This is a genomic window from Nonlabens sp. (assembly GCF_051251825.1).
GTDB lineage: Bacteria > Bacteroidota > Bacteroidia > Flavobacteriales > Flavobacteriaceae > Nonlabens.
In genome coordinates, this window is the sequence record NZ_JBPOGG010000009.1 from 1 (window position 1) to 57,671 (window position 57,671).

Genomic DNA, 57,671 nt, shown 5'->3' on the forward strand with positions numbered 1-57,671 from the left:
ATATTGGCATACTACCATTTTCAGTTTTTAAAATTTCAAATTCTGACTATTTGATAGATAAAATGAGTTATTCCATTTCGCCAAGTGTTTTTGAAATTTACGCGAGCCTTAAATCAACGGTTAATTTTGAATTTGACACAAATTTTTATGACTTTAAAGAAAGACTTTTCGTTTACAAAACAGATTTTAAATCAAGTGATAATTTTCAGTTTTCTGATTTAAAGTATACTAAAACAGAGGTGGAAGCAATAAACTCGTTGTATAAACAAGGTAATTCAGAAGTTTTAGGCAATAAAGATGCTACAGTTGCAAATGTGTTAAAGAGTATACCTGACGCTGACCTCATATATTTTGCAACTCATGGTAAATCGAGTATCAAAAATCCTTTAGACGATAGCTTTATAGTATTAACAAATGATTCAGGTCTTAAGAATGATTTTCTGACTGCTAGAGATATTCAAAACTTGAGATTTCGATCACAATCCATTGATGCTAAACTAGCTGTACTTAGTGCTTGTGATACAGGATTAGGGAAGCCAGAAGATGGAGGAATCATTGGCATATCCAGAGCCTTGCAAATAGCAGGTGCAAATCACGTTTTAATGAGTCTTTGGAATATTAGTGATTTTGAAACATCTGAATTCATGAAAATGTTTTTTAATGAATTGAGTAAAAGTGATAACACCTCGTTAGAACCAGACACCTCACTAAGAAAAGCATTGCTCAAGTTTAGAAAAGAAGTTAGTAATGATCCAAAGCATTGGGCTGCTTTTTCTCTTTTTGGTGTTCCTAACCCTTCAAAACATACTTACGGAAAGTCTACAGAGGAGCTGAATAGTATTTTTAGTCTATATAAAGACATAAGTATTGAGGATACAAGTTTGAAAAAGAACAATGAAATCATTTTCGATTTCAAATTAGTACCTGTATCAGATTCGGCAGTTTCTAATAAAAGATTTAATCCTAGTGAATTAACTAAAGATATTTATAAGGTTGTAGTAAGAGATTCGCTAATTGTAGAAGTACATAATAACAGTAAGATACCAATTTATCTTAGTATACTGGATATTTCTGAATATCAAGAGTATTATAATTTTTTACCAAATTCGCGATGTTCTTTTGATAAGAATAATAGAAAAGTGGAGCCAGGACAAACAATAAGATTTACAGATTGTGTGTTTACTTTTTCTTTTGATTATGGAAAGTATATTTTAAAAGCTATCGCAACTTCTGCACCGGTAAATCTTAGAGATGATGTCGAGTTCAAATCGTTAAAAGAACAAACGAATCAAATAATCTTCAATGATGGCAGCACCTTTTTTTATTCTAATGATTCAGAGATACAATTCAATAGTTTAGACCTATTGTATGAAATTGTTGAGGAACCATAAGTAAATTTGAAGTAGACTGTTACCTTTTTAAAGGCCTTGGCAATAAGCATATGCTAACTAAAAACAAAAACTCGATATTAGAGAAATTAATGAGTTGAGTAAGATTAAGGTGTGGTAGGATTCTTTGAGTATTCTATAAATTAAAATAGTAAGAACCTACGTCAGCGCATTCTAGATTATACTAGTATAGAGTTCAAAAGAAATCAAGCCTATCGATGCATAATCAGCCCATTTTCAAAATTTTATTATTAGATTTATTAATGATGGTGATATACACGCTTTCGCGAAAAGCGATATAATTAATATGCTAAGTACTTTAAATTAATTCTATTAGTATTTAAGATATACATGTTTTGCTAATTGAAAATAATCAAATTATAACAAAAAAAACACTTCCTAATCACGATTAAGAAGTGTTTTAAATTGTAATAGAATCTAGATTAATCTTCAGTTTCAGAAACATTAAACTCTACAGATTCAAGTTTAAATTCTACATCTGTTCCCGTTTGTAAAAAATTTGTTTGAATTTGAATGGTTGGAAATTTTATATCATTGTAAGGTTGATAATCTTTATAAATGATCTTACTTTCTGCAATTTTATCACCGCTTTGTGTAAGTTGAATTTCTTGTACTTTTAAACCAGTTGATTGGTTATAAATGAATTTATGGCTTGTAGATGCTCCAGGTAATGAAACAGAATAACATTTTTCATCATTAACTTCAACCTCTTCAACTTCAGTTTCCTCTAAGTTTTTCAAATTAACCTCATTAAATAAACCAATAAATGGTTTAAAATCATTACACATGGTATCTGGTAATAATTTTTTTTCTCCATTGGTTACTTGGTAACAATTATCCTGAGTTGCAACTATATGAAACAACACATTTCCAGCAAGATTCCATATTTCAACTATCTTATCCTTGCTAACAGTTTTTTCGATAGTAATTTCTCCCATCACGGACTCACCTTTATAAACGGTCATAATATTTTTAGTGCTATCTAAATTTCCTGCATCTATTGCCGTTAAATAATCGGTAAATACTTTAGAGCCATTTAAATCATTGACTGAATCTTGTGAATAAGCTGTGAAACACAAAAAGAATACTAATAGTTGAATGCTAATTTTCATAAATAAAGTTATATTTAATATAAATATAGTGATTATATGTGCAAAGTCAAATTTTCATTGAAGCTACTCTTGTTAATATGTTTGACTCCAAATATCTTTTTTGGTCAAGACATTCCTTATACGCATGCAGTCACCGATGATAAAGAATTAGTAATGTTATTAAACATAGCTAATTCTTTAGAAAATTTTTCTGAAAATTATGATGGAGCAATAGCAATCTATGAGAAAGTTTTAAAGAAAATAAAAGACAAGAAAGGTTCCGACAATCCTGAATATGCTAAAACACTAGTTTTATACTCTAAGTGTTTTGCAGAGAAAAGCGATTATGAAGCTGCTTTAGAACACGCTACGGCATCCTATAATTATTTTAAAAATGACTTGAATAAAGATGATCAATTTCATTTACTTCTTTTAAGTAATTTATCCATTATACATCATCTAAGAGGAGACTACGATAAAGCCCTAACTTTTTATTTGAAAACCATAGACTTATTTGAAAATGCTAAAGACGTAGATAACACGGAGTATGCAATTTTAGTTAACAATGTTGCAAATCTTTATGATGACATAGGACAAACTAAAAAATCGGTGGAATATCTAGAAAAAGCCTTGGAGATATCTAACTCTACCTCAAATGAATCAACATCAACAGGAATGATTCTGAATAATTTGGCTTTTATGTATAACAAAATTGAGAATTACGATAAATCTTTTGAATTGAGTCGTAAATCTATATTACATTCTAAAAAACATTTTGGATTTAACAGTAGTGTTTATGCTAGGTCCTTAAATATTTTAGCCCTGAATTTTCAAGATACTAAGCAATATAACAAGGCATTAGAGAACTTTGAGAAATCTCTTGAAATACAAGCCGAAATTTTAGGTGAAAACCACATAGATTATGCCAGAGCTTTGGTTAATATAGCTAGATTGAAAATTGAAAGTGATGAATTAAAATCGGCTGTTACTTATTTAAAACAAGCTTTAAGTATTATTGAAAGTAATATCGGTAAACAAAATTTACTTTATCGGTCTACACAATTAGAATTAGCTTTAGTATATCAATCAGAAGGAAAATTTAAAGATGCTTTCCCTTTACTGAAAGAGTCTAATAATACGACGATCAATCAAATAGAAGAAAATTTTGCTTACCAAACTGCTATAGAAAAGCAAGGCTTTATTACAGAAATAATAGGTAATCAAGGATTAAATTACTTTGCTAATTTCAATTATGTTACTGATAATAGTTATCCCGAAGCACTGTCTTTTGCTTTGAACAATGTTTTAACTTCTAAAGGCTTAGTATTAAGCGCTACAAAAGACTTGCTGTCTGACTTAAAAAGCCTCAATGATAAGTCATTGAATGACAGTATTAATAAATTTATTGAGAACCGTAAATATATCACCACACAATTACAATTGCCTTTAAAAGAAAGAGATGCTACTCTTAAGGAAGCAGTAGAAGCTAATAGTAGCCTCGAAAGAATTTTAGTAAACACAAATAAAAAACATTTTAAGAGTCAAAATGACTACATAAAAGACTTTAAAGAAACTAAACTAAATAAAAAGGATTTAGCTATAGAATTCACACATTTTATACTGCATGATAAGACATGGACAGATAATGTGATGTATGTTGCTTACTTGTACAAAAAAGGTTGGGATACTCCTAAGGTAATCAATCTATTTGAGGAGCGAGAATTAAAGGAATACTTTGAAAAATATAGTTCACGAGGAGCAATAGCTTCATCAAATAAAAAAAATGAAAAGATTGCTATTTCAGAATTGTTATATGAAATGATATGGCAACCGTTAGAACCACATCTTGAGGATGTAGAGACTATTTACTACTCGCCAGATGGTTTATTACATAAAGTTCCTTTAAATGCATTACCTACTAGTCAAGGACGTTTTCTTGGTGAGATTTACAATATGAATCGAGTGAGCAACACGGCATCTGTAAATTTAGAAAACGAATTTCCAGATTTAGACGATGTCTTACTCATAGGTGATATAACCTATGACTATGATCAAGTTGATAAAACTGTGAAAAATGAGGGCGCAGAAAATAGTGTCTTAAAATCTAAGGAATTACTGGGTAACGAGAAAAATAAAAAAAGAAACGCCTCTCGAGGTAGTTGGGCATACTTGCCAGGAACAAAAGCAGAAATAGAATTTATTCAAGATCAACTTCCTAAGAGTAAAACTTTACAAAAAACAGATGCCTCAGAAAGTAGTCTAAAAGAGTTAAGTGGCGATAGTCCATCAGTTCTTCACATTTCAACACATGGGTTCTTTTTTCCAGATATTGACGAAGATGAACTTAAAGAAGAACAAACCTATAAATTAGTAAAGGATCCGTTGCTTAGGTCTGGACTTATATTAGCAAACGCCAATTATGCTTGGCAAAATGGAAGTAATCCATACGAAGAAGAAGATGGAATTTTGACAGCTTTAGAAATTTCAAATCTAGACCTTCGTAATACGAGTATAGTAATTTTATCTGCTTGTGATACTGGGCTAGGTGATATCCCAAGTTCCGAAGGTGTTTATGGATTACAACGTGCTTTTAAAATGGCTGGTGTAAATACCATTATAATGACTCTGTGGGAAGTTCCTGATAAAGAAACTGCAGAATTCATGGGTAAATTTTATACTAAATGGAAGACTAATAACGACGCTAAAGAAGCCTTCAAATATGCTCAAAGTTTTATGATGAAAAAGTATCGATATCAACCTGATAAATGGGCTGCCTTTGTTTACTTTGAATAAAATAAATATACTTCAATCAAAAAAGCCATCTACGATCATAGATGGCTTTTTTGATAAGCTTTATTTCCTTAGCTACGTTTCCTAGCCTTCTTCAATAGTTTTGCCATTTTTTTACGGTTAGCTCGTTTAGCGATTTTTTCAGGTAATCGTTTGTCTTTATTTTTCTTATCAGCCTTCAAACCTTCTTTTAATAGGTAATTGACTAATTCTTCAGATCCATATTTTGCAGCATAATGGAGTAAGGTGTTGTTTCTAGAATCGGCCACATATTTATTGGCTCCATTGTTAATAAGAGATTTAACCATTTCAAGGTTATTACCTAATACATTTACCTGTAATATGGTTCGGTTATCATTGTTTAAACCTTCTAGATCTACATTACCCGACTCGATATAGTAATCAATTAAACTATAGGCATCATTTGCCACCGCAATTTGCAATAAGTTATTTCCATCGCCGTCGGTCACCTTAGGATTAGCTCCGTATTCAAAAAGTAATTGAACAAGGTTTAGGTTATTATCAATAGTAAATTGTTCAAGTAAGGTACGGCCATAGCGATCTGTAGCATCTATATCTAAATTCTCTAGCGCATTTTCTTTTAAAGTAGATGACCCATTAGATAAAGCGTATTCCAAAATAGTACGACCATAGGAGGAATCATAACGCTCAGAATTTACAGTGATGAGCTCATTAAGCGCATAATTATTGTTATAATCCATTGCCACACTTTCAAAAGCACCTCGTTCCATAGTATAAGAATCATGTAAAATCCATTCATAAACAGCCCATCGGTCATACTCATCATTATCAGACCTGCGTATAGCGCGTTCAAGATTATCATAAATAATACGTTTGATTAAATAATAAGGGATAGAATTGATTTTGTGAATTTGACAGCCTGCAGTCAAGCCAGCTTGGGCAAAAGTTACCGTTCGTATACAATCACAGTTCTGGTCATATTTATAATCTCCAGTGTATGAACCATTTGCATATTCAACAGCTCCACGTACTAGAATACCTTCTATATATCCATTAGGATCAAAAACAGGTCCTCCAGAATTTCCAGGAAAGGCATCTATATCAGTCTTGAACCAGTAATCGTTCCCTTTCTCGAGAACCTCACTATCTAATGATATTTTAAGTGGTAAACCTGTAGGTGAACCTATAGTGTACACGTTTGTAGAAACACTAGGCGTACCACTTGTTCTTATGCGATAAGGTTTCCTGTCTGTCACCACACGATCTAGTTTAAGTACTGCATAATCTTCTAACTCATCATCTTCTTCTCCTTCTAGCTTAGAACCTAAAATCTCAGATGTCTCATATAAATTGTTTCTATCAAACGTCACATAATTACCTTCTAAATTCCAACTCATGTTGTTAGTATAGTCAAATAGCCAGTACCATTGGTCTGCATCTTCCATAGAGTTAATGCAATGACCGGCTGTGACTATAATTTGCGGTGCCACTAGAAATCCAGTACAATTTGCAGCGGTAGGCTGGTCTAGAAACTTTACGTTCTCATCAAATCGATCTACTCCAAATTGCTTAGTTAATGATTGTCTCAAAGAGTATCCGTAAAGTTTATTTCCATCTACATAATTTTTAGGAATCATTACCGCAGTAGCATTAGTATAATGAGTGATACCAGATACATCATTTACTTCTTCACGTCCATCTTCACCAAAAACACCTCTGGATTCGCTACCTGGAGCACCAAATGGAAACTCGCTTGGTAATTTGACATCTTTATCTTGCCCATAGGATACCGTGATACACAGTACCGCAGTAAGTAATATTAAATTTTTAAATAGCTTCATAATTCAATAATTAATAAATATTACTTTTTGATGATTTCATAAACAAATTCTGTGGTATAACCCTTCAACTGCCTATCGTTAGACCTAGAACCACCACCACCACGAGTTTGGGTATAAGTATCCTTAACAAATGATTCCAGCGGATTCATAACAGCTCTTGTCGTTTTCTTAGTAAGAATAGGAGTGAGGTTGATGGGAGAAGTAGATGCAAACGCTTTTAAAACAATACGTTCATAAGGCGGCGCAAATTCATAAGCACAACCTGTAATCACTTGAGTAGATTTGCGAGGAATCAATCGCTCACCATCTGTAAAATCACAATTTGCATTAGGCATAAATGGCAAGATTTTACCATCATTATAAATCTCAACTATAGAGAAGTATAAGTCTTTATTACTATGATTAGTCACTTCTAGAACTGCTCTTGTACCATCATCGCTTATTTGAAAAGCTCCAGAATCATCAGTGAATTTACTGAATTCTAGCACTTCACCTACTTCTTCAAAACTCTCGTCATACTCCACCGGTACTAGTCTGAAGCTGAACTCATACGTAGGATTTTTCATTTCTAGATTTCTCAAATAAGAACCTTGCGCATAATTGAATAAATTCTCGTTGAGTTCCTCTATCGATTCTGCTCCAGGATTTTTATCATCTACGTTTAAAGGATCACCACCGGCAACACCTTGTAAAATATAATAGCCATTTTGAGTATTTACGATCACTTGAGCATCGGTAGCAGTAGTGGTGAGTTGACCTATATTTTTATCTTTTAAAAAAGTCTCAACTCCAGATTTTACTTGATTTTCAACAGTCTCATCTATAAAGACATTTAAAGAAATATCTCCATAGGATAACTGATCTACAAATACGATGTAATTTTGGGCAATGCGATCTGGCAACTCTTTATCTAGTAAAACTCGTGATTCATTAAATAAAGTTCTGCTTACCTCGCCATGAGCCAGGCTCAATTTCTCGTCAAACTTACTCGTTCCAGCCGGTAAAATATGAACTGTAGTTCCTGGATTGAAGAGTTGAATCGTTCCAGCATTTATACTAATCGATTTTGCGTTCACCACTTTTTTAACCGTGTAAAATGGTTGCTGTTGCACATATTCTCCTTTAAAGAGTTTGTAATCTATATCTCCTTCTATAACAGGTTGTTGCTTAGGAGCTATAGTGGCCATGACCGCAGTGATTTTATTAAATAACTGTCTGTATGTAAAGTCTGTTCCTAGTGTGTTCATCGCTTTCGCGAAAGCGTAACTCAAACTACCATAACCTTCATATTCAAAGTTTTGCTCCTTTGCACGAGCACCTGAGATAATTACAAATGGAGCCGCAGCATCACTAAGACTCACATTTTCCATCATGTCGCTACCTGAATTTTTCACCTCTTTATTTTCGCTCCAGTTAGGCGGCACTAGAGCACCTTTTCCACCACGAGAGATCGATCCACGCGTAGAACTACCACTATGACAGCTATCCAATATCATAAATAGCTGACCGGTAGTGCCCAGCTGATTGCGCAGTCCTTTAATGATGTTTCCTAAATCGTCATCACGCAAGTGATTTTCACCTTGGTAAGAATCTGAATATGCAGCAAATGCGTTGTGTGGAACTAGTGATTCATCTAAGCTGTCAAGTTCATCACCGTTATCATCAAATACCTGCTGACCGTGCATAGAGAAATGTACGACTAGAATATCTCCAGCCGCCAGCTTGCTCTTAATAGAATTAAGCGCATTAATAATCCCATCACGAGTTCCTTGCTCGTTAATAATGGTCATGATGTTTTGCTTTGAGAAGCCTTGATGGAGCAATGCACCTTCTATAAGTTCCACATCGTTTACAGAACTTATGTCTGCCCAACCAGATGCTTCTGGATAATCACCTACGGCAACTATGACGGCATATTTTTCGGCATGAACGGTAAAGCTCAATAGAGCAAATAGGATAATATAGATTGTGTTTTTCATTTTCAGTATTATATTTACTAGTATTTTAAATTACTATTTTATTTATATTTTATCGAGAACTAAGTTGATAATTTCATCTTTATTTTTTCCTGTAACTTTAAATTTTGTCTCTTTGTCCTTACATTTAATTTTAAAATTAAGCGTAATGATATCATTTATTATATTGTAGCTTCCAGAAATTTTGCAACCGTTAGCATAGTTCTTTGCGTCAACCCAAATAATATCTTTTCCACGACTATTAATGCTGTTTAAACTACTGTCCAATAAATCAGATAAGTTTAAATTGTCTTCTAGCTCTTCTAAGTTGATAAGTGTGCTCCTCACAAAAACATCCTTAGGTTCTTTAATTTCTATTTTTTGTTGATCATCAAGATTTAGAATCCCAATATCAAAGGAGCCAGACTTCGGAAACAAAACTTGAGGCTCTTGTATACCACCAATATCTTCAGCTAAAACAGGAACTTGATCTTTTGCATAATTAAACAGTGTGCCAATATCAATACTTCTGTTTCCTTTTAAAGCTACTCCTGACATAGCTTTTAATAAGGAATATGTTAATAATCCTTGACCATATTTACTAGCTTCGTAACTTACTTCATCAGCAGCAGAGCCAGAAATTATAAACATTCCTGTTCTGTCCTTCATACGGTCAATAGCCTTAATTTGATCACTTTCAACATCTCTAGAGGCTATTAAATTATCCACCGCTTGACCAGATCCACAAGCGTCGATTACCATTACTGTTTTACTGGCCGCAATATTTTTAATGTAATCAACTAATTCATTAGTAGAAATAGCAGTTTGTTCTCTTGTGTCTTTATCATTGTAAGCCTCTTTATTTGCAAAGCGAGCATCTTCAGTTAAATAATAAAAATCCGACTCACCTTTGTTATTTGTCCAAGTAAGACCATGACCACTTAAATATATAAAAAGAACGTCTTCTGGATTAGCTTTTGCAGCTATTGCAGTCAATCGTTCTATTATTTTATTTTTGCGTGGTCTGTTATCATTGTTTCCTGTGGTTAGTTTATATAAGTGCGTTTTATCTTTACCGAACAGATTTTGTGCTCCTAACTCTAAAGCATTATACATTGCATCAGTATCTGGGACAGGAAAAGAAAGATCAATGTCACCAACGTAGTCATTTACACCTATAAATAGGCCATAAAAATTAGGTGGTTTTGATTCTTTCTTTACAATGTTTTTTGCGACGGCTCCTCTACTTTGGACGTCACCAATTCTGTTTTTAACTTTGACAGTAAATTCGTTTTCTCCATCTTGGGTCAATGAGTTAAAGTTTGAAATGTCTATATTAATTGTTTGATGTTTCAAACTTTCATCAAAGCCATTTGGTCGTGCATCTTTAATTATTTCTTTCCCATTTAAAAAAACACTCAATTCTCCATAGCCTCCTTCACGTTTAGTTAAATGTATAGGAAGAATATTATTTTCAATTTCTCCTATTGACACAACTGGTTGTAACTTTATTCCATCTTTTTTGATATCAACATTACCCAAATATTCATCCTTCAACACCTTCTCCCATAGACCAGGCATATAGTATTTTTCTTTTAATTGAGAAAATTCAATGACTTCCAATCCTTTAGTCCAGTACATTAATTCCATTGCTTCTGGTGAAGCATCAAATAGACCACTAGGATGTAAATGCACCCATTTATTGGGGTCTGAATCGAAAATTATTTGGCTAATAAGTATTTCTTTTTGAGTAAGGTCATATAATTTTGTTAAGCCGTTATCATAATTAATATTAAGATATTTATTGTTTGGACTGATATTAGTTGAATTTACTAAAGTAGATAGTCCATCAATTTTAGATATTAATTTTCCAGAGTCTAATTCCCATATTAATACATCAAATTTATCTACAGTAACCATAAATTTTTCATCAGAAGTGATGTTCGTTTCAATTTGTGAATCAACCTTAAAATTACCTTTAAATGTTTGTAAGTTTTTACCTTTGGACCAAATTTTTGTATAGCCATCTAAAGAGGTTGTGATGTATTTCTCACCATTAGAAATAAAGTGAATTTTGTAAATTTCATCAGTATGTCCCTGAAGGGTGTAAATTAATTCGCCTGACTCAATATTCCATAATTTTGCTACATCGTCGTCTGATGAAGCGATTAAAAACTTTTTATCAGGACTAAATTTTACCGTATTCATAGGTTTGTTTGAACCTGTATGAATAACTTTAATTAATTCCTTAGTATCAATGTTCCATAGTAATATGTCCCAGCTATCAATTGTTTTCTCATAATTAAATTTCATTGTTATGGCAAATTTATTGCTACTACTCAGCTCTGCGATATCTTGGCGTATATCAATTTTTTGAATTTGTTTGCCCGTTGTAGTATTAAAGAAAGTTACGGATTCGTTAAAATCTCCAACTATTAGAATTTCCCCATCCTGACTAAATCTTGTGAAAAGCCTGATGGAATTGCCATTATCAGTTTTAGGTTCATAGGTTAGTAAAATTTTACCAGTATCAACATCCCACAATTTTATTTTTTTTTCTTCAATAATTGATACGAGTTTTCTTCCATTTGGACTATATTCAAAATCACTTATGTTATAAGACCATTTTTGATATTTATCAGATATAGCACTCCATAATTTTTGGATTTTTTTTCCTGATTTTAAATCAATAATTGTCAAAGCATCATCCCATGTTTTAAATACTATTGAATTTCCGTCGGGACTAAATTTTCCACTAATCAAGCCCGTATTTCCTGATAAAGTTTTTATAATTTTCCCATTGGACGCATCAGATATTTTACATGTTTGGTCTGCAGATGAAGTTATTACAAAGTCGTTAGAAGGACTGAAATCTGCAGAGTAAACATCATCTATATGATTTTTTAAAATAAGTTTTGACTTACCTGTACTTACATTCCATATTGTTGCACCATTATTTACAGGAATTATGATGTATTTAGAATCTGAACTAAATTTTACCGGATTTTTAAGGCCAGTGAATCCTTCAAATTTATGAATTACTTTGCCTGTATCAGTCGACCAAAGCACAGCGGTTTGGTCAGTTGAAACGGTAACTATAAACTTGCCATTAGGACTCATTTCACTATCAATAATTCTTTCTGAATGCGCTTTAGATTCACTCTTTAATTTTCCTGATTCTGCATCCCAAATTCGTAAAATGTTCGAGTAAGTTGTAATAATTAATTTGCCATCAAGACTAAATTGTGCTAAACAGCCGATTATCTTTTGGTCATCTGGTTTTTCAAGTATTAATTTTACCCTATTAGTTTGCAAATCCCAAATTTTTACAGTTTTATCACATGATGCAGTTACTAATAACTTACTATTGGGGCTAAATCTCGCTGAACTTGCAAAACTATCAGAATTTTCAAATTCAATAATTTGGTGTAAAAGTCCTGTTTTTGAATTCCAAACGCGAGCTGTGTGATCAAATGATGATGTAGTTACAATGAATTGATTATCTGGACTAAACTCAGCAAAATTTATAAGCTCATTATGACCGTCAAGAATATGAATAAGTTTTCCAGTTTTTACATCCCACACTCGTACTTTTTTATCATATGAAGCCGAAACAATTTTTTTGTTATCTGGACTAAATTGCGCACAAGTAACTTGATCGGAATGACCCTTAAAATCATGTATCAATTTCCCGGACTTTGCTTCCCATAATTTTAAAGTATAATCCTCTGAGTAGGTTAAGATATAATCTCCATTTGAGCTATACTGTGAGGAATTTACATCACTGGTGTGTCCTATTGGTAATCCTAATTTTAATTCTTGCCCTAGTGAAATAAAGGCGATAAAAAATAGAATTGTTGCACTTAAAGTTTTTAAGGATTTTTTCATCAAATAAAGTTTATATGTGATTCTAGAGGTGCCCAATCTAGGTAATATGAGATTTAATGATTATTTGAAAAAATTGCTAATGTCAGAGGAGTTTTCAAAAGGGAATTCTTTCAATTTTAATTTACACAAATTTCTCTTTAACCTTTTTTAGATAGTAAATAATAATTAATTCAAATCAAACAATGAAAACGAAATCCCCATATAGAAACCTACATCATATACGTTTTTAGTAAATCCATCGATGTCATTTCCTAGTGCGGCATCACCTTCTTGCAAGCCATTAGTTAATTCTTGAACAGGACCAAATGCGACTCCACCAGAAAAGGAGAATCTGTTTTTATTACCAAAGAATACCGATGGACCTATCAAGAAATTCACGCCTCTTAAGTCGTCGGCAATAGGAATGGAAAGACCAAAACTTCCACCTATGTTGAAATTCTCGCCCATGATCGGGTAGAAGTTGATCATTGTACTTAGGTTAGGAACAAATTTATCATTTGCGGTGGCACCTATTAATCCGTTTTGATCGATGTAATAATCTTTAGAAGAATCTTTAAAATTATTAAGAGTAAGTGCAACTCCAGTATTGATTTTAAAACCACCACGAGCTTTTATAGGAATGCTACGTATTTTAACGGCGGTATTATTTCCGGCATTTGTTTTCTCAGAAATAGGAATAAATTTAATCTCCACAACAGCACGGTCTGCTGTTACTCGGTAATCATAGACTTGATTGAATGACGCAGCCTCAACGCTGGCATATAAATCTGTAACTTCATCAACAGCATCTACATTATATTCTGTATAACTGCGCAGCGCTCTTTTTGCTGTTGCACCACGTGAGCTGCCATTATCAGTTGAATTAATAGTCGCGTTTAATTTTTCACCGTCGCTACGTATTAAACTTTCTAGTGTTTCTAAGAAAAAATAAAGGTTATCCTCAGGATCTGGTAATCGATCGTCATCATTTAAAGATGCTAAGTATTTGAGATTTTTAAGAATTTGCTCTTTACTCAAGTTAGGATTGCGCATATCACTAAGAAGTGATGTTTTAAGAGCTCTCAAATTTGTAGTTAATTTTTCTAGCTCTTCCACCGTATTTGCACTACCTCTTGCACCATTCATGTCAAAATTTTCAAAATCACCTGCAGGTAATTCAGGCATATTAGGAGCTAGTGATCCACCACTTATATTTTGAATATTACCTAATAATCCAGCAAAATTAAAACCGCCGCTGGTTTCATGTAAACTTTCTTCCTCAACCGTGGTTTCAATAGACAGCGCAAACGGATTCACATTATCAACCTCAATCATTATAATACTGCCACGTTTTAAGGTAGCACCATTCAAGGTGTCAATTATTTTATTGGCATTATCCAGTTCAAAGTAGAGGAGTTGATCACTTTGATAATCATAGGTAGCTTTATATTTTTTCTGAGCGACTACTAGTGATGCCGTCATTCCACATAAAATTAGAGCAATTATTTTAACATGATTCATAGGTAAATATTTTGTTAAGGCTTAAATATAAGAACTTACATGCAGTTCCATAATTTTGGTTTGAACTTTCATCTTTTATGCCAAAATTTAATGGAAGCATCTTCATTGGGTAGTTTTAAGGTGATATTTTTTTGGTGTCACGCTTTCGCGAAAGCGTACTAAAACTGACTTCCTCGCATAATCCTACCGTCATAATTTTCAAAGCTAATTAAGTTATATGATAGAAAAAATACCCTTTTTGGGGGATATTTAGATGAGGAAAAATCGATTAAATTTGGCGTAAGAAATAGAATCATGAAAAAAGTTTGGGGAATTATAGGCATCATTTTAATAATCACAGGAATAGTTGCTGGCCGATTATACTTGAAAAATGAAAGAAGTAAGGCACGTCAAGAGCAACAAATCTCACAAGAAGATGCACGTGAATTAATCCAAAGCCAACGTGAAGCCGAAATAAAAACCCAGCTCGCCGAACAAGCTAGAGTGCGCGACTCAGCCTATGCGGTGGAACAAGCAGCTCGAGATCAACAATTAAATGACCTCAAAGCCTTAAGAGAACAGCTAGAAAAAGAGGCTGAAAGCGAAAAGCAGTAAGTTGTTTTGCGATGGAAAAAGAGTTTTGTTTTCCCATTGTTCCAGGAATCTAATAAGGTTTGAATTTATATAAAGAAGATAGAATTTTAACCTTTAAAAAAGTGAATGTTACTTGCGACACGGTATTCTTTAAAAGTGATAACAGCGTGCGTTTCTGGTACGGGAAGAATAAGAAAAAAGAAATAGAGTATTTCACGGATCTAGGTTTGCATCCTGAAACAGGTAAAACATTGAAACCTATAACTGGTTATATGATTGAGAAGTATATTTGTGTGGACTAATCTTTTAATGGTTCAAAATCATTATAGATACCATCCATGATTTTTTGAGGAATTTCTAAGTCACTTGCTATTTCATTCCATCTTGAAACCAAGCTTTTTATTTCATTAATAATCCCTTTTGGGTTCTTTATTGCAAACTCTTCGGCGATAGTTAATACATCTTTAAGTGTTATCTCAGTACGTTTTTTATTTATGGATAACGCTCTTGAAGTTGTTTTAAAAGTGATTAAAGGATTCAACGCATAGGTAAGATCATAAGCAGGACTTATATTCCAGCTGTCGGTTTCCTTGTTATAAACGAAACTGTGATTTTTTAAGTGATCATCTACATTTCTAAAAATGATATTGAACACCATGCGCTTGAACAATTGCTGCACATCTTTATGTGGCACTTTAAGAGCTATTGCTACTTTGAATACATTTTCATAGCTGGAATTTTCTGGTTGGCTTTTAAAGTCCCAACCTGTTAATCCAGTAACGGTAAGCACGTGTTGTTTTTCTCCGTGCTGTCTATCGTAACGTAATGTTGCAAAATGTTTGTTTTCTATGAGTTGAGATGGCATCATTTCTATGCCAGCTTCTTGGGCTAGTAAGTAGTATGCATATTCTACTTTTTCTTTATTATACCCATCATTATCATCCAGATGAAGCTTTACTAAGTAATGGTTATAATCACTACTAATTTCTTTATCACCGGCTATAATAGCTCCAGTTTCTTTATGTTCTGAAATTAGAATTTTAGGTCTAGCACCACCAGCCGAAGTTCCTATTTTGAAAATGTTTAAAAGGGATGACTCACTCAGGTTATTACCTGTAGTGTCTCCTTTTAGTTTCAAGACTTTTTCTAGAATAGTGATTACCTCGTCGATTTTAATTGTAGAAGTATTAGGTAACGGTTTGATAGGTTTGTATTCTAGAGCTCCCATACCACGATCTGCAACATAGGCTAATTGTTCAACTGGTGTCACTTTTTGAATTCCTCTAGTGGTTAACCATTTTTGAAATATGATATTACCAAAGGTGTCTGGTAAAGAATCTGCAATCATAGGTGGTAAGCCCTGAAAAGTGTCTTGATGAAATTCTGTAAATACTTGAGCAGGCTTAATGCGTTTGAAAATAAAAGGGAATAAGTTCTTGTACTTTCCAGATTCTAAAAAATCTGGATTGTATTGAAAAAAGGCTTTGCTTTGATCTATATCATAGCCCAGTTTTCCAACTTCTTGACCAAACACTATCACATCTATGATTTTTTCTCTAGCCATATTTTAGTATAAAGAGATGTCGTTTTGACTCGTATTTGCCTTATCAATTTCATTGAATATGGATGATAATAACCCAAAGTGATTAGCTACTTTTAAGACATTATCTAATGTGGCGTTTTTACCGTATTCAATATTTTGAATGGTAGCACGAGATATATCTAATGCCTCGGCAAGTTCTTCACGGGATAGATTATTAGATTTACGTAGCTGTTTACAAGCTTCGCCTATCTTTACTTTTACATCTTTTATGGTTACTACATTAAGCATAAATAACTATTATATTAGTCAAATATATCTAATATAGAGCTTAATTACTAATATATTGGTTTTTTTAACTACTTCCCAATACAAAACTGACTAAAAATATTACCTAACAACTCGTCGTTAGTAATCTCACCAGTGATGATTCCTAAAGACTCTGCTGTGGCGCGTATGTCGATGGCGAGGAATTCACTAGAGATATCATTTTCTATGCCTTGTTGGACTTCAAGTAGCGAACTATAAGCACTTTGCAATGCATCATAATGTCTGGCGTTGCTTACAATGGTGTCATCTTGAGATAATGCACCGCTTTTAAAACTACCTACAAGAGCTGTTTTTAATTCTTCAACACCAGTACGAGATTTTGCACTGAGTGATATCAAAATAGTATCAGGAGATTTTGTAGAGATTTGTTTGGTAATCTCGGCATGTTCTAGACCGGTGATTTGATCCAGTTTGTTTAAGATAACAACCAGTGGTTTATCAGGGAATTTTTCACGCATGATTTGTATGCGCATTAAACAATGGATGATTCTAGGTCCTGTATTTAATTGGGTTGCGTCTAGAAGGTAAAGCACAAGTTTGGATTGCTCAGCCTTAGCATAAGAACGCTGGATTCCCATTCCTTCAATAGTATCTGTCGTTTCACGCAATCCTGCGGTATCAATAAGACGGAAACGCACGCCTTCAATATTAATCTCATCTTCAATAGAATCTCGAGTCGTACCAGCAATATCGCTTACGATCGCTTTTTCTTCATTCAGTAACGCATTAAGCAAGGTAGATTTCCCTACGTTAGGTTCGCCTACGATGGCTACTGGAATTCCAGTTTTTATTACATTCCCTAGTGCAAATGAATCAATCAGTTTTCTCAAAGTCAGCTGACTCTCAGAAAGTAGTTTTTTCAAATCGTCTCTGTTTGCAAATGCGACATCTTCCTCGCTAAAGTCTAGTTCCAGCTCAATCAAACTCGCAAAGTTGAGCAACTGACCACGCAGGTCTTTGATCTCTGTAGAAAAACCACCACGCATTTGTTGTAATGCGATCTGGTGAGCGGTTTCACTTTCACTAGCAATAAGATCAGCGACAGCTTCGGCCTGATTCAAGTCCATTTTTGCGTTGAGAAATGCTTGTAAAGTAAATTCACCAGCATTTGCCATGCGAGCACCTTTTTTAAGACACAAAGCAATGATTTCTTGTTGTATATAAATGGAACCATGGCAAGATATTTCTACCACATGTTCACCGGTGTAGGAGCGAGGTGCATTGAATTTAGTGAGCAACACTTCGTCTACCATACGGTCGCCATCGTATAGATGACCTAAGGTGACTGTGTTTGCACCTAGTTTATTATAGAGTTCAGGTGATTTTTTAGTGTCCGCTTTTGCGAAAGCAGGAACAAAAATCTCACTCGCTATTTCATGAGCCTCAGAACCCGATAATCTTACAACCGCAATCGCACCAGAACCAGCTGGAGTAGCAAGTGCTACAATGGTATCATTTTTATACATAGTACAAAGGTAAAAAGAAGCGAGCAGTAACTGGCGTGAATGAAGTGAGAATTCTTTAACGGTTTGAAAACAACTCAGCGGCCCAATAACTTAATGGCCTAAATAATAGAAACCTACCCTTTAGGGCTAGGGAAAGGTTTCGATTTAAAACAACCCAATAACCTGTTCTCGACCTGCCTCTGCCGGCAGGCTGCGCTCGAACTGACATAACGTTTGTCATTATAAATGAAAGACTGAAAACAATCAAGCTACCCAATAATCTAATGACCTAAAAAACAGAAACCTACCCTTTAGGGTTAGGGAAAGGTTTCGATTTAAAACAACCCCACAACCCAATAACCCAAAAACCTATATTTCCCCTAACTTCGCCCCATGTACTCAAGAGAAGAAGCAAAAGAAATAAGACAGCAATTCTGGACCATGTTTGGGAAACGATATGATCGCAAGTGGTTGTTGTATAATACCAAAATCAAGGACATCGTTCTTAAGTTCTCTTTTGAAGATAGACGTGCACTCGTTTCCATCGATATAGAACACGATGAGGAATTTTACAGAGATTACTACTTTGAAAAACTAGTGAGTTTACAGGCAATTTTAAAAGATGAAGTCTCTCAAGAAATCATTCTCGATGCCGACTATGTTCTGGAGTCAGGAAAGCACATTTCTAGAGCTTATATAATGCTGGAAGGCGTTAAAATCCAGAAGAAAACCCAGTGGCCACAGGTGTATGAATTCTTTCATGAACACATGGACCGATTGGAAACTTTCTTCTGGGAATATAAAGACTTTATAGAGAGTTAATTACTCCGTAATAAATTGAGTGACAGATTCTACACTTTTACGTTCAGGTAATTCAAGAGTTTCTTTTTCATAAGTTCCCATATAGAAAAAACCTAGAAAGCGCTCGTTTTCTTCTACTTGAATTCCATCAAACTTGCTCATGTCTGCAAATGGTTTAGGAGAACTCCAGTAACAACCATAGCCTAGATCGTGAGTCGTTAACCACATGTTTTGCACACTCATGGAAACCGCTGCGATTTCTTCCCATTCTGGAACCGTTTCCTTCTCATCTCTGTGTAAGAATATTAAGATTACCGCACTGGATTTGATAGGATTTTCTTGAAACTTTTTAAGTTTAAATTTCTTGTGGCCATCCACTTTGGAATAAGCTGTGGACATAAAATCAGCCAATCGTGATAGTGCGGCACCTGTGACAACTTTATAGCGCCATGGCTCTGTTTTGCGATGGTTAGGAGCCCATCGTGCGCTGTCTAGAATTTGTAAAAAGTCCTTCTCTGGTATGGCCTCACCGGTATACTGTGCTGGGAAAACGCTGCGTCGTGTTTGTATGATTTCTTGTAGCATTCTTTTTTGGAATAAAGATAATGCGGTTCCCGCTTTCGCGAAAGCGTATTTCAAATTCATATGTCACAATTGAGAAAAATAACGTAGTTTTAAGTCAAATTATGAAATTTTAACCAATCAAAAAACGAGTATTATGGCAGAAAACACAATTCCATTAGAACAAGCACAAACATGGCGCAGCAACTGGAAAACATCTAGAAAAGACTGGATGGCAGCAAACGACTTACAAGGATTTTGGGTTCCTGGAGACGATTTAACTCAAACCGTTGGAGAAAACGGTGTGAATTGTAGAATTTATATGGGCCTTACAGAAGAAGGAACTAGCGGCGAAGCTAAAATGATGATGGTAGCAGTAGATGCAGATGGGAAAGATATGATCGACCCAGATAATGGACTTTATATTTATGACTTTTCACAACCTATTCCTCCTATGGATGATCCAAGTAGTCCTTTAAACTAGTTTTAAATTGACTTATTTTAAGACAGTACAATATTTTTACTTTTTACTTTTAATGCTGAATGTTTTAGGATATTCAGCATTATTAATTAAAGGAATTAAAAAGATATGGCCTTTGTTTTTTTATCTTTTTACTTTGGCTTTTACCGAAGTAATTACATTATTAATAAGATATAATAATTTATTAATAATGGGTGAGGAATCTAATGCGCCATTTTATCACTTCTCGCTCTTTTCTGATTTAATATTATTTTTTTATTTTTTCTACTCAGCAATGGAAAAAGACTCATATAAACGAATATCTAGTTTTGTTTTTTATGTTTCGTTAGCACTTACAACTTGTTGCTACATATTTTTTGAGATTAATATTTTTGAGCATAATGCTTGGATTCCATTTATTTCAAAAACTGGGATAATTATTTTATGCGTTATATATTTCACATCCTTGCTCAACGCAAATAAAGGCTTTCCATTTATTGCTATCGGAGTTTTTATAGTTTCAAATGCTGCAATCATTAATATGGCATCATTTCCTTTTTATTTAGGTGTTGACCCTTCGGTAAGGGTTTTAAGGAATACTATTTATTTATTTCCCTTAATTATTATGCAATTATTATTTATGTTTGAAGCTTATTTATTTTTTAAAGGAAAGAAAAAAGAACTACATCAGGCTTGACATCAAAAGTGCTTTTCAATACAACTATTAACTTTAAAACAACCTTAAGTTGGAGTACTTTGAGATTTTAAATTTTATCTACATAGCTTTATTGGTTGTGAATCTCTTTGTGTTTGCTACTCTTGTTTTTAAAAGAGCACACAACATGTGGCCTTTGTTAATGGTGCTTGTCTTTTGGGGAATAAAAGAAGCAATCACACTTCTCATAAAGTATGATGGGTTTTTAATAAATGGTGAAGCTACAAATGCACCTTTGTACCACATGGTTTTATGGTCTGATTTGATTTTCTTCTTTTTCTTTTTTAATATTCATCAAGAAAATAAGAAGTTAAAGAAAACGACAACATTTGTCTTTCTTTTTTCACTTATCTTGACCGTCATACTATACATATTCTTAGATATTGATTTGATGTTTTTTAATGGTTGGAGTCCGTTGTTTGCAAAACCTGCTATAATAGCCATGTGTACTATATACTTTTTTCATTTGCTCAGTGTCAAAAAAGGATATCCGTATATGGTGATAGGAATTTTCATGTATGCCAGTTGTTCTTTAATTGATATGTCTGTACATCCTTTTTATGAAGGTGTAGATCCGTCTATTTATGGTTTAAGAGACGCTATTAATTTAATTCCATTGATCATCATGAACATACTCTTTACTTATGAGGCTTATTTAATTTATCGTAAATTGAATCATAGATCATGGAGTCAATCTAACCAAATCGAGTAGTAATGGATCAGTTATTTAGCATGTTACGTCTCGTATATGATGGTCTTTTGATTACTAATTTGATATTCTTTAGTATCGCTTTAATTAAAGGGAAAAAGGATTTTAAATTCATATTTCTTTACATACTTGCTTCGATATTAACTGAAGGTTGTTCCTACTTAGTAGAAAAGAATTATGTTTTGATATTAGGTGAACAGAGTAATGCACCGTTGTTTCTGGCCTTTGTGTTTATACAATTTATATTTCTCTCCTTGTTTTATAGACAGCATATAGTGAGTAAGGAGTTTAAAAAATGGTTTCCTTATTTGTTATTTACTGGACTTGTCGTTGCAGCTGCACCTTATGTGTGGCAACCGTCTGAAGTTATGAAACACACCATGTGGGCATCTCTCATAACGATTCCTGTACTATTAATAATGAGTGTATTTTATTTTCTACAACTCTTAAATGATAAAAAAGGCTATCCTTATATTAACATAGGTATTTTTCTAGCTATAGGCTCTAATGTTATATATTTAACAAGCATTAAATTTCAAGAAGACGTAGATCACTGGGCTGGTAGAATTACCATGATTATTAATTTATTTACAACTATAGCGCTACACATATTACTACTATATCAATGTTACAAATACTTCAAATCTCAAACACGTCCATCAATTACATAGCCATAGGGTTGATGATATTTATCATTTTATTCTCTATAGGAATGGTGGTTTTTTTCTTGCTTTCGCGACAGCGTATCACTCAAGCAGATCTTGAGGTAAGAGATACACAAATCCAGGCACAAAAAGATATACTGTCTGCATCGCTGGTGACTCAAGAAAAGGAACGCAGGCGTATCGCTCGTGACTTACACGACGAGATCAGTGCAAAGCTTAATGTGATTGCAATGAATACTAGTATGTTAAAGGATGAAACTTTAAGTAATAATGATCGCATGTTATTACTAGAACGTATAGAAAACGCCACGGGAAACACCTTGTCAAATGCTCGTAAAATAGCCCATAACCTATTGCCACCAGTACTTGAGAAATTTGGTCTGTGCGCAGCAATTACTGAGCTGGTTAAAAGTATAGATGGAAAAGAGTTGCAAATAGATTTCTCTTGCGACTGGGATGAAGAAAAACTCACGCCAGAATCTCAATTACATATCTATCGTATTATTCAAGAGCTTTTTAATAATACCGTTAAATATGCACAAGCTACTAAGGTGACAATCACCTTAAATGAAGATTCTCAAGTACAGCGTTTAAAGTTCATAGATGACGGAATAGGAATGTCTGATGATGCTGGAATAGGTCTAGGAACAAGCAATATTAACAGCCGTGTAGATTTATTAAAAGGAACCTACGAGTTAAAAACAAGCACAGATCAAGGCGTTTTTTATACCTTTGAGTTCCCAACAACATAATTACTTATGATTCAAATAGCCCTAGCAGATGATGAAGGTCTCTTCCTGGATACCTTAAGTTTTATGTTACAAAGAGTTAAAGATTTCAATGTAGCTTTTACAGCTACAAATGGTCAGGAACTCATAGACCAGCTTGCCGCTCAAGAAACTTTACCAGATGTGGTCGTAACAGATCTTAAAATGCCTCATTTAAATGGAGTAGAAGCGACTAAAATTATAAAAGAACTTTACCCAGAACTAAGTGTGATTGCCCTAAGCAGTTATAATACCGATGTTTTTATATCAAACATGCTAGGAGTAGGAGCATCTTCATACTTAGTTAAAAACACCACACCAGCACAGGTTGAACTCACTATAAGAGAAGTGGCAGCAAAAGGTTTTTACTACGATAAAAACGTATTGCGTATTTTACAAGATAATTCCAGAGACGGAAATTACAGACGCAGTAATCTTGACGACAGTAAAATATCACCTCGTGAGATGGAAGTTCTTCAATTAATTTGCGAGCAGTTCACAACAATTGAAATAGCAGATAAATTATGTGTTTCAAAACGAACTGTAGATGCGCAACGCAATAGTCTTTTACTTAAAACTCAAAGCCGTAATGTAGCAGGACTTGTTGCATATGCGATCCAAAATGCGGTGGTTTTAATAGAAATCTAGATGTTTACTTGAAATTTAGGTATTTATACCTATTGTGGGTAACTCATAACCTCTGTAAATTTGAATAAGTAATTAAGAGAAGAATTTGACTCTATCTGATTTTGTAGGGGAAACCAAATAGAAAATGATTCTTCAAATTATTAAGTACCGTTTCTGACGCATCAGAAACACATTTTAAGGGGAATGAAAATGAGGCTTCGGCCTCATTTTTTATTTTAGTAACTCACTGGTTTTAAAATTATTTATTTAGAAATAAAATGATATCATAAACTACTTCATTTTTACCGTTGTGATTTTGTTCAATCTTGTGAATCTTTTTAAAACATGTAGTTTATCCGATTTTTTTGTAGGAAAAATTTAAATTTAGGTATTTATACCTATTTCACAATAGCTAGTAATCCATTAATTTTATAATGTGATTAAGCCTTAGTTAAACGTACTTCATTTTTGTAGGGGAAAAGGAGAACGCGTAAGGCTAAGAATTGCAAACCACTCTATGTTTACATAGAGTAATTCAAGGGGAATAGAAATGAGGCTTCGGCCTCATTTCTTATTTTATAAAGTTCTCACTCATAAAAATTTAGGTATAAATACTGATGTGTAGCATCTCTCTAAAAAGTACTTTTGAAGAGTAGATAAGTGTATGGTGAATTTGATCGTCAAATTTTTTGGGGGAAAAATGTAATGATTCATCAGTTATTAAAGTATTACATACTACTTTTAATAACACACATTTTGCTAGAATGGGACTTAGGTCCCATTCTTTTATCTTTAATTCCATTTAATATACTTCTATTTAATTCCTACATTTAAGCCGTAAACTTATAATATGCTCACAAAAGTCTATGGAAGTGCCGTTTTTGGCGTTGAGGCAACCACAATTACTGTAGAGGTAAACATTGTGAAAGGAATAGGTTACCATCTCGTAGGGTTACCTGATAAAGCCATAAGTGAAAGTTCTTATCGTATAGCAGCTGCATTATCAAATGTAGGCTATAAGTTACCAGGTAAAAAGATTACTATTAACATGGCGCCAGCAGATTTGCGCAAAGAAGGAAGTGCTTATGACCTTACTCTAGCCATAGGAATACTTATTTCATCTGGACAAATTAAAGCAGACGAAGTTGATCAATATTTAATCATGGGTGAACTATCCCTAGACGGTAGTTTGCAACCCATAAGAGGAGCATTACCTATTGCTATTAAAGCAAGAGAAGAAAAATATAAAGGTTTTATCTTGCCTTCTCAAAATGCTCGCGAAGCTGCCATCGTGGATGGACTAGAAGTCTATGGAGTCGATAATATCTCGCAAGTCATCGACTTTTTTAATGATGGAACACCACTTGAGCCTACCGTAGTAGATACCAGAGATGAATTCTTCCAAGCACTGGAACACCCAGAATTTGATTTTGCAGACGTTAAAGGTCAGGAATCCATAAAACGTTGTATGGAAATCGCCGCAGCTGGTGGACACAATATTATATTGATAGGACCGCCAGGAGCAGGAAAAACCATGCTAGCAAAACGATTGCCGTCCATATTACCGCCCATGACCTTGCATGAAGCGCTAGAAACTACTAAAATTCACAGCGTAGCAGGTCGCACTCAAGAAAAAGTAGGATTGATGGCGCAACGGCCATTCCGCAGTCCGCATCATACTATAAGTGATGTTGCCCTAGTTGGTGGTGGAGCTTATCCACAGCCTGGCGAGATTTCTCTATCGCACAATGGCGTTTTGTTTCTAGACGAGTTGCCAGAATTCAAGCGCACCGTGCTAGAAGTGATGCGACAGCCGCTGGAAGATCGTGAGGTGACCATTTCAAGAGCAAAATTTACCGTTACTTATCCGTCTAGTTTTATGCTTGTGGCAAGTATGAATCCTAGTCCAGGTGGTTATTTCAACGATCCAGATGCACCAGTACAGAGCAGTCCTGCAGAGATGCAACGTTACTTAAGTAAAGTATCAGGTCCTTTGTTAGATCGCATCGATATTCATATAGAAGTGACACCAGTACCTTTTGAAAAATTAACGGAGGAACGCCTAGCAGAAAAGTCAACCGTGATTAGAGAACGAGTTACTGCCGCAAGAGATGTTCAAACGGTCCGCTTTCGCGAAAGCGAGAAAACACATTATAATGCTCAAATGAGCGTTAAGGATATAAGAAAACATTGCGTCCTTGATGAGGCTAGTAAACAATTACTGAAGAGTGCGATGGAACGATTAAACCTAAGTGCGAGAGCGTATGATCGTATTTTAAAAGTATCTAGAACGATAGCAGATCTAGAAGGAGTAGAAGAAATAACTGGAACGCATATTGCAGAAGCGATCCAATACCGCAGCCTCGATAGAGATGGCTGGCTGGGATAAATTAATAGAATTAAATGAGTGAAATATTACAACTAACAACCTTAACAGACAACTTTGGAGCTGATCCAGAAACCTTTGTGCAAATCCTAAATATATTCCTAGAAGAAGTCCCAGTAGATTATACTTTGTTGCAAAAACAAATTAATGCAGGAGACTTTAAAAACGCTGGTGAAACGGCTCACAAAGTGAAATCCAGTTACCGTTTACTAGATATGGAAATAGAAACCTTATTACTACAGGAAATAGAAACTAGATCTAAAGAAGAGAAAGAAACACAAGGTATTGCTCAACTTTTTGCTCAATTTGATATGAATTATGGGCAAGGGATACTGCTAGTAGAACAAACTCGCAATCATTACATGAGTAACGATAAATAGCTCAACTTAAGCTAATTGATTATCAGTTAATTAATAATTAGCAAGAGGAATTAATAAATTGTATTTTTGCAAAATATTTAAAAGAAGTTATTTGAAAAATTTTGAAGTCTTAGGACTCTCACAGCCGTTATTAGACGGCCTCGCTGACATGGGTTTTGAAAACCCAACAGAGATTCAGCAACAGTCTATTCCCCTTTTATTAAAGCACGATGGAGATTTTATTGGTCTTGCTCAAACTGGTACGGGAAAAACTGCTGCTTTCGGTTTACCCTTATTGGATCTTATAGATGTTAATTCACGTGAAGTACAAGCCCTTATTCTGGCGCCTACTCGGGAACTTGCTCAACAAATTTGTGGGCAAATGGATAAAATGTCTAAACACCTAGGTAAAGTGAATGTTGTTCCAGTTTTTGGAGGAGCAAATATTATGAATCAAATTAGAGACATACGTCGTGGTGCACAAATTATTGTCGCTACGCCTGGTCGATTAATGGATTTAATGAAACGTCGTGAAGTAAAACTCGACTCGTTAAAGTATATGATACTTGATGAGGCAGATGAGATGCTTAACATGGGTTTCAAAGAAGACATCGATTTTATTCTCTCAAAGAGTGATACTGGAAGACAAATCTGGTTATTCTCTGCTACTATGGCTCGTGAAATCAAGCGCATAGTAGATACATATATGGTACAACCTGAAGAGGTGCGTATCAATAGAGAAGATATCGTAAATACAAACATTTCTCACCAATCCATACAGTTAAAAGCATCGGACAAGATCGAGGCATTGCGTCGTTTCTTAGATTATGATCAAGATATGTTTGGTGTAGTTTTTTGTCGTACGAAGCGTGATACACAAAACGTAGCTGACCAGTTGAACAACAACGGTTATGCTACTGAGGCTTTACATGGTGACATGTCACAAGCACAACGTGATGCGGCTATGAAACGTTTCCGTAATAAGAACTTGAAACTTCTTATTGCTACAGATGTTGCTGCTCGTGGTATAGATGTAGATGATATTACTCACGTAATTCACTTTGCACTTCCTGATGATCCTGAATTCTATGCGCACCGTTCAGGTCGTACAGCTCGTGCAGGTAAAAAAGGAGTTTCTATTGCACTAGTTACTCGTGGTGATAGCCGCAAGTTAAAGTACATGGCAAGCAAACTAGGAATTGAGTTTACTCAAGGAGAAGTTCCTGCCCTAGAAGCGATTACTCAAAAACGTATTTCTCGCTGGTCTGAAAATATGATCAAGCAAGAAGTAAATGAAAAAATTGATCCTAGTATCCTAGAGGCAGTTCAAGAGAGCTTTGCTGAGGTTACTAAAGAGGAATTACTAGCTAAGTTGTTGACTAAAGAATACAACTCTATCTATAAACGTAACTCTATATCTGATCTTAATGACCGTTCTAAAGGACGTGATAGAGATGATAGACCACAACGTGAAAGAGGTCGTCGTAACAGCCGTGGAACTGAGGAAGGAATGAAAACCTACTTCATCAATCTTGGTCTTAAAGATGATATTAATAAAGGAGCGTTGCTAGGCTACGTTTGTGATGTTACTGGAATATCTGGTACTCAGGTAGGTCGTATCGTTATGGATAAAGGACATTCTTATATGGATGTTGCTGAAGATGTTGCTTCACAGCTTCTTACTCTAGACGGTAAACAACGTAATGGTCATGACTTGAGAGTTAATGAGCATAAAGGTGAAGTAAAAGAACCAGCTCGTGAACGTGGTGGCCGCAGTGGTGGTAGACGCGATGGTGGCGGCGGTGGTTTTAAAGGTCGTCGTAGTGGTAATGATTCTGGTTCTGGTGGTGGATATAAAGGAAGACGCGATTCTGGTGGTAGCAGCCATAGAGGAAGACGTAGTGATTCTGATAGCAGTAGCGGTAATAGAAGCAGTCGTCGCGGTGGTGGAAACTCTTCTTCAAGTGGAAGTGATAGAAATAGTGGTGGTGGCTTTAAAGGTCGTAAGTGGTAATTCACGTTCACACATTATAAGTATAGAAAAAGCCTGTTTAGATAACTCTAAACAGGCTTTTTTAATTTCGTAGGATTCGTTTGATTATAAAATTTATTCTCTCAAACCTTTTTCACGTTGTTCTTCACGTATAGCTTCTCGACGATACTCTTCTTTATAATCTCTCAACTTAGACCGTATAAGCCATAATCCAAAGCCAAAAGAAACCAGACTGCCTAGTATAATTTTATAATCAATTTCTGAAGCTGTTGTAAATAGAACTATAGGAATTATAAAAAGTATCAAAGCAAATAAGAAGATAGATTGCAACCTACCAGTCATGATACTACACAAAGCTAGACGAGCCTCATTTAAAATGTCTGCTTTTTTCAATGGGATATTCTTTATTCTACAATCAACTTCAAACTCTGTGAAGCGTTATCTGTTTGCACCATTATAATATACATTCCTTGCGGTAAGTTATGATTAATGGTGGTATTGTGATTTAAATCTCTTTGCAGTGTTTTTCTTCCTAGTTGGTCATAAATAGTCATTTGAGCTTGTTGCTCTATACCTGAAATATGAAAACTATTCTTGCTAGGATTAGGAAACAGTTTTACAGCAGCTAATTCTTCACGATCATTGGACAATGTATAATTCATCCCAACCTGATTTCCCCAAATGTATTCCACAAGATCTGGTCGATCTATGAATGGATTACGATTAATTTGCCAAGTATAAATCACATTATTACGATTCATTTCAAAATCGTCTGGTGGATCATTTCTATGCCATTGTAGTAGTGTGGCAAGATCTCCTAATTGACCTACGGTGGAATTACCAGGATTTCCGTTTACCACATCTATATTATTGTAACGTAAGGTCATATAAAACACAGCGCGTGCCACATCACCATGCCAGGAACCTTGAGAACCGCTAGGTCCATTATATTCTGGGTAATCTTTGTTTCCTCTAGAACTATTTGTTCCTCCATCAGCAGCTCTTAAGTGGTGAGCATCGCTTTGTCCATGTCTTAAACTGTCTGCATTAGTCTCTGTCCATACTGCCATTCCATCAATAGTTTCATCATACTCTATTTCAGAAAATCCACCTCTAGAACGTGGATATATATGTTCACGATTCCATTTTCCTACACTGCTACTTCCAGTTTGGTATTCTGCCTTAGAACGTTGTTCTTCTGAGTATAACAACCATACTTGGTTTGAGTTTAACGGCGATTCATCAGACTCTTTCATGATTTGAACTACATCATCATAGGTATGAATACGTACTACAAATTCCTCAGCAATGATAGCAGTGATTGCCGCTTCCAGTTGCGGACTTGCAAGACCATTTAAAGAATCATAATAGTTTGCCGGAGCAGTACTTGAAACCATTCCATAAGTAGGAGCAAGTGGAGTTCCATAAGTTGCAACCTGAAAATCATTATCTACCACTAGATGACGTTCATTATCTTTTAATCTTTTAAAACCTACGGGAACATTGTTATCTAAATTCACGCGCAACTCTTCATCACCTTCATCAACCGTATCATCTATGACATTGTAACTGGCAACTACACTTGTTTGTCCTGTAGTAAAAGTTACCTGAGATGGTCCCGTGTAATCTGTACTGACAAAGGTTCCAAGATCAATCGTATAGTTTAATACAAAATCGCTCGTTTGTGCCTCAGATAAAGTAAATGTAATGTCAAAGTTTCCACCTTCATTAATAGGTAATGGAGCCACAGTAAAATCTATTCCTGTGTAAGTAGGAGTAGTCGCATCATTTAAAGAGTGTGGAGTAGGAGCTTTTACTTCATAAGTTCCGTCTGTTTTGCGCTGTATGGACTCAGTGGTTTTGTTACCGTTTTCGTTTTCATTAATTTGAACATTGATTCCTAATAGATTCATCAATGTCATGTTATCAGCATCATCAGTATCATAGATGAGTGCATCAATTAAATTAACGCTATTTGCAAATGTCTTGTCTGGCCAGTCTGTGTCATTTCCTGCATAAATTGCCACAGCATCTGCACCTAATTGGATGTTGCTTTCTGCTAGATAGCGATCTGGAACTGGTGAAACCAGCGAACTTCCTAAAACTACGAGTCCATTATCATCTGTGGTAAGTCCATCGAGATCCACGGTGTAATAACTACGTCCCATTCCTGTTGAAGAACTTGTAGAACCGTTAAAAAATACAAGTACATATCCATTTAGAGAGAAGAATGGAGTAGTAGACTTGAGCTCCACAAACTGTCTATCATTAGTACTAGGTGTGTCTGCATCTAGTTCGTTGATGACTACTTGCGCTTTCGCGAAAGCGAGACCGAAAACAACAATACTGATAAAAGCGATTAACTTTTTCATGATAGGGGATTTGCTGCAAAAATACGGCTGTTATATCAAGTCTAAGAACAAGAAATAGTTAATTAATTCAGGAGTTATCAAGGTTTTAAAAAGTGATTGAGAACCCTAAACCAGTACCACTGGTCGTTAACGACAGTTCCATAGGCACAGTGCTGGATTCAGATAAGCCGTCGTTATAAATATCTACAGCTCTATCGATTTTTTTATTTTGTGCTATGTTTATGGGAATTGCAATCCCTATAAGACCAGCACCTATGGAGCCTTGAAGTACATTAAATTCCTTTCCTGTAATTAAATTACCTAATTGATAACCTATTAAAAAACCACCGGCAAATCCCATGACTTGAGAGATTCCTCGATACTGTCGAGCATCATAAAAAAGGCGATGTGCGGTTTCATTTAAAACAAGAATATCGTTCAGTTCTGAGTTTTGTAAATAATTATCACCCATGCGATACTTATAACCATCAACGTTTACCTTGATAATTTCTTCATTTTGAGCAAACGACATCGTACCAAGAAATAATAAAAGAAAGCAAATATGTTTCATCAGTTTATTTTTGAATAAATGAAAGTACGATTTTTCCACTTATTAATTTTTCTATTTCAAATAACTTAACATTTTACTAATATGTGATTCTCGTTATCATATTAATCTTAAGTTTGAACATGTCAACCGCTCATTTTTATAAAAATTTACACATTCAACGCGCCTCTATTCAAGACGTCATTGAAGATCAATCCATTTTTAAAAATGTTCCAGAAAATTGGAACATCATCGTTACAGATGTTGAGAATTCCACAGCTGCCGTTGCTGCTGGAAATCATCAGCTAGTTAATCTTGCCGCTACTGGTAGTATAGTGGCTTGTTTAAATATAGCTCGAGAAAAGGAAATAATGATTCCGTTTTTTTTTGGTGGTGATGGAGCAACTATTCTCGTGCCAGATGAGATTCTGCATGAATGTTTGCACGCACTTATTTTACATCAAGAAAATTGTAAAACTAATTTTAATTTTTTCCTGAGAGTAGATTCTTGTAAAGTAGGTGAGATGTATGAAAAAGGCGCTACGTTAAAACTCGCCAAAGTCAAAATCAATGAACTGCACACCATTCCTGTAGTTCTAGGAGATGCTTTACAAATGGCAGAAGATGTCGTTAAGGCCATGAATCGCAAAATAGAGCTAGCCGCAATTCCTTATAACCTTAATCTCAAGGGAATGGAATGTAAATGGGATAAGATTGCGCCACCTATTGATGATAATGAGATCCTAACATTAATAATTATTGCACAGCGCACAGATTTGCAAAGTGAAGTTTATAGCGCTGTTCTATCAAGAATGGAAGCTATTTATGGCGACGTAAAAAAGAGACATCCTATAAGTCTAGAAAAACTCAAGATGATCAATAGTTTGAGTCAAATCAAGAACGAAGTGTTGATGAAATTTTCTAAATTAAAATGGAAAGAGATTCTAGGTAGTATTGCCAGATCTGCCATGGCGAGGTTCTACTTGAAAAATAATGATAAAGGACGTAATTATTTAAAAGAATTACCGGAGTTAACAGAGTCTTTAATGCTCGATGGTACTATAAATACCGTAATCTCAGGAACAATTAAGCAAAGAGAACTACTACTTGCAGAACTGGATGAAATGAAAAACAAGGGATTGTTGCGTTACGGCTACTTTACCAGCACCACTAGCGTTCTATCTTGCTATGTAACTGCTATCGATGATTATCACGTCCATTTCCTTGACGGAGATCATGGTGGTTATACTCAAGCAGCTCAAATCTTGAAGAAATAGTTTAATCACGCTTTCGCGAAAGCGTAATCACTCAAATTCCAACCATAAAAAAAGCCATTTCAATCGAAATGGCTTTTCTATAAGTTGGATTTAAAAAAATCTAGTAGTACGTGAAACGTCTTACTTTTGCGATATGCTTAGCCAGTCTTATCACTTGATGACTGTATCCATATTCATTATCATACCACACGTAAAGCACCACGTTTTTACCGTCAGGACTTACTATTGTTGCGTTTGAATCATAAATCGATGGAGCGTTTGACCCAACGATATCGCTAGAAACGAGTTCGTTATCAATGGAATATTTAATTTGCTCTACAAGATCACCTTCTAGGGCATATTTTTTCATGATTTGATTGATTCCGTCTTTACTAGTAGTGGTTTCTAGTTCTAGATTAAGAATCGCAAGCGAACCATTAGGAACCGGAACACGTATCGCGTTTGATGTTAATTTACCTTCAAATGATGGTAACGCTTTACTCACCGCTTTTCCAGCACCAGTCTCTGTAATTACCATGTTTAACGCTGCAGCACGACCACGACGGTACTTGCTGTGCATGTTATCCACAAGGTTTTGATCGTTTGTATAAGCATGGATCGTCTCTAAGTGACCTTTTATAACACCAAAGGTATCTTCAACAGCCTTTAAAACCGGCGTAATAGCGTTTGTAGTACAACTCGCTGCAGAGAAAATATCCACCTTATCAGGATCATTTTCTAACTGGTTCACACCATGAACGATATTAGGAATTCCTTTTCCTGGCGCAGTCAGTAATACTTTATGAGCACCTTTTGCTTTTAAGTGACGAGCCAGCGCTACATCATCTCTAAAAGCTCCGGTATTATCTATAATTAGAGCATCGTTTATTCCATGTGCGGTATAATCGATATCCTCTGGAGCGTTTGCGGTAATCATTTTTACGGTCGTACCGTTGATGATTAACGATTCGCTTTCTAGATCATAACTCACGGTTCCAGAGAAATCTCCATGAACAGAATCTTGAGCTAGGAGAGATGCACGTTTTTCTAGTACGGTAGCATCTATTTTACCACGTGTTACAATGGCACGTAATCTTAACTGGCTTCCTTTTCCAGCTTTGGTCATTAACTCACGAGCGAGCAAACGGCCTATTCTACCAAAACCGTACAACACTACATCTTTAGGCTTTACATCTTTGGCTTGCTTAGCATCACCTAATTTGCCGGCTACAAATGCCATCACATTTTGATATTCATTATCTTCTAAGTGATACTCATAAGTAAGTTTACCTATGTCGAGTTTTGCAGGTGGCATGTCTAGTTGTAGAATTGCTTGAGCAATTTCTACACTATCAAAAACCGAAATAGGTTTCTGAACAAATTCACCAGCATACTCGTGTAGGTTGATGATCTCGCTCACGTTACGATCAATCAGCTGATTTCTAAAAAGCACCAGTTCTATAGACTTATCATACCATAAATCGCTTACGGCTTTAATAAATGCAACTGCTGCGCGACGCCTGTCTGTCTGAAAGGCGAGCTCTTTTTCATAAGTATCTAAGCTACTCATTGAATGGGTTTTTGTGGGTTTAATTTGGCTGCAAAAGTACTACTTCTATAACGTTTTCGTAACTCGGTTTAACGAAACTTTTTGATGGCTTGATATTGCTGGATGTCAATTGGTTTTCTTTTCAAAAAACACAATTGATTCAATTATAGATTTGAATTTTTAGTTTCCATTCCCCAACCCTAAAGGGTGCGGAAACGACAACTTTTGTATTCTATACAATAGAAACCTCACCCTTTAGGCGTTGCACTGAGCAAGTCGTATGTGGTTGGGAAAAGGTTTCGGTATTCTAAACGATAGAAAACCTTATTTATAAGCCTTTTTAATTTGATCCAGGCGTTTCTTATTATCACGATCTTTAATAGCGTCTCGTTTATCGTGAAGTTTTTTTCCTTTGGCAAGAGCGATGTCGAGCTTAGCAAGACCTTTATCGTTTACAAATAACTTAAGAGGTATGATGGTATTTCCACCAGCGATGACGTCTTTTTCGAGTTTTTTAAGTTCTTTGCGGTTCAACAAGAGCTTGCGTGACTGTTTAGGTTGGTGATTGAAGTACGTCGCATGCGAGTATTCTTGAACGGTCATGTTAATGACCCATAACTCACCGTTTTTGAATTCGCAAAAACCTTCGGCTATACTGGCCTTTCCTAGACGTATGGCTTTTATTTCTGTTCCGCCTAGAACTATACCGGCCATATACGTGTCCAGTATCTCGTATTCAAATCGCGCTTTACGATTCTTAATCTCTATGTTTTTCTTAAATTTCATATAACATTGGCAAATATAATTTAATGATGATAGTACATCGTTATATATTTGTGAAATGAAGCATTTACAATACATTTTTCTGTGCGCTATTACGATTGTCCTACATTCTTGTAATATTCCTGCACAAATCAGTGCAGAGGATATCATCAATAAATCGATAAAAGCTCACGGTGCAGATTTGTTGGAGAATTCTACTATGGAATTTAATTTCAGGAATGTTGCTTATCAAGCGGTACGTGAAAATGGAAATTTTGAATATTCCAGAACTCGAGTTACAGACACCACAACAACCACAGATATCCTTGCTAATGATAAAAAAGAACGTTTTATAAATCAAGTACAACAACAAGTTCCAGATTCACTTTTGAATCGCTATGCGAGCAGTGTGAATAGTGTGATATATTTTGCGCAACTGCCTTACAGTCTGGACGGAAATGCTGTTTATAAAGAACTCATAGGAGAACGATCTATAAAAAATCAGGAATATTATAAAATAAAAGTAACTTTTGATCCCGATGGTGGCGGCGAGGATCACGAGGACGAGTTCATTTACTGGATCAATCAGGAGAATTTTCTTGTGGACTATCTCGCTTATTCATATTGTGAGGAAGATTGTGGATACCGCTTCCGCGAAAGCGTTAACAGAAGAACCATTAAAGGTGTCACTGTCCAAGATTATAATAATTACAAAGAGACCGTCCAGGATCCAGAACTATCACAGATGGATGTGTTTTACATGGCTGGTGATCTTGAATTACTGAGTGAAATCAAGCTGGAAGATGTGCGTATTACAGGGAAGGCTTTTAATTAGTAAAACACTTTCCGTATCCCTATAAACACAAAAACCATCATTGTGTATCCTAAAAAGAACGACAAAATAACCGCTTTTAAACCTAAAACTAAAAGAACTGCGATGATAAGCAGTTGAAACCCTAATCCAAAAGTAGAAATGCTGGTCATCAACCATTTAGGGAATATTTTTCCCGTACCGGCATTAGTGTCTAGCGCATAAATAATCTTGTCAAATAAACCATAGAGGAATTTATACATACCATAAAGAACATCTACATGCTGTTGTTTTTCACCAGGTAAAGCCACCGGTGTTTTAGTTTCAAAAACCCGACTGGTCTTATCGCCATCAAATTTATTGCGCAAAATCACGTAATAGTAATTGTAAAGTGTGCCTTGCAATTGCAATCCTAAAAACGCCGCAATGCAAATCCATATAGAAGTATCAGTAATGTACCAGATGGATAAGAATATAATTGCGTTTAAAATTATGTCTGCCACAGAATCTAGGAATCGCCCTGTGTAGGATGGCTTTTCCTTAATTCGAGCGAGTTCACCATCTGCTGCATCGAGTATGGATTTTAAAATGAGAAAGAATGCTGCCCACCAGAAATGTTCTTGTAGAATGCAGTAAACGGCAATGAGACCTGAGATGATAAAACCAATCGTTACATGAATAGGCGTGAAGGCTGTGTTTTTTAATGAGTTTGCAATAACTCTAGCAATTGGTCTTCCATAATCTGAAAGATCAATAAATTTATGCTTTGGTGGTAATTTGGACATGTAATGTCATAGGAACTGTACTGTGGAATATACCGTAATAGAAAGCTGTAAAGGTAAGTGATAATGCTTGATGTATTTGGTGAAAAGCTGGTTCTATAACTTCATTTTAAATATGTCTCGATAGATGTTCTGCTGATTATTTTAACTTCAAGTAATATTCTCTTGTCTCTTTATCAAATTTTTCAATGGCATATCGCAGCGTAATTCTAGGCATTTGCGTAGCGTATTTGTTAAGGAAATATTTCAAAGCATCTTTATTTCGCTTCCCAGCTTCTCTAATCCAACTTCCCACCGCTTTTTGAACGTGTAGGTCTAAATCATTAATCAGTATTTCAGCGATTTTAAATGTGTCTTCGGTTTCGTTTTTTCGAATAAAATAATAAGTGCTCACGATAGCAGATCTACGTTCCATAGGGTTAAGGGACTTTGTCATTTCATATAATGGAGATCTGTCTTTATCGTATAAATATCCTCCTACCACGTATGGTGCACTACGATCTACTAAACCCCAGTTATCAATCCACTTATGATTATTAATGTAAGCTTTGTAAGAGTCTTCACGTTCTTTTAATGAAGTTTTTTTATCACGTGCTTTCCAATCTAAAATAGACACAGCACCTAACCTATGATTATCATTATTATCTTGTAACAAATTTACCACTTCAGCTACCGGCATTTGTTGATACTCTTTAGCTAGAGAAAACAGTTCTCTTTTAGGAATTTCTCCCGGATAATCTTGGCCTATTATTTTTAGAGTTTCTTTAAATTCTTTGGCAGTCATGATTTGAAATAAAGCTTTTCAATGTTTCCTAAATTGTAATTATCTCAACAGTGATTAATAATATGTCACTATCAACTACTCCTTTATTACTTGCTCTACACGATCAGCTTGATCCAGTTTTGACAAGGTTAGGCGTACCACACTATCTTCAAGTGCTTTTAAATCATGCGGTACAAGTGCATCTAGAGTAATAATATCACCTTTTTTTAAAGAATGAATGCCTCCTTCTACACCAAAGTCGATCTTACCTTCCAGAATATGCACGATAATAGGGAAAGGTGCTTTATGCTCTTTCATGAGTTGACCTTGTTTTAATAAAATTCTGATCTCTTTAGAAAAAGAGGTTTCTAATAATACTTTGGTCACGATTCTGTCATCGTTGTAATTGAGGTCGTTATGGAATGATTCGATTTTCATGGATTGTTTTATTATTTAAAGATAGTACTTAACTACTGCTTCCTCTTCAAAACTCGTCCTCTAGGTTCATCACCTTCATATAGAACCACATCAGTATGTAGAAATTGTGCAGCGGCAGCCGAGTCTTTTACTTTTATCGAGCTACGTTGTGTCATTTCTTCTTCAAACTCGTCAAGCACACTTGCTCTTATTCCGTTTGTTCTCCAATCAGATTGTGGACGGCAACCGTGGGAAATGCTGCGAGCTAGTGATAAAGCATCAAGTAAAGCTTGATTTGCTCCTTGTCCTTTGAATGGACTCATGGGATGTGCCGCGTCACCTAATAATGTGACGAGCTTACTATTTTTTAATAATTCAGGATTTAATAATTCGCGATCATACACTGGATAACCAGAAATTAAATCGGCTGTGGTTGCTGTGATTATTTTTGGAATAGGATCATGCCATTGCGTTCTACGACTTGCTTCTTCTTTCAAAGCTTGTGATCCTCGAGAACTCAGTTCTTTGGCATCAGCTTCGGTCATAGGGAAACTGAGTTGCCACATGATGGAATCGGTATCATAAGGCATCATATAAATACGTTCATGACCATTTGCCGTTTGAAACACCGTAGCCGAATCTAATAAATCGCTCTCTAAATCTTCCAGCTGATGTAAAGGGCAAATTCCTAAAATAACAATACAATCTAAATATCGTAAAGGTGTTTTTTCATCACCGAGAATCAAATTTCTAACTGTGCTGCGTATTCCGTCAGCGCCGACTATGAGGTTTGCTTTATGTTTTATTATTTCGTCTTTAACTTGGAATTTAAGTTCAACTTCAGACTTATCAGTCTCCTGATAGTCGATAAGTCGGTGTCCCCATTTTATATTGGGATGATCGCCTAACTGATCCAGCAATGCTTGCCGTAAGGATTGTCTAGCTATGTGAATGTTTGTTCTTTTTGGAGTTGTGTTCTTTTGATTTTCTAACCATTTACGCATTCCCCATTCTCCTATAATTGCTCCAGCAGTATTGTGAACCACATGTCGTGTAGAAACAACACCTTTTTCTAGTTTTGGAATGCCTAATCCTTGAATTGCTTTGCTCGCTTGTTGTAAAGTCAATCCATATCCTTGTGAACGAGCGTCAAAACTTTCATCACGTTCATAAAGTGTAAAAGGTACATGACGATGCAAGCAGGCTACTGCAAGTGCCACGCCACCTATACCACCGCCGATAATCGCAACATGCGGATAGTTCACATCATCTGCCTGAGGAATGCTTGTAGATTCTATTAATCCAGTTCCATCACAATCTTTACAGTTTGAAAGATGACCTTTTGGTTTTACAGGTATTGCAGATTTGCCATTTGATTTTTCAAATTGTTCCACAGCTCGTTGATAGCTCAATCGTGCTTTCTTGCGTATGCGCTGGCTTTTCTTACCACGACCTTTACAATCTGGGCACATGATCCAAGACAACGGTTTACGAGCTACTTTCAATTCATTAAAATCGTTAGATTATTATTAAAACTAGTTACAACTAGGAGCTATCCCTTTCAAATACATAACAGTATAAGCTGTTTCATAACCTATTTTATGAGCCATCCATGTTTTCCACGCATCAGTACTTTGATCTGTAGGCTCAGTTCCTAAGACGCATTCACCAGTTAATATCGTGTACATAAATGCCGCACTTGCTTTATCAAGATCTCTATGCATGTGCCAGGCGTCTCTATAAGCAGATTGTGAAGGAATTGCTTCTTTAAGCTGTGCGTAAAGTGTACGGATAGGTACCGCACGAGCATGAGGAATTTCTGAATTTCTCATCATATAAAGTGCCGTTCCTAAATCTGTACCATTATTAGATTCATTAATGCGTTTATCTAAACCATACAGCATAGAAACATCGCCATGGTTCCCATTATCCTGCATAGGAAATCCAAAAGAATAATCAAATGCAGCAGGATTAATATTGTAGCGTTTGTTGGGTTCAAAATTAGTGTTAGACCTACCGTAGTTAAAATTAATAGGTGGCGTTCCATTGTTAACTAATGTGCGATTAGATTGCCCAACTATCCATTGCAATCCGTTCAAAATTCCGTTTTCAGAACTTGAACCTGTATGATTATAATTGAGCACGCTATCTGTAATATCGCAACTTTTAAAAGGATCTATAAATGTGCGCTCGCCTATATAAGAAACTACATCTACTTCATTAATAGCAACAGTATAAGCGACTGTTGCGATTTCATCATCGTACTGATAGTTAGATGTTGTTGCGTTTACATTTCTTATGTGCGCATAAATGGTAGCAGCTGTTAGGTAAGCACCATTAGGAGATGGATGTAAATTATCTGTATCTCTTTGTGCTGGATCTAGTCCTTGCCATGCTCTTGCTGCTGGAATGGTTTCCATAGCAACTGGTGCACCATCTGCAGCGCGGTGTGTGAATTCTGCAAAATGGGTGATAGTTTCAGTGCTTACATCATCTTTAGGCCATTGCATTAAGAGTAGAGGTTTTGCTCCACCATCAGTTACTTTTTGTGCAATTTTATGAACTCCTAGAGCATAATATCCTGGAAGGTTTGCAATCAAGTAAGGATCTGCCGCGATGATGACATAATCCCAGTTATGAGTTCCTTCTCCTGCAAGATTATCGTGACGTGCAGTTTGCCCTTCAGGCCAGTAATAATATTGCATTAAGGAATGAGCGTAGAAATTATCTGAGTAAGTTGCTCCGTTCTGACCTAGACCATAAGTCACCATTTTTTCTTTGTAAATATCTTGAAATGAAACGTTTATGTCTAATTCATTTCCTGGGTCTTGAGATAAGATATTATCCAATTGAGTTGCAACACCATCTGCAGCAAAACCACCTGTAGCGTTATTAATGGACTTGCTCGTCCCTAATACTAGAATATTTACTTTCCCGTCGTTATTAAAATCTGCAGTTGTTCCTACTGGAGTTTCATCAACTGGCGTCGTGTCGGGATCATCAGAACAACCAGTGATTGCCAGAATTAATGAGAAGAATAATATATTCAACCAGTTCATTGATAATGAACTTTTAAGAGCTGTTTTCATTACGATATTAATTTGCTACGAAATTAGTGATAAATAAAATTGCAGTAATTCACTTTTAAATAAAAACCGGTATGTTTTAGTAAACCCTAAAACATACCGGCAATAACTTTTATAGATTTAAGTATCACTTAAGAGATTACTATTAATCTTCTAAATAACCAAACTTACCATTGTTGAAGTCATCAAACGCTTCTTGTAATTCTTGATGTGTGTTCATCACAAACGGACCATGTGCTGCGATAGGTTCATTAATAGGTGCTCCACTCAATACGAGAACGAGAGCATCATCTATCGCTTTGATTTGAAAAGCCTCTCCATCATTTGCCATTAAAGCTAAGTGATCAGTAGGTGCCTCATCATTATCATTGATCACTATATTACCTTCTAGTACTAGGACGACTGTGTTATAATCACTTGGGAAATTAAATGCAGCAGTTCCACCTTTATTCAATTGAGCATTGAGCATATGAATAGGAGTGAATGTAGAAGCAGCTCCTTTTATTCCATTGTAATCTCCAGCAATCACCTCGATAAAACCCGAATTGTTTTCTAATGCGTAACGTTGAATTTCACTGTTTTTAATAGCTTGATATTTAGGTGCGCTCATTTTATCCTTTGCAGGCAAATTCACCCATAGTTGAACCATTTGAAAATCGCCGCCAGTTTTGCTCCATTCTTTTTCATGATATTCTTTGTGAAGTACACCGCTGGCAGCAGTCATCCATTGCACATCACCTTCATTTATAATTCCGCCGCCGCCACTACTGTCGTGGTGAGCAACTTTACCTTTATATGCAATAGTTACAGTTTCAAAACCGCGATGTGGATGAACGCCTACACCTTTAGGTTTTTCTGATGGTGGAAATTTATAAGTTGAATTATAATCGAGCATGATAAAAGGATCCATGCGTTGCATGTCCATTCTAAAACCACTCGGAATAAAATTGTGAACTCTAAATCCATCACCTACAAAATGCGGTGCTCTAGGACTTGCTACTAATTCTACTGTTTTAGTTTTCATAGTTTTAAATATTTTGAGACTCTATTTTAAAAAGACAAGACTTTGAAAAAATCAATTTTTTTGAGAAGAAGTATTAAAAAGCAAGAATGTTTTATGTTGATTGATAGCTTGTGATTGCTATGAGTCCATTAGTAAATACGCTTTCGCGAAAGCGTATTTAAAAACCTAACCTAGCACCTCATTAAGTAGCGCTGCGAGTCGCACACCACCTTTTTGAAGCTGACCTTTAAGGACATCAAAATAATCATACATGTAACGATAGCCTAGCTTATCGCCGATTGCAGTGTTTGCATAAATATCCTTTACTACGTCACGACTATCTTCTAGCCAGTCGCGATGTGTACCACTTGCCATGGCTTTGCGTTCTTTTTTACTGAGTTGTGGCATGTTCATAGCCAGCTCTGAGTAAGACATGCCGTGGCTATCAATCATTTGAGAATCCCAAACGCGATGTAAGTTAGTTCCATCTTTAAACCAGCGTACTTGAAAATCGTTGCCACCTTTATCTTCGGCGAGTCCTGTGTGTAACGGCTGGTGTAAATCTCCTATAAAATGAACAAGCATGCGCAATTGAAAAGCCTTTTCTTCTTTAGTTGCCGTCTCTGATTTTAAGGTAGCAATGGCATGATCGATTCCTTGAATGATATCGCCTTTGTCACTTTTAGGATGTGTGTCATAAGTTTTATCAAACGGAATGTTCACATAATGTTGCGGTCCATAAGCTCTGTATTGCTTGTCGCTTTTAATATCGTCTGCAAATGTAGAAACTAGTGCTAGCGATTCTCCATCTAGCAAATTTGCAATGGCTTTACGTGCTTTGCGATTCAAGTATTGCTCTGCAATAGCACCTGTAGCACGATGTCCCGTTTTTCCCCAATCGTCTGCTTGAGCAGTAAATGATAAGAGTAGAGTCAGTATAAATAAAAGGTAACGCATGGTGTTTATTTTGAATGCAAGTTAAGCCAGTGATTTGAGAATAATGTTAGGTGTTTATTAAAAGTGTTAGGTTTTGAGTCTTTGAGTCTTTGAGTTTTTGAGTTTGTGAGTTTTTAGCACTTAGCTTTTAGCACTTGGCACTTAACACTTTGTTCTTAAACTTAAACTTTGCACCTTTAACTTTAAACTTTGAACAATTAAACATTCAAACTATAAACTTCCCGGCGTGAAACATTTGGAGAGCATTTGATAGATATCAGGATGTTTGCGTTTCATGAGTTTGGGTCTGGAGAAAAAATACTCTGCAGCGACGGCAAAGAACTCGATTTGACTCGTGCCACCATAGTTTCTTATGTCTGACTTGTCTTTATTGATGCGTTCCATTTCTTTATGCATGAGGTTGATCCATGGAATCACATTTGCTTGATGTAATAAAACATTCGGAATTCCATCGATGGTGCCGTCCATTTTATCAATGAGATGAACAAATTCGTGAATAGCCGTATTGAGTTTATCAGTATCATTTTTAAAACCGTGGTACAGTGCTTCTTTAGAAAGGATCATTTTATGATTCCACTTTCCTGTTCCTACCATACCAAAAATGCGCCTGCCATTTCCGTGACCTTCAAATTCTAGGTCTTCATTAAAATGTTCAGGCAGCAAAATCACAATTTTCAAATTAGTATAATGCCAGTCTGGAAATTGAAAGACTGGAATAATCGCACTTGCCGCAATGAGTAGCGCGTCCAGTTCAGTTGGTTCCATGTCTATAGTTTCTACTTCGATTTCATCTAGAAATGCCTGCATGCGTAATTTAAAAAATAGCCGTTCACGTGGCTCTAATTTTTTAAAATAAGGAACGTATTCTAGAAGCAATTCATCCCAGTGCTCTGTAGATGCTGGTTCTGGTTGCTTTTTTTTAAATAAATGAAAAATGGGCATGAAATAAATTTGAATAGAATCTAAAGGTAATTACTACATATCAATTTTTTTACAACTCAGTACCCATTTTATACAATTCAGTTATTCTAATTTCTAAAAAGTAGAAGTATATCCCATTTTTGTGGTGTTCTTAAAGGAAAAAATTACTTTTAAGGACACGTAAAGAAAACCACATGCTTCTTAAAAAATTTATTAAACTAATTTGGGTATCAACATTAATCGCATTGTTCATTTGTGCCATTGATTTTGTGATGAGTGAATTTCAATTCAAATCTTGGGATGACCAATTGGAGCAGTTTGTAATCAATTTTATTTTTAGTGTTTTTATAACTGCTATTAATACAAGCTTTTTTGATTATTTAGGAAAGCATTATACGTGGACTGATCATGGTATTAAAAGAATTATTGTAGGAGCGATAGGAGCGGTAATCCTCACAATGGCAACGTTGTTTAGTTTGTTATTTGTGATTCGTGTGTTGTATTTCGGTCAGCCAGTGGCTGAGTTTTTTGAACAGCAAAACCTGGATTGGTATCTATTTGGTTTTACGTTCACGATGATTATGTCTATTCTTTTTCATGCTTTTTATTTCTATAGAGAATTACAAAAGAGAAAAGTAAACGAGCAAAAAGTTATCGCTCGTAGTGCCACAGCTCAATTTGATGCGTTGAAGAATCAGCTGGATCCGCATTTTTTATTTAATAGTTTGAATGTTCTGGTTTCACTGATTGAAGAGAATCCTAAGTCGGCGACTAAGTTTACTACATCACTTTCTAAAGTATATCGTTACGTATTAGAACAGCGCAATAAAGAACTAGTTCCTGTTGATGAAGAACTTGCATTTGCACGTACTTATGTAGGATTGCTTAAAACGAGATTTGAAGACAGTATTCAAATAGACATACCTGAAAAAAGCAATATTCCAGACGCACAAGTAGTACCACTATCATTACAGTTACTTCTTGAAAACGCTGTAAAGCACAATGTAGTAAGCGATAGTAAACCACTCAAACTGCGTATTTATGAAGATAATAATCAACTCATCATAGAAAACAATTTGCAAAAAAAGCCAGTGGCAAATAGCGGTAGTGGAGTAGGACTACAAAACATAGCCTCGAGGTATCAATTGCTCACAGATCGCAAAATGAGCATTGCAGAAAATGAAACTCATTTTAAAGTGCAAATTCCTATTCTCTCAAACTCACCAGAAACAATCACCTCAAATACAGACGATATGACCACCGTAGAAGACATCAAATTAATCAAAGCCAAAGAACGTGTAAAAACTATTAAAGAATTTTATGATGATGTGGTTAAAACCATAGGAATCATATTATTTCTTGCAGCGATCAACTACTTCACATCAGATTTTCCTTGGGTGATATTTCCTGCTGTAGGTATGAGCATAGGCTTATTTTTTCAGTATCTACGTACTTATGAAAACAATCTATTTCTAGGTAAAGGCTGGGAAGATCGCAAAATTGAAGAACTTATGAATAACAAAGACTTTTAATATGAAAACTGGAGAAACATATCAAGAACGCTACTCAAGAGCCAAAGCTCGTGTAGAAGAAATACGATCTTTTTACAATCATTTAATGATCTATATAGTAGTAAATATAGGACTAGCCTCTTTGAACTATTACCAGAATGAATGGGAATTTGTTTGGTTTTTATTCCCGTTAGGTGGTTGGGGAATCGGTCTATTAGGTCATGCACTGGGAACATTTAGTGCAAATCCGTTTACGGGTAAGAACTGGGAAGAACGCAAGATTCAAGAATTGATGGAAAAAGAACGTCTAAATAAATAGTCATGGAACAGAATGTTAATCAACAAGAAGCTTTACAAAAAGCCAAAAAACGAGTAAATGATCTCAAAGGATTCTACAATCATTTAATGGTTTTTATAGTCATTCATGCATTAATCCTAGCAGCGGTATTATACTTTGATGGGAATCTTAAATTCTTTATCACTTTTTCAGTGCTAGGTTGGGGAATAGGGTTATTTATTCATGCGCTAGTCGTTTTTAAATGGAATCCTTTTACTGGAAAAGATTGGGAACAGCGCAAACTCAAGGAGTTTCTAGAAGAACAAGAAAACCGCTAGAATGAGTAACGAATTAGAAAAAGCCAAAACGCGAGTCAAGTATATCAAAGGAGTGTATAATCACTTGATCATCTTTGTTGTGATGAACTTGATTTTTCTAGCTGTGGTGCTGTACATAGACTTCAGCGTGAATTATTTTATAAATTTCTTTGTATTACCTTGGGGAATGGGAATATTCATTCAGTGGATGCTCGTTTTTAAATGGAATCCTTTTACGAGTAAAAAGTGGAAAGAACGCAAGATTAAAGAATACTTAGATAAAGAAGAATAGCATGAAAGCCATCATTATAGAAGACGAAAAACCATCTGCAAGGCGACTGAATCGCATGCTGCAAGAGCTCGATATCACAGCTGAGGTCATGCTGCATTCTGTACAAGAATCTGTAGAATACTTATTGAATAATCCAGCACCAGACTTGATATTTCTCGATATACAGTTGAGCGATGGCCTTTCGTTTGAAATATTTGATCAAGTAAAAGTGGATATCGCCATCATTTTCACGACTGCTTATGACGAGTATGCACTTCAGGCTTTTAAGCTCAACAGTATAGATTACCTGTTAAAACCTATTGATGAGGATGAATTAAAGGCAGCAGTAGAACGTTTTCAAGCACGCTTTCGCGAAAGCAATAACAACCAACTCATAGACTTTAACCAGATTGCAAAAATGCTAGGCAATCCCGTGGATCGTGTTTACAAGAAAAGATACACGGCCAAAGTAGGCGAACACCTCAAATTATTCAACACGGACGAAGTGCAACTTTTTTACTCTGAGAATAAAGGAAGCTACCTCAATCTAGAGAACGGACGCAATTACTTAATAGATGAAAAGCTAGAAGCCATTGAAAAAGAACTGGATCCAGAGCAATTCTTCCGTATTTCTAGACAAGCTATCATTAATGTAAATGCCATTGATGACATGATATCGTATACTAACTCCAGGCTCAAGGTGAAAATTGATAGTTTTAAAGAATTTGACCTTATAGTAAGTAGGGAACGAGTAAAAGAATTTAAAAACTGGCTGGAGAAGTAGTATAGCTAGTTTAAATTTCTATAAATGACGTATTTATCGATAATCGTAATTTTCTTAAAACAGGTGTGATTCATGATAATTTTAAATAAAATTAAATTTTTACAACAATAATTTCATTATAAAATTAACATTATTATAAAATGTTAATTACTTGATTATAAGCGACTTGATTTATTTCAGGTCGCTTTTTTATGATATATAAAACAAAGGCTTAACATCTATTAAGATGGGTTTAACATGTTTAGTAAAACCGTACGAGGTATTGCTGCGTAGATTAGACATATAACAATTTATAAAACCCAATTAACATGAAAAAAATTGCCCTTTGGTCTAGCCTTGCACTTGCAATATGTGTAGGAGCGTTTATCGCAGCAGATCACCTTGATGCACCAGCTGTAGCTAATACCACAGCAGACATCGCAGATTTCTACGCCTTTGAAGGTGAGAATGCAAACTCTACTACGTTTGTAGTAACATTACCTGCTGCAACCGCTGCAGCACAATTTGATGAGAATGTTCTTATCGAGATTAACATCGACAACACAGGAGTTGATGCAGGAACAACTGGAGTAACTGAAGATTTAGTGATCCAGGCGTTAAGACAAGGAGATAAGATGTATTTCTTCGGTCCTTATGCACCATCAGCAACTGGTTTAAACAGCACAATTGATACTAACGAGCTAGCAGCTAGTGTGGACATAGGTTCTACAGCAACTGTAGGTGGCGTGAATTACTTTGCAGGTTTAAGACAAGATGCGTTTTTCTTTGATTTTGAAGCGTTCAACACTGTAATCGGTACAGCACCTGCTGAAGGTTTTGGAACTACTGGTAACAACACATTTGCACCATTAAATGTAAATGCTATTGTAATCGAAGTACCTAACTCTATGCTAGGAACAGCACCTACTCACATTGTAGATCAATTACTAGCTCCTAATGGACCTGGATTACCTGTCGCTTATAACGTATGGGTAGAAACTAAAAGAAGATAATAACTAACACACAAAAAATTAAAACAATGAAAATATTTAAATATATACTAGCATTTACTGCAGTAGCTACATTAACTGTAAGTTGTGGTAATGATGATGACGTGACTGGAAACCCAGCAACGACAGATTTTAGCGGAACATTCATCCAGCAAGATCAAATGGGTCGTCCAGGAATAAACACTGTGTTTACTCCTACGGCTGCAGACGAGAACATGTTCAACGTTACTATTCCAGCAAATGGAATCGCAATGTTTCAACCTACGTTCCAGAGTCGTATAGAAGCTTATTATGCAGCTTACAGTGTAACTGCAGGAACTACGCTTACTTATGAGAACAATATCCTAGGATTAGACTTACCTACATTAACAACTGCTCTTGCACTTGATGTATTACAAGTCGCTCCAGATGCGCCTACTTCTTACTTCAACCCTGCAACTGGTGTACCATTAACTGGTCGTACTATTGAAGATGACGTAATTGATGTATCGTTGATTCTACTTTTCGGTGGAATGAATGGAGATCGTTTTACAAGTCCTACTAACCTTGTGTCTGATAATGTATCACAAGAAGCGGGAACTTCTACAAATACGTTCCCTTACTTAACTGCAGCGCAGTTCTAAGAATCATTTAACTTATAACTAGGCTTAACCTTAAGCCTAGTTATATTTTAATTTAAACCTTCACAACCATGAAATATCTATTCACCATTTTCTCTTTATTGCTTCTCGTTTCTTGCGCTACGGCACCAGAACAAAACCAAGCAGTAATTACAGACATCAACGACTTCCAGACTTATCTAGATCAAAATAGAGATGATGAGGTCGCTACATTAAAAGAACAAGCCATCGCCCTAGAAAACGATGTAAAAGCAGACTCTAATCGTATCGTACAAATGTCACGATTAGCTGGTATTGAAAACCAACTTTATGACCTTACTGGAGAAATTGAAAAATTAGCACATGCAGTTAGCTTGCGCGAAAACGTGCTCCGCAAAACATTCATAAAACCAGAAAGTGCTCGACGCGCACTAGCTCAACTATATATTAAGCAACACCGATTTAAAGAAGCTCACAGCTTAATGAATGAGGTTCCTGCAAACGAGAAAGAAGATCAATTGATCAAGTTTGACATTGCCATGGAACTAGGTGATTATGAAAACGCAGAGCAGCTATTAAATGGTATCAAGAATCTAAGAGATTACAATTACCTAATTAGAGCTGCAAAATGGAATGATTATAAAGGAAACCTCGATGATACTATTAGACTCATGGAACAAGCCATGGAACTTGCTGAAGAAAGCGGTTCTGAAAGCTTAATGTTATGGAGCTATTCAAATATTGCCGACTATTATGGACATCACGGAGATTTAGACTTGTCTTACAAGTTTTATTTAAAAACACTCGAGTTAGATCCTCATAATGATTATGCCTTAAAAGGAATTTCTTGGATCGCTTTCTCAAATGATGACGATCCAGAACTTGCTGCTCAAATATTAAACACATTACAAAGAAGGCATTCTATCCCAGACTATAAACTCTCACTAGCAGATGTTTATGAACATCAAGGAAAAGAAGAGAAAGCAAATCAACTGCGTAGTGAATTCTTAACAGATACTGAAAATTCAAGTTTTGGTGGTATGTATAACACGTATCGTATAGAAACGATGTTATCTGGAGATAAGGCACAGCAACAAGCAGGATTAGAACTTGCCATGCAAGAGGTAGAAAACAGAGCAACACCAGAGACTTATGACCTATTAGGCTATTCTTACTTAATAAATAACATGCCAGAGAAAGCTCTAGAAGTTCATAAGGATAATGTACAGAATAAAACTTTTGAGCCAGTAGCTCAATTACATTTAGCTCAAGTATTGAAACAAAACAATCAAGAAACTGCAGCTATGGAACTTAAAAAAGAGTTGCTAGAAGCACGTTACGAGCTAGGACCAGTAGTGATTAAAGAAGTGGAGAGCTTGTAAACGTATGTCAGTTCGAGCGCAGCCTGCCTGCCGGCAAAGGCAGGTCGAGAACAGTTTTAAACACTATAAACACAGGTATTGAGTAAGTAAGTAATAATCACCGAGTACAGAAATAATTATCGTTGTGCATGAGCTTCGGTAATTGACTTTGGGGAAAGTCATTTTGGTTGGTTAGTTGGGAATCCCGATTTGTGTAATGCAAGTCGGGTTTCTTTTTGAATATTATTTTTCTATCAAACCTATTTGTTCAAATGGAATAGGTTCAAATGCTATGTTCCTGCGCACTTTGCCTATTTCATTTGGAGAAGATGCTATTCTAGCCACTTTCATTTTTCTAATCCTTCTTCTAATTTTAATGTTGTCTTCAAAAATTACTTCTCGTGGTTTATTCTTCGTGACTTTTTTTGATCTTATAAAAATATTATTCTCAATTGTATTCTTGTTCATATCATCATTCATTCTCTGAAGATTCGGATATTGAGAAATATAAAGTGATTTGTTTTGCTCAAAGAACTCTAGCGTTTTCTTATTGTAATACATCCATTTATCATAAGTCCATGGAGTAAAAGAGATTCCTATCTCACATTCTCTGAATAAGTTATTATATATGTCATTGTCTTTACCACCGTGGATTTGAATTGCTCCAAAGGTTCCGTGAGAGGCATTTTTAAAAACATTTGAATAGACCTGATTTCCAGAAATGGCGTCATCAAATCTTATTCCAGCTCTACCGTGTTTTGAATCAATTTTATCTTGATTGTAAGGTCCTATATCATGAATGTAATTGTACCTGAATATATTACCTCTATACGTAGGATCACCCCACATATCTATAGCTCCTTGATCATCAGACTCGGTGACTACGTTGTACATCTCATTATATTCTATAAGGTGATCGTTACCATTGATACGCATGGCGCTACTGGCAACATCATGGATTTTACAATTTCTAATTTCAGTTCCTACGCCATCTACCCATATTCCAGGCGTATAAGTATGATCGATACGTGCTAGATGATGAATATGACAATTTTCAATTACAAAATGCGCTTTTTCAAGCGTAACTCGATCACCGCCCGAAACTCTTATGCCGCCACGTCCCATATCTTCAATCGTGCAAGAGGAAATTAAATTATGACTACCGCCATTCATAAGAATTCCATCGCCGGCGCAACCTTTAATAGTACTATTTATAATTTGAACCTGATGACAGTTTTCAAGCGCTATTCCATGTCCAGCGGTATGTTGGAATTGAATTCCTTTAAATGTAATGTAAGAAGCATTTTGAATGCTAAGTAAAGGCGTTTTACAAACAGATAATTCTAAGGAAGCATCTATTACATTTTCTAGCGGATAGAAATAGATGTTCTTACTTATATAATCATAAGCCCATTCTCCAGGCTCATCAATTTCTGAGATGACATTATAAGCCGCAAAAGGCATGTTTTTACTGAAATTGTAATGATTGTATGGTGGCTTGAGCCATATGGTTTTATTTATAGGATCTATAGATTCAACACTTTCATAAGCGTCTGCCCAGAGGTATTTCCAGTAACCGTGTAATAAGATGTTAGGCTCATTTGTCCAGCGTGAAATGTGGTCATTTTTATAAACGATTCCTATTCTTTCTTCATTATTGATGGACTTTTTAACCACATCGCTAAACTCAGTAAAGGAATTATTAGGCCATCTAGAAAGTTGCATGGACTTGCCATTAAAGAAGAGTTCTTGTAACGTAAACGGAATAAGTTCTTCTTCACCTCTAAAACCAGATAATTGAATCTCTTTAAATTCTGTTATATCGGTTTTTGTTAAATCAAACTTGATGATTTTATCACCTATTACAGGATCTTGCTGAAACAATTCATGCTGTGGTGATAGTTGGTCATAATTAGTGAGTTCTATAGCACCAGAGATAATCACCTTATCATTTTGATAATTTTGATAGACAATAGGAGATATTGCCGTTCCTGAGTTTTTCTTATTTAAAATAACTCCAGTTTTTAAACGATAAGTTCCTTTATGCAGCAATACACGCACCGTATCGCGAGTTTGTGAACTCCTTTTAAGGTCGTTCACTAACTTGGCAGCTTGTTCTATAGTCGCCACTGGTTTGCTTAGCGTTCCTTCGTTCCCATCATTTCCCGTAGGAGCCACATGAATTTCTTGAGCATGAATATACATGCCACAGAATAATAATAAAAATAGGAGTAAAGCGGTCTTTTTACTTTTCAATAGAATTCTATAAGCTGTTAAAGTCATTGTTGCTGTTTTTCTAGACTTTAAAGATAACGGAATTGAGGAAGTTGTTTTTAAAGGATCTTTTGTAAACAAAAAAAGGCTCCAGAATCAAATCGTTGAATCTGTGAGCCTTGGGTAATTGTGTTTTTAATTAATGGAGAGGTTGTGTTGGTTTTGTCTTTGTTCTTTTTAAAACAGGCATTTGCCATCGCAAAATCAAGACTATTTTATGATAATGAATATAGTAGTGTACTTGTAAGAAATTAAGTGAAATTCACTTGTTTTTTTCTACAGTTCTTTGTTGTGCAACGTACTTTATCTCAAGTAAGCAAATGACTGTGGAGGATGCAATCCGAAACTTTCCTTTATGCAGAGTTCTGTTTCATATTTTTTTGGATTTTTAACTTTTATTGCATAACCATTTTCTTTACCAATAAAATATTGCATATAATAATCTTCAGTAATTCCAGAAAATTTAGAAGTTTGATTCCACAATAATTCTAATTCTTCGTGGAAAATTCTATCAATTTCAAATTCGCCTATTACCTTACTTATTGGTGCAGATGCATAAACAATAATCATTTTAATTTCTTTGTTTTTAAACAAGGTTCGTCGAAATTCAAACTTTTTCGTTCCATTAAAAATCTTGTTTGCAAATTCAGGTTTAATTGATAATATAACTTTCATTAGCTCTTGCTTCTTTTAATATTTGTTCAAATTTCGCATCACTTATTTGTTCAAAACCTCGTGGTGCATCTTGTATAATATTTAATTCCCTCAATCTCTTTAGGTTAACTTTTGGCATTGGGAATGAGTCAATGTATAAAAAATTAACGATAAAAGGCCTATTGTTTTTTCTGTAATTCCAAAATTCTTTTAATCCTGCATCATTAAAGACACTTCTCTTTCGGCAGAGTTCGATAAAATGATTTTCATCTCGAATATTGGTTATGACATTTTCTACAACTCCAATAGTTGAGATAACTCCAGCGTAATGACCACCTGTTCTATAGAAAAGCAACAAATCTCCACCGTTTAAATTTCTATTGTAAGAACGTGATATATAGACCTTTTTAATTGCATTTCGATAAGGCTCATTTTCAGTAAAATCTTGTGGTGATTCGTTATTAAGAATTGAATCGGGAAATAGTTCAGTATGGTATTGTGGATATATCGGAACAATCCATTTAGTTGTATTTTTTGATACAGCTGGAAATGTTAGTTTTGGTTGTTGCAAGTTAGGTGCTGGTTTACATTCTCTAACAAAAACTTGCTCAATACCGTTGTCGGTTGTTTTGGTTCCCCAATGTATAAATCCCCAATCTTCTAGTAAATAAATAAGTCTTAATTGTTCATCCCTTTTATTGAAAATAGTTACATAGATTTCTTCTACATCATATTGTAGTGCATTATCAAAAATTACTTTCAGAAATCTTTCTCCTAATTTGTACCCAGTTGATGTAACTTTGAAAGTTCCGATTTTTAGCCTTTTCTTTTGAGGAAATGACGGTTCTATGTCATTGTAAATTTCATTGGTATCTTCCTGTTTTAAATATAAGAATGCTTTTACATCTCCATCTGTTACACATACATACGAAATGTTATCAGCTTTTTTATTGAACCATTTTCCAAACTCGACGTAGTCTTGTTTGAATGAATCAAAGAAAACGTCATTGAGATTGATGTTCCCAAAGTACTCTTTCTTTACTGCTAATACTTGATAATTTTTTAATTCAGGATTTTCTGCAATACATTTCTCTAAAAAAGCATCGATTTTGAAAACCTTTTCTGAACAACCTAAAAAGTTAGCTTTTCTATGAATTCCTCTGTCTTCGGTTATTAGAAAGTCAACACGATTATTATATACCTCATTTAATATACTCGTGTCTATGAAATCGTTACGTGATTTATCTGATTGGCGAATTTGCGTTATTAATTGGTCATCGGCCGATTCCGTTTTTAATAGATTGTAGTTGGCAATCTTAATTTTCATAGTTTTAACTACATCTTCATCTTGATACCCAGAAATTTCTTCAATTGAAAGTGGATGAACGCATTTATCAAATTTTAATTTATCAAGCCAATTGAAAAGTAGCCCTATATCTTCGTTGAAAACACGATTTGCCTCACGATGAATTATTATGTTTGTGTCAATAAGTATTCTCATAATGTTTCTAAATATTCAAAAATTGAAGTTGTGTCTCCGTCGATAACTGTAAATAAGGGTATATCTAATTTTTGTGAAATGTATTTGGCGTGTTCGATTTCCATTAATTGCATTTTTTCAAGAACATCTAACTTGTAAGTCGAGTTGTCTCTTTTCTTTAATCTTTCAAAGATTAACTTAGGTTCGCAGGTTAGTAAAATTATTGATTTTGGTTGGATTCCAATAAATGCAGATTCATCAATTTTTTCAGGCTCTCCGTTTGAGTTTAATAGTGTAAAATGACCGTCAAGTAAATACGTCTTATTCGGCTCTATTATTTTACCTAAATTGTTTAGTAATCTATTTTGTGTTGTCTTGAAATCTTGAACCTTTTTATTATTTAAATCACTCATCTCATCCCATTTAAGAACTTGACTTGCCGATAAGTGTTTAAAATTGAATTTTTGTTTTAATTTTTCGCAAACAGTTCCTTTTCCAACTGCGTGAATTCCGCCGACAAATATTATTTTCCTGTCATTCATAGTGTTGGTTCAGTATGTTGCACAACGGTTTTGTAAATGGCTCATAGCGTGTAAATTAGCGATTATTTTCGGATGAACACAAGCCGAATTTTTAAATTTTACTTATTTTCTTTTTTCTCAATAAGCCAAATTTAAAAATTTGGCGACTTTGCAAAAGTGCCTGAAACATTGGGTTAAGCACCAATTGTCCTATTGTTTTTATAGGTTGTTGCCACACCTTTTTCTGCGTTCAGTTTTTCAATTCCGCCGAATTCTTTAAGCAATCTTTGTAATCACAAAGTATAAAATTATTCCTGGAATTAACATCATAGTCAAATAAATCAACCTAGTGTTTATGAAATACATAAATTGTGTCCAAATCCAATCGTACCATTTGACGTCATAATAATCAGGAAATCTTATTCTAAATTTTTTATTGTCAATTGGGTCGTGATTTTCATATCTACGAAGTATATTTTGGTATTCTTTCTGAAGGTTTTTGCAAAATTCCAGTTTATCTGTTTTTGAAGCATCTTTTTCGTATGATTTATAGTTTTGAAGTTCATTATATAAATCAGCTAAATCCAAAGCGCAGTCGTGAAAATTTTTCGCTTTCACAGGATAATTCTGTGCATTTTCCAATAATGAAAAAACCAAAACTAAAATTGATAAAGCCGTAATCGTAAATGCTATCACATTCGCATCAATCGCATTTGGATTATACAAATTATATACAGATACTAATCCAAAGATTATTAAGTATGCAGAAAGGAAACTAATGCTCAAAGTGGAATATTTCGCAATCGTTTTTAATCGACTGTCCGCAGTAAATCGAGTTCCTTTAGTTGACCAAATTTTATGTTTTAATTCTTCAAGGAAATCTTTATCTAAATGTTCCTTTCCTTTTCCTTTCTCAAAACTTTTAGTCATTCGAAATGTTTTTTTTAAATGTGTGGCAACTAGTATATAAGCAATTTACCACATTAATATCGATTTATCCTACATTAAGATTATGATTAAGAACTTCTCCTCACAAATAAAACCACCGCAACAGCATAGGTGCTAGCTCTACAACATTTCATTACCGCGAGGTCTTTGGAATTATCTTTTGGCGAAAGCTAAATATTAAAAACACTTTTTAAACTTCTCGTAAACAAAAAATCAGCTCTTTTTTAAGAGCTGATTTTATCAATTATAAAAAGGTATGTTGTTATCCTTTATCCAGTACACCAAGTGTGTATAAACGTTCCATAGTAGGAGTAGCGGCTCCACCGGTTTCTTCTAGAGTAATTCCAAAGGCTTCGGTATCAAACGCGTTGTTGATCTTGATTAACTGGTTGTAGGATTCCTTATCTGTAGGTAAGGTTCCTAAACTGGTAGGTGTTAATGGATCGAGCGTGAGTGACCATAGTTGATAGACCATGTTCTCTGGAACTTCTGGTAATCCTTTAATATCTACATAGGTAACGTTTTGCTCGTTATTATAGAACGCTACGGCATTACTGCTTTCAAATCCAGCCTGTCCACCTAAGTTTACTTTTACGGTGGCAGGATCTGCCAGTACGTCTAGGGTAGAGGCGTATTGCGTATTAAGAGATTCTATTTGTTCGTTTTCGGTTTCTAAGAATTCTTTTTGCTGCTCGGTTTGAACGAGTTGATCTTGAGCATTATTATTTGCATTAAATAAATATCCAGAGGCAATTAATAGCAATCCAGCGGCTGCCCAACCTATGATAGGACTCCATGAGCTGCGTGTGTTATTATTCTTATTTGCGCCTATAATCGCTTCTAGTCGATCATAAGTTTTATCATCGTGCGCTGGTGCTAGTCCAGCGGCAAGTCGTTGATAAGCATTTTCTATGCTTATGATTTCTTCCAGCACCTGTGGATGCTGTTTTGAAATCGCAGCTATTTCTTGAGCTCTTGTTGCTGGTAAAGCACCACAAACATAGAGTTCTAGATCACCGCTTTCTATAAGTTGTTGAATGTCCATCATTCTCCCATTACATTACGTAGTTCGCTTACACATTTTCTGTGTCGAGTTTTGAGCGTGCCTTCTGGTATGTTCAGTTCTGCTGCACCATCTTTAAAAGTAAATCCTTTAAAGAATATCAAGTCTATTATTTTAATACAGGTAGGCTTTAATTTGTTCACCCATTTCATAATTCCTAGACTATCGGTTTCCACTTCCATTTCATCAGTAGCATCCTCTGGGATATGTACGAAGTAATCGCGACTTAGGTTTTTCAAACTGTTTTTATGTGCTTTGGATCTTAAATGATCAATAGCGGCATTACGCGAAATGTTCAATGCCCAAGTGAAAAAGCGGCCTTGCTTCACGTCATAAGAGCTGGAGTTATTCCAAATCTTCATAAAAACATCTTGCAGAACTTCCTCTGCAATGGCATTATCTTTTACGACAGCATAGATGACACCTCGTAATGCTTCATTATATCTTTCATAAACACGAGAAAAAGCGGTCTCGCTGCCTTCTTGCATTCTTAATATTAATAAATCGGGTTGGTTACTCATAGGTTTATTTAAATCTGAGGTTAAGATGCAAAAAATCCGCGAGTTTCCACGCGGATTTTAAATTTTTCAATGTTAAAGTTATTATTCAATAACTCCACAAGCTACTCGTGCGCCAGCAGCACCACTAGGCTGAGAAGCAAAATCGTCTGCACTAGCGTGAACGATAAATGCTTTACCCATTACGTTGCGCGTCTCGTCATCACATCCTATACACCATTTGTCTGTACTGAATGTTAAGGTTGCTCCACCAGCATCGTTTGCTACTAGATTTCCTATATCACCCATGTGGTGATCGTGATCGCCCCATTTTCCGTGATCTTCGGTTGTAGGGTTCCAGTGACCACCAGCGCTCTTACCGTCATCGCTAGAACAATCTCCATTTTCATGGATATGTATCGCATGTTCTCCAGCAGTAAGACCTGTTAAGGATACGACCATGTTGACCTCTTTTTCGCCTTGAGTTAATATAATCGTACCAGCTACATCGCTACCACTTTTAGATCCCATAG

Annotated in this window: 54 protein-coding genes (1 of these 54 running past the window's edge); 24 read left to right on the forward strand and 30 right to left on the reverse strand. The window is 35.3% G+C overall.

Going from position 1 to position 57,671, the window contains the following annotated elements:
• Positions 1-1,391: CHAT domain-containing protein (locus tag ACSHWW_RS10905; protein ID WP_435682490.1), on the forward strand; the 1,391-nt coding region annotated here is incomplete at its 5' end.
• 440 nt (positions 1,392-1,831) lie between these two features.
• Here the strand turns inward: ACSHWW_RS10905 and ACSHWW_RS10910 are convergent.
• A complete protein-coding gene (locus ACSHWW_RS10910; protein WP_435682491.1) occupies positions 1,832-2,521 on the reverse strand; it encodes a hypothetical protein in 690 nt (229 codons plus the stop codon).
• Between the two features lie 81 nt (positions 2,522-2,602).
• Between ACSHWW_RS10910 and ACSHWW_RS10915 the strand changes: the two genes are divergently transcribed.
• Positions 2,603-5,293 (forward strand): CHAT domain-containing protein, encoded by a 2,691-nt coding sequence (locus ACSHWW_RS10915; protein WP_435682492.1) that lies wholly within the window; start codon positions 2,603-2,605, stop codon positions 5,291-5,293.
• Between the two features lie 68 nt (positions 5,294-5,361).
• Here the strand turns inward: ACSHWW_RS10915 and ACSHWW_RS10920 are convergent, their stop codons facing one another.
• The 4 genes from ACSHWW_RS10920 to ACSHWW_RS10935 form a co-directional block, all read right to left on the reverse strand.
• Complete coding sequence (locus tag ACSHWW_RS10920) at positions 5,362-7,113, reverse strand: ankyrin repeat domain-containing protein (RefSeq protein WP_435682493.1); 1,752 nt, start codon at positions 7,111-7,113, stop codon at positions 5,362-5,364.
• Positions 7,114-7,133: 20 nt separating this feature from the next.
• Positions 7,134-9,092 carry a caspase family protein gene (locus tag ACSHWW_RS10925; RefSeq protein WP_435682494.1) on the reverse strand — a complete coding sequence of 653 codons (1,959 nt, stop codon included), beginning with the start codon at positions 9,090-9,092 and terminating at the stop codon, positions 7,134-7,136.
• 42 nt (positions 9,093-9,134) lie between these two features.
• Positions 9,135-12,956 carry a caspase family protein gene (locus ACSHWW_RS10930; protein ID WP_435682495.1) on the reverse strand — a complete coding sequence of 1,274 codons (3,822 nt, stop codon included), beginning with the start codon at positions 12,954-12,956 and terminating at the stop codon, positions 9,135-9,137.
• 165 nt (positions 12,957-13,121) lie between these two features.
• Entirely contained in the window at positions 13,122-14,456 is a 1,335-nt protein-coding gene (locus tag ACSHWW_RS10935; RefSeq protein WP_435682496.1) for a hypothetical protein, read from the reverse strand.
• Positions 14,457-14,750: 294 nt separating this feature from the next.
• On the opposite strand from ACSHWW_RS10935, the gene ACSHWW_RS10940 reads away from it, so the two are divergent.
• Entirely contained in the window at positions 14,751-15,050 is a 300-nt protein-coding gene (locus tag ACSHWW_RS10940; protein ID WP_435682497.1) for a hypothetical protein, read from the forward strand.
• 101 nt (positions 15,051-15,151) lie between these two features.
• Entirely contained in the window at positions 15,152-15,331 is a 180-nt protein-coding gene (locus ACSHWW_RS10945; RefSeq protein ID WP_435682498.1) for a hypothetical protein, read from the forward strand.
• On the opposite strand, the gene ACSHWW_RS10950 is transcribed toward ACSHWW_RS10945, so the two are convergent.
• The 3 genes from ACSHWW_RS10950 to mnmE all read right to left on the reverse strand — a co-directional run bounded on the left by ACSHWW_RS10950 (position 15,328) and on the right by mnmE (position 18,365).
• Positions 15,328-16,593 carry a type II toxin-antitoxin system HipA family toxin gene (locus ACSHWW_RS10950; protein WP_435682499.1) on the reverse strand — a complete coding sequence of 422 codons (1,266 nt, stop codon included), beginning with the start codon at positions 16,591-16,593 and terminating at the stop codon, positions 15,328-15,330. The two genes, ACSHWW_RS10945 and ACSHWW_RS10950, sit on opposite strands and share 4 nt — an antisense overlap.
• Before the next feature lie 3 nt (positions 16,594-16,596).
• A complete protein-coding gene (locus ACSHWW_RS10955; protein WP_435682500.1) occupies positions 16,597-16,860 on the reverse strand; it encodes a helix-turn-helix domain-containing protein in 264 nt (87 codons plus the stop codon).
• 68 nt (positions 16,861-16,928) lie between these two features.
• Positions 16,929-18,365: a tRNA uridine-5-carboxymethylaminomethyl(34) synthesis GTPase MnmE gene (gene mnmE, locus ACSHWW_RS10960; protein WP_435682501.1), complete on the reverse strand. Its 1,437-nt coding sequence runs from the start codon at positions 18,363-18,365 to the stop codon at positions 16,929-16,931.
• Between the two features lie 372 nt (positions 18,366-18,737).
• Between mnmE and ACSHWW_RS10965 the strand changes: the two genes are divergently transcribed.
• Positions 18,738-19,166, forward strand: a complete 429-nt coding sequence (locus tag ACSHWW_RS10965) for a DUF4268 domain-containing protein (protein ID WP_435682502.1) — start codon at positions 18,738-18,740, stop codon at positions 19,164-19,166.
• Here the strand turns inward: ACSHWW_RS10965 and ACSHWW_RS10970 are convergent, their stop codons facing one another.
• Positions 19,167-19,790, reverse strand: coding sequence for a nitroreductase family protein (locus tag ACSHWW_RS10970; protein ID WP_435682503.1), 624 nt, complete (start codon positions 19,788-19,790; stop codon positions 19,167-19,169).
• A 73-nt stretch (positions 19,791-19,863) separates the two neighbouring features.
• On the opposite strand from ACSHWW_RS10970, the gene ACSHWW_RS10975 reads away from it, so the two are divergent.
• From ACSHWW_RS10975 to ACSHWW_RS11015, 9 genes are all read left to right on the forward strand, one after another.
• Positions 19,864-20,190 carry a hypothetical protein gene (locus ACSHWW_RS10975; protein ID WP_435682504.1) on the forward strand — a complete coding sequence of 109 codons (327 nt, stop codon included), beginning with the start codon at positions 19,864-19,866 and terminating at the stop codon, positions 20,188-20,190.
• Positions 20,191-20,197: 7 nt separating this feature from the next.
• Positions 20,198-20,863, forward strand: a complete 666-nt coding sequence (locus ACSHWW_RS10980) for a hypothetical protein (protein ID WP_435682505.1) — start codon at positions 20,198-20,200, stop codon at positions 20,861-20,863.
• Positions 20,864-20,912: 49 nt separating this feature from the next.
• Positions 20,913-21,593 carry a hypothetical protein gene (locus ACSHWW_RS10985; protein WP_435682506.1) on the forward strand — a complete coding sequence of 227 codons (681 nt, stop codon included), beginning with the start codon at positions 20,913-20,915 and terminating at the stop codon, positions 21,591-21,593.
• A 2-nt stretch (positions 21,594-21,595) separates the two neighbouring features.
• Positions 21,596-22,261, forward strand: a complete 666-nt coding sequence (locus tag ACSHWW_RS10990) for a hypothetical protein (protein ID WP_435682507.1) — start codon at positions 21,596-21,598, stop codon at positions 22,259-22,261.
• Positions 22,216-23,007 carry a sensor histidine kinase gene (locus tag ACSHWW_RS10995; protein ID WP_435682508.1) on the forward strand — a complete coding sequence of 264 codons (792 nt, stop codon included), beginning with the start codon at positions 22,216-22,218 and terminating at the stop codon, positions 23,005-23,007. The genes ACSHWW_RS10990 and ACSHWW_RS10995 overlap by 46 nt, the downstream gene beginning before the upstream one ends.
• A 6-nt stretch (positions 23,008-23,013) precedes the next feature.
• The gene (locus tag ACSHWW_RS11000; protein WP_435682509.1) at positions 23,014-23,670 is read left to right on the forward strand and encodes a response regulator transcription factor; all 657 of its coding nucleotides are present in this window, start codon (positions 23,014-23,016) and stop codon (positions 23,668-23,670) included.
• 829 nt (positions 23,671-24,499) lie between these two features.
• Positions 24,500-26,038 carry a YifB family Mg chelatase-like AAA ATPase gene (locus ACSHWW_RS11005; protein ID WP_435682510.1) on the forward strand — a complete coding sequence of 513 codons (1,539 nt, stop codon included), beginning with the start codon at positions 24,500-24,502 and terminating at the stop codon, positions 26,036-26,038.
• 14 nt (positions 26,039-26,052) lie between these two features.
• The gene (locus tag ACSHWW_RS11010; protein ID WP_435682511.1) at positions 26,053-26,415 is read left to right on the forward strand and encodes an Hpt domain-containing protein; all 363 of its coding nucleotides are present in this window, start codon (positions 26,053-26,055) and stop codon (positions 26,413-26,415) included.
• A 91-nt stretch (positions 26,416-26,506) separates the two neighbouring features.
• Positions 26,507-28,408 carry a DEAD/DEAH box helicase gene (locus ACSHWW_RS11015; protein ID WP_435682512.1) on the forward strand — a complete coding sequence of 634 codons (1,902 nt, stop codon included), beginning with the start codon at positions 26,507-26,509 and terminating at the stop codon, positions 28,406-28,408.
• A gap of 93 nt (positions 28,409-28,501) precedes the next feature.
• Here ACSHWW_RS11015 and ACSHWW_RS11020 read toward each other — a convergent pair whose 3' ends face one another.
• The 3 genes from ACSHWW_RS11020 to ACSHWW_RS11030 form a co-directional block, all read right to left on the reverse strand.
• A complete protein-coding gene (locus ACSHWW_RS11020) occupies positions 28,502-28,780 on the reverse strand; it encodes a hypothetical protein (RefSeq protein WP_435682513.1) in 279 nt (92 codons plus the stop codon).
• Between the two features lie 11 nt (positions 28,781-28,791).
• Positions 28,792-30,759, reverse strand: coding sequence for an endonuclease (locus ACSHWW_RS11025; RefSeq protein WP_435682514.1), 1,968 nt, complete (start codon positions 30,757-30,759; stop codon positions 28,792-28,794).
• Positions 30,760-30,844: 85 nt separating this feature from the next.
• Entirely contained in the window at positions 30,845-31,309 is a 465-nt protein-coding gene (locus ACSHWW_RS11030; protein ID WP_435682515.1) for a hypothetical protein, read from the reverse strand.
• A gap of 119 nt (positions 31,310-31,428) precedes the next feature.
• Here ACSHWW_RS11030 and ACSHWW_RS11035 point away from each other — a divergent pair, with 119 nt between their 5' ends.
• The gene (locus tag ACSHWW_RS11035; RefSeq protein ID WP_435682516.1) at positions 31,429-32,562 is read left to right on the forward strand and encodes a DUF3095 family protein; all 1,134 of its coding nucleotides are present in this window, start codon (positions 31,429-31,431) and stop codon (positions 32,560-32,562) included.
• Between the two features lie 100 nt (positions 32,563-32,662).
• Here ACSHWW_RS11035 and ACSHWW_RS11040 read toward each other — a convergent pair whose 3' ends face one another.
• Together ACSHWW_RS11040 and smpB are read right to left on the reverse strand one after the other, a co-directional pair.
• Complete coding sequence (locus ACSHWW_RS11040; protein WP_435682517.1) at positions 32,663-34,111, reverse strand: glyceraldehyde-3-phosphate dehydrogenase; 1,449 nt, start codon at positions 34,109-34,111, stop codon at positions 32,663-32,665.
• A 303-nt stretch (positions 34,112-34,414) separates the two neighbouring features.
• The gene (smpB, locus tag ACSHWW_RS11045; protein WP_435682518.1) at positions 34,415-34,876 is read right to left on the reverse strand and encodes an SsrA-binding protein SmpB; all 462 of its coding nucleotides are present in this window, start codon (positions 34,874-34,876) and stop codon (positions 34,415-34,417) included.
• 55 nt (positions 34,877-34,931) lie between these two features.
• Between smpB and ACSHWW_RS11050 the strand changes: the two genes are divergently transcribed.
• On the forward strand, positions 34,932-35,687 hold the full coding sequence (locus tag ACSHWW_RS11050) for a DUF6503 family protein (protein ID WP_435682519.1): 756 nt from the start codon (positions 34,932-34,934) through the stop codon (positions 35,685-35,687).
• On the opposite strand, the gene ACSHWW_RS11055 is transcribed toward ACSHWW_RS11050, so the two are convergent.
• From ACSHWW_RS11055 to ACSHWW_RS11090, 8 genes are all read right to left on the reverse strand, one after another.
• The gene (locus tag ACSHWW_RS11055) at positions 35,684-36,448 is read right to left on the reverse strand and encodes a CDP-alcohol phosphatidyltransferase family protein (protein WP_435682520.1); all 765 of its coding nucleotides are present in this window, start codon (positions 36,446-36,448) and stop codon (positions 35,684-35,686) included. The genes ACSHWW_RS11050 and ACSHWW_RS11055 overlap by 4 nt on opposite strands.
• Before the next feature lie 136 nt (positions 36,449-36,584).
• Complete coding sequence (locus ACSHWW_RS11060; protein WP_435682521.1) at positions 36,585-37,229, reverse strand: DNA alkylation repair protein; 645 nt, start codon at positions 37,227-37,229, stop codon at positions 36,585-36,587.
• A 75-nt stretch (positions 37,230-37,304) separates the two neighbouring features.
• Positions 37,305-37,646: a cupin domain-containing protein gene (locus ACSHWW_RS11065; RefSeq protein ID WP_435682522.1), complete on the reverse strand. Its 342-nt coding sequence runs from the start codon at positions 37,644-37,646 to the stop codon at positions 37,305-37,307.
• Between the two features lie 32 nt (positions 37,647-37,678).
• A complete protein-coding gene (locus ACSHWW_RS11070) occupies positions 37,679-39,097 on the reverse strand; it encodes an FAD-dependent oxidoreductase (RefSeq protein WP_435682580.1) in 1,419 nt (472 codons plus the stop codon).
• Positions 39,098-39,160: 63 nt separating this feature from the next.
• Positions 39,161-40,714, reverse strand: coding sequence for a hypothetical protein (locus ACSHWW_RS11075; RefSeq protein ID WP_435682523.1), 1,554 nt, complete (start codon positions 40,712-40,714; stop codon positions 39,161-39,163).
• A gap of 142 nt (positions 40,715-40,856) precedes the next feature.
• On the reverse strand, positions 40,857-41,735 hold the full coding sequence (locus ACSHWW_RS11080) for a pirin family protein (protein ID WP_435682524.1): 879 nt from the start codon (positions 41,733-41,735) through the stop codon (positions 40,857-40,859).
• Positions 41,736-41,900: 165 nt separating this feature from the next.
• Positions 41,901-42,671: a S1/P1 nuclease gene (locus ACSHWW_RS11085; RefSeq protein ID WP_435682525.1), complete on the reverse strand. Its 771-nt coding sequence runs from the start codon at positions 42,669-42,671 to the stop codon at positions 41,901-41,903.
• A gap of 210 nt (positions 42,672-42,881) precedes the next feature.
• Positions 42,882-43,613 carry a zinc-dependent peptidase gene (locus tag ACSHWW_RS11090; RefSeq protein WP_435682526.1) on the reverse strand — a complete coding sequence of 244 codons (732 nt, stop codon included), beginning with the start codon at positions 43,611-43,613 and terminating at the stop codon, positions 42,882-42,884.
• A 173-nt stretch (positions 43,614-43,786) separates the two neighbouring features.
• On the opposite strand from ACSHWW_RS11090, the gene ACSHWW_RS11095 reads away from it, so the two are divergent.
• The 8 genes from ACSHWW_RS11095 (at position 43,787) to ACSHWW_RS11130 (ending at position 49,722) form a co-directional block, all read left to right on the forward strand.
• Positions 43,787-45,124 (forward strand): histidine kinase, encoded by a 1,338-nt coding sequence (locus ACSHWW_RS11095; RefSeq protein ID WP_435682527.1) that lies wholly within the window; start codon positions 43,787-43,789, stop codon positions 45,122-45,124.
• A gap of 1 nt (position 45,125) precedes the next feature.
• Positions 45,126-45,422 (forward strand): 2TM domain-containing protein, encoded by a 297-nt coding sequence (locus tag ACSHWW_RS11100; RefSeq protein WP_435682528.1) that lies wholly within the window; start codon positions 45,126-45,128, stop codon positions 45,420-45,422.
• Positions 45,423-45,424: 2 nt separating this feature from the next.
• Positions 45,425-45,718, forward strand: a complete 294-nt coding sequence (locus ACSHWW_RS11105) for a 2TM domain-containing protein (protein WP_435682529.1) — start codon at positions 45,425-45,427, stop codon at positions 45,716-45,718.
• Position 45,719: 1 nt separating this feature from the next.
• Positions 45,720-45,989 (forward strand): 2TM domain-containing protein, encoded by a 270-nt coding sequence (locus ACSHWW_RS11110; protein WP_435682530.1) that lies wholly within the window; start codon positions 45,720-45,722, stop codon positions 45,987-45,989.
• 1 nt (position 45,990) lies between these two features.
• On the forward strand, positions 45,991-46,752 hold the full coding sequence (locus ACSHWW_RS11115; RefSeq protein WP_435682531.1) for a LytR/AlgR family response regulator transcription factor: 762 nt from the start codon (positions 45,991-45,993) through the stop codon (positions 46,750-46,752).
• 308 nt (positions 46,753-47,060) lie between these two features.
• A complete protein-coding gene (locus ACSHWW_RS11120) occupies positions 47,061-47,744 on the forward strand; it encodes a DUF4331 family protein (RefSeq protein WP_435682532.1) in 684 nt (227 codons plus the stop codon).
• A gap of 26 nt (positions 47,745-47,770) precedes the next feature.
• Entirely contained in the window at positions 47,771-48,364 is a 594-nt protein-coding gene (locus ACSHWW_RS11125) for a DUF4331 family protein (RefSeq protein ID WP_435682533.1), read from the forward strand.
• A 68-nt stretch (positions 48,365-48,432) separates the two neighbouring features.
• Positions 48,433-49,722, forward strand: coding sequence for a tetratricopeptide repeat protein (locus ACSHWW_RS11130; RefSeq protein WP_435682534.1), 1,290 nt, complete (start codon positions 48,433-48,435; stop codon positions 49,720-49,722).
• A gap of 222 nt (positions 49,723-49,944) precedes the next feature.
• On the opposite strand, the gene ACSHWW_RS11135 is transcribed toward ACSHWW_RS11130, so the two are convergent.
• The 8 genes from ACSHWW_RS11135 to ACSHWW_RS11170 all read right to left on the reverse strand — a co-directional run.
• Positions 49,945-51,984, reverse strand: a complete 2,040-nt coding sequence (locus ACSHWW_RS11135) for a right-handed parallel beta-helix repeat-containing protein (RefSeq protein ID WP_435682535.1) — start codon at positions 51,982-51,984, stop codon at positions 49,945-49,947.
• 294 nt (positions 51,985-52,278) lie between these two features.
• Positions 52,279-52,650, reverse strand: coding sequence for a hypothetical protein (locus tag ACSHWW_RS11140; RefSeq protein WP_435682536.1), 372 nt, complete (start codon positions 52,648-52,650; stop codon positions 52,279-52,281).
• Positions 52,628-54,130 (reverse strand): PIN domain-containing protein, encoded by a 1,503-nt coding sequence (locus ACSHWW_RS11145; RefSeq protein ID WP_435682537.1) that lies wholly within the window; start codon positions 54,128-54,130, stop codon positions 52,628-52,630. Before ACSHWW_RS11145 ends, ACSHWW_RS11140 begins: the two co-directional genes overlap by 23 nt.
• A complete protein-coding gene (locus tag ACSHWW_RS11150) occupies positions 54,127-54,651 on the reverse strand; it encodes an ATP-binding protein (RefSeq protein WP_435682538.1) in 525 nt (174 codons plus the stop codon). Before ACSHWW_RS11150 ends, ACSHWW_RS11145 begins: the two co-directional genes overlap by 4 nt.
• A gap of 255 nt (positions 54,652-54,906) precedes the next feature.
• Positions 54,907-55,560 carry an SLATT domain-containing protein gene (locus ACSHWW_RS11155; RefSeq protein WP_435682539.1) on the reverse strand — a complete coding sequence of 218 codons (654 nt, stop codon included), beginning with the start codon at positions 55,558-55,560 and terminating at the stop codon, positions 54,907-54,909.
• Positions 55,561-55,840: 280 nt separating this feature from the next.
• Positions 55,841-56,626 (reverse strand): anti-sigma factor, encoded by a 786-nt coding sequence (locus tag ACSHWW_RS11160; protein WP_435682540.1) that lies wholly within the window; start codon positions 56,624-56,626, stop codon positions 55,841-55,843.
• Positions 56,623-57,162 (reverse strand): RNA polymerase sigma factor, encoded by a 540-nt coding sequence (locus ACSHWW_RS11165; RefSeq protein WP_435682541.1) that lies wholly within the window; start codon positions 57,160-57,162, stop codon positions 56,623-56,625. Before ACSHWW_RS11165 ends, ACSHWW_RS11160 begins: the two co-directional genes overlap by 4 nt.
• A gap of 81 nt (positions 57,163-57,243) precedes the next feature.
• Positions 57,244-57,671: the 3' portion of a superoxide dismutase family protein gene (locus ACSHWW_RS11170; RefSeq protein WP_435682542.1), read on the reverse strand. The gene runs 202 nt beyond the window's last position; the window shows 428 of its 630 coding nt (coding positions 203-630); the start codon falls outside the window, past its right edge — the gene reads right to left on this strand; its stop codon occupies positions 57,244-57,246.

Excerpts from the sequence above, each read along its gene's own strand:
- ACSHWW_RS10910 (WP_435682491.1), bottom strand. The coding sequence starts at position 2,521 with ATGAAAATTAGCATTCAACTATTAGTATTCTTTTTGTGTTTCACAGCT.
- ACSHWW_RS10920 (WP_435682493.1), bottom strand. The coding sequence starts at position 7,113 with ATGAAGCTATTTAAAAATTTAATATTACTTACTGCGGTACTGTGTATC.
- ACSHWW_RS10925 (WP_435682494.1), bottom strand. The coding sequence starts at position 9,092 with ATGAAAAACACAATCTATATTATCCTATTTGCTCTATTGAGCTTTACC.
- ACSHWW_RS10930 (WP_435682495.1), bottom strand. The coding sequence starts at position 12,956 with ATGAAAAAATCCTTAAAAACTTTAAGTGCAACAATTCTATTTTTTATC.
- ACSHWW_RS10935 (WP_435682496.1), bottom strand. The coding sequence starts at position 14,456 with ATGAATCATGTTAAAATAATTGCTCTAATTTTATGTGGAATGACGGCA.
- ACSHWW_RS10940 (WP_435682497.1), top strand. The coding sequence starts at position 14,751 with ATGAAAAAAGTTTGGGGAATTATAGGCATCATTTTAATAATCACAGGA.
- ACSHWW_RS10950 (WP_435682499.1), bottom strand. The coding sequence starts at position 16,593 with ATGGCTAGAGAAAAAATCATAGATGTGATAGTGTTTGGTCAAGAAGTT.
- ACSHWW_RS10955 (WP_435682500.1), bottom strand. The coding sequence starts at position 16,860 with ATGCTTAATGTAGTAACCATAAAAGATGTAAAAGTAAAGATAGGCGAA.
- mnmE (WP_435682501.1), bottom strand. The coding sequence starts at position 18,365 with ATGTATAAAAATGATACCATTGTAGCACTTGCTACTCCAGCTGGTTCT.
- ACSHWW_RS10965 (WP_435682502.1), top strand. The coding sequence starts at position 18,738 with ATGTACTCAAGAGAAGAAGCAAAAGAAATAAGACAGCAATTCTGGACC.
- ACSHWW_RS10970 (WP_435682503.1), bottom strand. The coding sequence starts at position 19,790 with ATGAATTTGAAATACGCTTTCGCGAAAGCGGGAACCGCATTATCTTTA.
- ACSHWW_RS10975 (WP_435682504.1), top strand. The coding sequence starts at position 19,864 with ATGGCAGAAAACACAATTCCATTAGAACAAGCACAAACATGGCGCAGC.
- ACSHWW_RS10990 (WP_435682507.1), top strand. The coding sequence starts at position 21,596 with ATGGATCAGTTATTTAGCATGTTACGTCTCGTATATGATGGTCTTTTG.
- ACSHWW_RS10995 (WP_435682508.1), top strand. The coding sequence starts at position 22,216 with ATGTTACAAATACTTCAAATCTCAAACACGTCCATCAATTACATAGCC.
- ACSHWW_RS11000 (WP_435682509.1), top strand. The coding sequence starts at position 23,014 with ATGATTCAAATAGCCCTAGCAGATGATGAAGGTCTCTTCCTGGATACC.
- ACSHWW_RS11005 (WP_435682510.1), top strand. The coding sequence starts at position 24,500 with ATGCTCACAAAAGTCTATGGAAGTGCCGTTTTTGGCGTTGAGGCAACC.
- ACSHWW_RS11010 (WP_435682511.1), top strand. The coding sequence starts at position 26,053 with ATGAGTGAAATATTACAACTAACAACCTTAACAGACAACTTTGGAGCT.
- ACSHWW_RS11025 (WP_435682514.1), bottom strand. The coding sequence starts at position 30,759 with ATGAAAAAGTTAATCGCTTTTATCAGTATTGTTGTTTTCGGTCTCGCT.
- ACSHWW_RS11030 (WP_435682515.1), bottom strand. The coding sequence starts at position 31,309 with ATGAAACATATTTGCTTTCTTTTATTATTTCTTGGTACGATGTCGTTT.
- ACSHWW_RS11035 (WP_435682516.1), top strand. The coding sequence starts at position 31,429 with ATGTCAACCGCTCATTTTTATAAAAATTTACACATTCAACGCGCCTCT.
- ACSHWW_RS11040 (WP_435682517.1), bottom strand. The coding sequence starts at position 34,111 with ATGAGTAGCTTAGATACTTATGAAAAAGAGCTCGCCTTTCAGACAGAC.
- smpB (WP_435682518.1), bottom strand. The coding sequence starts at position 34,876 with ATGAAATTTAAGAAAAACATAGAGATTAAGAATCGTAAAGCGCGATTT.
- ACSHWW_RS11050 (WP_435682519.1), top strand. The coding sequence starts at position 34,932 with ATGAAGCATTTACAATACATTTTTCTGTGCGCTATTACGATTGTCCTA.
- ACSHWW_RS11055 (WP_435682520.1), bottom strand. The coding sequence starts at position 36,448 with ATGTCCAAATTACCACCAAAGCATAAATTTATTGATCTTTCAGATTAT.
- ACSHWW_RS11060 (WP_435682521.1), bottom strand. The coding sequence starts at position 37,229 with ATGACTGCCAAAGAATTTAAAGAAACTCTAAAAATAATAGGCCAAGAT.
- ACSHWW_RS11065 (WP_435682522.1), bottom strand. The coding sequence starts at position 37,646 with ATGAAAATCGAATCATTCCATAACGACCTCAATTACAACGATGACAGA.
- ACSHWW_RS11070 (WP_435682580.1), bottom strand. The coding sequence starts at position 39,097 with ATGTGCCCAGATTGTAAAGGTCGTGGTAAGAAAAGCCAGCGCATACGC.
- ACSHWW_RS11075 (WP_435682523.1), bottom strand. The coding sequence starts at position 40,714 with ATGAAAACAGCTCTTAAAAGTTCATTATCAATGAACTGGTTGAATATA.
- ACSHWW_RS11080 (WP_435682524.1), bottom strand. The coding sequence starts at position 41,735 with ATGAAAACTAAAACAGTAGAATTAGTAGCAAGTCCTAGAGCACCGCAT.
- ACSHWW_RS11085 (WP_435682525.1), bottom strand. The coding sequence starts at position 42,671 with ATGCGTTACCTTTTATTTATACTGACTCTACTCTTATCATTTACTGCT.
- ACSHWW_RS11090 (WP_435682526.1), bottom strand. The coding sequence starts at position 43,613 with ATGCCCATTTTTCATTTATTTAAAAAAAAGCAACCAGAACCAGCATCT.
- ACSHWW_RS11095 (WP_435682527.1), top strand. The coding sequence starts at position 43,787 with ATGCTTCTTAAAAAATTTATTAAACTAATTTGGGTATCAACATTAATC.
- ACSHWW_RS11100 (WP_435682528.1), top strand. The coding sequence starts at position 45,126 with ATGAAAACTGGAGAAACATATCAAGAACGCTACTCAAGAGCCAAAGCT.
- ACSHWW_RS11105 (WP_435682529.1), top strand. The coding sequence starts at position 45,425 with ATGGAACAGAATGTTAATCAACAAGAAGCTTTACAAAAAGCCAAAAAA.
- ACSHWW_RS11110 (WP_435682530.1), top strand. The coding sequence starts at position 45,720 with ATGAGTAACGAATTAGAAAAAGCCAAAACGCGAGTCAAGTATATCAAA.
- ACSHWW_RS11115 (WP_435682531.1), top strand. The coding sequence starts at position 45,991 with ATGAAAGCCATCATTATAGAAGACGAAAAACCATCTGCAAGGCGACTG.
- ACSHWW_RS11120 (WP_435682532.1), top strand. The coding sequence starts at position 47,061 with ATGAAAAAAATTGCCCTTTGGTCTAGCCTTGCACTTGCAATATGTGTA.
- ACSHWW_RS11125 (WP_435682533.1), top strand. The coding sequence starts at position 47,771 with ATGAAAATATTTAAATATATACTAGCATTTACTGCAGTAGCTACATTA.
- ACSHWW_RS11130 (WP_435682534.1), top strand. The coding sequence starts at position 48,433 with ATGAAATATCTATTCACCATTTTCTCTTTATTGCTTCTCGTTTCTTGC.
- ACSHWW_RS11135 (WP_435682535.1), bottom strand. The coding sequence starts at position 51,984 with ATGACTTTAACAGCTTATAGAATTCTATTGAAAAGTAAAAAGACCGCT.
- ACSHWW_RS11140 (WP_435682536.1), bottom strand. The coding sequence starts at position 52,650 with ATGAAAGTTATATTATCAATTAAACCTGAATTTGCAAACAAGATTTTT.
- ACSHWW_RS11145 (WP_435682537.1), bottom strand. The coding sequence starts at position 54,130 with ATGAGAATACTTATTGACACAAACATAATAATTCATCGTGAGGCAAAT.
- ACSHWW_RS11150 (WP_435682538.1), bottom strand. The coding sequence starts at position 54,651 with ATGAATGACAGGAAAATAATATTTGTCGGCGGAATTCACGCAGTTGGA.
- ACSHWW_RS11155 (WP_435682539.1), bottom strand. The coding sequence starts at position 55,560 with ATGACTAAAAGTTTTGAGAAAGGAAAAGGAAAGGAACATTTAGATAAA.
- ACSHWW_RS11160 (WP_435682540.1), bottom strand. The coding sequence starts at position 56,626 with ATGATGGACATTCAACAACTTATAGAAAGCGGTGATCTAGAACTCTAT.
- ACSHWW_RS11165 (WP_435682541.1), bottom strand. The coding sequence starts at position 57,162 with ATGAGTAACCAACCCGATTTATTAATATTAAGAATGCAAGAAGGCAGC.